This window comes from Bacteroides sp. 3_1_13, from assembly GCF_001185845.1.
GTDB classification, from domain to species: Bacteria; Bacteroidota; Bacteroidia; order Bacteroidales; family Bacteroidaceae; genus Bacteroides; species Bacteroides xylanisolvens.
The window spans coordinates 362,360-419,448 of record NZ_KQ236956.1; the positions used below are offsets into that span (position 1 = coordinate 362,360).

A 57,089-nucleotide genomic window follows, 5' to 3' on the forward strand; every position below is an offset into this window, starting at 1 on the left:
ATTTTTCAGACTGATTTTGGATAACGCCTACAACTTATGGGTATGATACTGCGTATTGCCTCAAGTCGCATAGTGGGGCAAGGGGATATTGTGGGCAGAAGTGGGTATTTCAGCCTCAATTTATCTGCTAATTCAGTGATGAGAGGACGTTTAGACGCAAGAAGGACGCTGAAGAGCTTAGTTGCGGATTTGAGGGTTTTATAGTAATTTCAAATCGGAGAGCTTTATCGTAGAATAAAACTCATAGTATATAAGAGATACTAAGAGACAGCGCTTTTATAGTCTCAATGTGCTATTTTTAAGATTGTATAAAAGAATAGCAACTTTAAAAACAATGAACCAGTGAATAAACGGCATAAAATAGTGCAATAATATGCGGAAATGCAGGTCTATTTCGCATAAAACTACATACGGTATGCATCTTTTCTTGTTGGCAAAGCGTTCGTTCCTCGGTGAGGAGCGGGGTGTTCCTCGGTGTGCGTCGCTAGCTTCCTCACCGAGGAACTTGTTTGTCATCGGTGAGGAAGCTGAAACTGGTCTTTTTGAGGGTGGTTTTTCTCTAGTTTGGCATAACTGTTAGAAAGGATAGGAATAATAAAAAGAACGGTTATCTTAATATTTTATGTTGAATGGTGAATGAATAATGGAAAATAGCTGCTATTTGGATGATATATGTCCCAAATGATAATAATAAAGAACTTTCTCCCGACAGATGCCGGGCTTTTTTCTATTTTTCTTAAATCGTTATGCTATTGTCTCTCTTCCTGATTGCTTAAATATTCCTTTTTTAAGAATGGTCATTCTTTCATTCATTTTATGTTCCCGGACAGAATCCGTTTTTATAAAACAGATAACTTTCCTCTATCGCATCGGCAGTATCAGCTTCTAATGCATATAATATTTCTTTGCAAAATTCCAGTTGCCCGGTTCCGTTGGCAGTTACAATATTCTCGTCTCTTACAGCTTGTTCATTGAGGAAAAATGAATTGGAAGGTACAATACCTTATGGGGGAGTGCGATACGCTCGGAAAAGAAATGACTCAATTAACGGAAGATAAATTTTTTGTTGTCAATACACAAACAGGTAAACTTGTCGTCGCAGGTTATTATGATACAAACAATAATAACAAGTATGACAAACAGATAAGGATGAAATTTTAATCTATGATATGAAAACCTTGAAGTTAGCTTCGAGAATATGACTTCCGGCTAGATAGCCAACTGTGTACAAAGTAGAATAGTGAAATAAAAAAAACTCTGTAATCATTGAATTACAGAGTTTTTTCTTTGTTTTGCTTTCTTAAGAAGCGGTGCGTACGGGACTCGAACCCGTGACCCCATGCGTGACAGGCATGTATTCTAACCAACTGAACTAACGCACCAGAATTTCATTTTGTTAATCTGCATCTCTCTCGATTGCGGGTGCAAAGGTAGTTGTTTTTTATAAATCTGCAAGCGTTTTGGGAAAAGTTTTTTTCAAGAAAAAACGAGAAAAACGCTTAGTGTCTCATTTTGAGTACTTTTGTAATGAAAAAAATATTGTTTTTTTTCTCTTCGGATAGTGACGCTATCCGGTTGTTATAGTGACGCCATCACGATAGGATAGCGTCACTGTCCGAAGTCAATAGCGTCACTATCCTGAAGTTTGTCATTCTATTCATAGAAAATAACTCCCGATATCTTTCTATCTGTAAGAAATCACCGTTTTTATATCAACTTTCTGCTTGAATAATTCGTAATTTTGCAATAAATCGTTATTTTTGCGGACTAAAATAAGAAAGGTGGAAAATTATCCGCCTAGAATCGTTAATTAGTAAAAAGAATGATGACAACAGCCAAACTGTTATTGCACTGTCCCGACAAACCGGGAATCCTTGCGGAAGTGACAGACTTTATTACGGTAAACAAAGGAAATATTATCTATCTGGATCAATATGTAGATCATGTAGAGAACATATTCTTCATGCGTATTGAATGGGAACTGAAAGACTTTCTGGTTCCGCAGGAGAAAATTGAAGATTATTTCAGAACTCTCTACGGGCAAAAATATGAAATGGATTTTCGTCTTTATTTCTCTGATGTAAAACCACGTATGGCTATTTTCGTTTCCAAGCTGTCACACTGTCTTTTCGATATATTGGCACGATATACAGCCGGAGAATGGAATGTAGAAATACCTCTTATTATAAGTAACCATCCGGATTTGCAGCATGTAGCAGAGCGGTTCGGAATTCCTTTTTATCTGTTTCCTATCACAAAAGAGACGAAAGAAGAGCAGGAGCGTAAGGAGATGGAACTGCTTGCCAAGCATAATATTACATTTATTGTATTGGCGCGCTATATGCAGGTAATTTCCGAGCAGATGATTAATGCTTATCCGAATAAGATTATCAATATCCACCACTCTTTCCTTCCTGCGTTTGTAGGAGCGAAGCCTTATCATGCGGCATTCCAGAGAGGTGTGAAGATTATCGGTGCAACCAGTCACTATGTAACGACTGAACTGGATGCAGGACCGATTATTGAGCAGGACGTGGTGCGTATTACTCATAAAGACGCCATTGAAGATCTTGTAAATAAGGGAAAGGATTTGGAAAAAATCGTTCTTTCGCGTGCAGTACAGAAGCACATCGAGCGTAAAGTTTTGGCTTATAAAAATAAAACAGTAATATTTAGCTGATGAAAGTAGCAGTTGTAAAATACAATGCCGGCAATATTCGTTCTGTGGATTATGCTTTGAAGCGGTTGGGTGTGGAAGCGGTGATTACTGCTGATAAAGAAGAACTCCAATCGGCAGATAAAGTTATTTTCCCCGGAGTGGGAGAGGCGGAAACTACCATGAACCACTTGAAAGCAACGGGACTGGACGAACTGATAAAAAATCTCCGTCAGCCTGTATTTGGAATTTGTCTCGGTATGCAGTTGATGTGCCGGCATTCTGAAGAAGGGGAGGTCGATTGTTTGAATATCTTTGATGTGGATGTGAAGCGTTTTGTTCCGCAGAAACATGAGGATAAAGTGCCGCACATGGGATGGAATACCATTGGAAAAACGAATAGCAAATTGTTTGAAGGATTCACTGAAGAAGAGTTTGTCTATTTTGTACATAGCTTTTATGTGCCTACCTGTGACTTTATTGCTGCTACAACAGATTATATTCACCCGTTTAGTGCTGCATTGCATAAAGATAACTTTTATGCCACCCAGTTCCATCCGGAGAAAAGCGGCAAGACGGGAGAGAAGATTCTGACGAACTTTTTGAATCTATAATAAACTATGTTGCCGTTTATAATAAACTCCATCATAATTTATAATAAACTCGTTCATCGTTTATAATAAACTTTTAGCAAATAAATAATAGATGATAGAAATTATTCCAGCCATTGATATTATTGACGGAAAGTGCGTACGTCTTTCCCAGGGAGATTACGACAGTAAGAAAGTATATAACGAAAATCCGGTGGAAGTTGCCAAGGAGTTTGAAGCGAACGGTGTTCGCAGGCTTCATGTGGTAGACTTGGACGGTGCTGCTTCTCATCATGTAGTCAATTATCGGGTGTTGGAACGGATTGCTGCGCACACTTCTCTCATTATCGATTTTGGTGGTGGAGTAAAGAGTGATGAAGATTTGAAAATTGCTTTTGAGAGTGGAGCACAGATGGTTACAGGCGGAAGCATTGCGGTGAAAGATCCGGAATTGTTCTGTCATTGGCTGGAAATATATGGCAGTGAGAAAATCATTTTGGGGGCAGATGTGAAAGATCATAAGATAGCCGTCAACGGTTGGAAAGACGAAAGTGCCTGTGAGCTTTTTCCATTTCTTGAAAATTATATGGATAAAGGTATACGCAAGGTAATCTGTACGGATATTAGCTGTGACGGAATGTTGAGTGGGCCTTCTATTGATTTGTATAAGGAGATGCTGGCAAAATTCCCTGACCTCTATCTGATGGCTAGTGGCGGGGTGAGTAAGGTGGATGATATTGTTGCTTTGGATGAAGCTGGTGTTCCCGGAGTTATTTTCGGTAAGGCACTATACGAAGGACATATCACCTTAAAAGATTTGAGAAGCTTTCTATAATTAGCGTACCAGAATGAGATGGCTGTTTATATTATAAATAGCTACCTTATTATAAGAGGAAACAAAGAATCAAACGTCAGGGATATAGATTATAAATTGTTGAACAATAAATAAAAGTAGGATTGTGTTAGCAAAAAGAATAGTACCTTGTCTGGATATAAAAGACGGACAAACCGTGAAAGGAACGAATTTTGTCAATTTGCGCCAAGCCGGTGATCCGGTAGAGTTAGGCCGTGCTTACAGTGAACAAGGAGCAGATGAACTTGTTTTCCTGGATATTACTGCAAGTCATGAAGGACGTAAGACTTTTACGGAATTGGTAAAACGGATTGCTGCTAATATCAATATCCCATTTACGGTAGGTGGCGGAATCAACGAATTAAGTGATGTGGACCGCCTGTTGAATGCAGGGGCGGATAAGATCTCTATTAATTCTTCCGCTATCCGTAATCCTCAATTGATTGACGAGATTGCAAAGAATTTCGGTTCGCAGGTTTGTGTGTTGGCAGTAGATGCCAAACAAACCGAAAATGGTTGGAAATGTTACTTGAATGGAGGACGTATCGAAACAGATAAAGACTTGTTCGAGTGGACAAAAGAAGCCCAGGAACGCGGAGCGGGAGAGATTCTCTTCACAAGCATGAATCACGATGGGGTAAAGGCCGGTTATGCAAATGATGCACTTGCCGCTTTGGCGGATCAGCTTTCCATTCCTATCATTGCTTCGGGAGGTGCGGGCTGTAAAGAGCATTTCCGCGATGTCTTTTTACAAGGAAAGGCAGATGCTGCATTGGCTGCCAGCGTTTTTCACTTCGGAGAAATTAAAATTCCCGAATTAAAATCGTATCTTTGCGGCGAAGGAATTACCACTAGGTAATTGCTGCGTAGCAAAAATTAGCCTTTAGGCTGTGGCGAAGGAATTACCATCAGGGGGTGAGGCACCCCGGCCGGGTTTCCATGCGGATGAATAATCTATTTAGATAAATAGAATAAGATATTTGCAAAAAAACTCCATAGGCGAATAGAGCATAATTGTAATTTGGAATAGTAATTAGAACTTATATAAAAATGGAATTGGATTTCGATAAAATGAACGGACTCGTTCCGGCTATCATACAGGACAACGAGACACGTAAAGTCTTGATGCTGGGCTTCATGAATAAAGAAGCTTATGATAAAACGGTAGAAACCGGAAAAGTTACATTCTTTAGCCGTACCAAGAATCGTTTGTGGACAAAAGGTGAAGAAAGCGGTAACTTCCTTCATGTGGTATCTATAAAGGCCGATTGCGACAATGATACACTACTGATTCAGGTAAACCCGGTAGGTCCCGTGTGCCATACTGGTACAGATACTTGTTGGGGGGAGAAGAACGAAGAACCGGTTATGTTCCTGAAAGCATTGCAAGATTTCATTGACAAACGTCATGAAGAAATGCCCGAAGGCTCTTATACTACCAGTCTGTTTGAGTCGGGAATCAATAAAATAGCTCAAAAAGTAGGTGAAGAAGCTGTAGAAACAGTAATCGAAGCAACAAACGGTACTGACGAACGTTTGATCTACGAAGGAGCCGACCTTATTTATCACATGATTGTATTGCTTACTTCAAAAGGCTATCGTCTCGAAGACCTTGCACGTGAATTGCAGGAAAGACACAGTAGTACATGGAAGAAGCATTAAACAATTAAAATTTAATAATTAAAAATTAAAACGGGAGTCAGTATGGATGACGAGGCGTTGATTCAATATAAGAACGTAGAAATCCATCAACAGGAACTTTGTGTATTAAGCGATGTAAATCTGGAGCTGCACAAAGGAGAGTTCGTCTATTTGATCGGAAAAGTAGGCTCGGGAAAAACGAGTTTGCTCAAGACTCTGTATGGCGAACTGGACGTAATTGACGGTGAAGCGGAAGTGTTGGGTTATAACATGCGTTCTATCAAACGTAAGCATATCCCGCAACTGCGTCGGAAATTAGGCATTGTCTTTCAGGATTTTCAGTTGCTCACAGACCGTACTGTATACAATAATCTGGAATTTGTACTTCGTGCCACAGGCTGGAAAAACAAACAGGAAATCCAAGATCGTATTGAAGAAGTGCTTCAGCTGGTGGGAATGTCCAACAAAGGTTATAAGCTCCCGAACGAGCTTTCCGGTGGCGAGCAACAGCGCATTGTGATTGCACGTGCCGTACTCAATTCTCCTGCTATTATTCTAGCGGATGAACCGACCGGAAATCTGGACGTAGAGACCGGTAAGGCCATTGTAGAATTGTTGCACAATATCTGTGAATCCGGTTCATCCGTAGTGATGACAACACACAACCTGCAATTGCTGAAAGAGTATCCGGGCAGGGTATATCGTTGCGCCGACCATCAGATTGTAGATGTGACAGCCGAATACATGCCCAGACAGAGAACAATAGAAATAGATTTAAATATAGATAACTAAAACAGTAACGAAAATGAAAGTTTTAAAGTTTGGAGGAACTTCCGTAGGTTCTGCTCAGCGCATGAAGGAAGTAGCCAAATTGATTACCGATGGTGAACAGAAGATTGTTGTTCTTTCTGCTATGTCAGGAACAACAAACACATTGGTGGAAATTTCGGACTATCTGTATAAGAAGAATCCGGAGGGTGCCAACGAGATTATCAATAAGCTGGAAGCAAAATATAAACAGCACATTGATGAACTTTTTGCAACCCAGGAATATAAACAGAAAGGTCTTGAAGTTGTCAAATCCCACTTCGACTACATCCGCTCCTATACTAAAGACCTTTTCACTTTGTTCGAAGAGAAAGTGGTTTTAGCACAGGGAGAGCTTATTTCTACGGCAATGGTAAACTTCTACCTGCAGGAATGTGGCGTGAAGTCCGTGTTGCTTCCGGCTTTGGAATTCATGCGTACTGACAAGAACGCAGAACCGGATCCTGTATATATTAAGGATAAATTGCGCGCACAGCTCGATCTCTATCCGGATACAGAAATCTACATTACACAAGGTTTTATCTGCCGCAATGCTTACGGTGAGATAGACAATCTGCAACGTGGTGGTAGTGACTACACTGCTTCTCTGATCGGAGCCGCAGTAAACGCTTCTGAAATCCAGATTTGGACAGATATCGACGGTATGCATAATAACGACCCGCGTATTGTTGACAAGACCGCTCCGGTTCGTCAACTTCACTTCGAAGAAGCAGCCGAGTTGGCTTACTTCGGTGCAAAAATCCTGCACCCTACCTGCATCCAGCCTGCTAAATATGCCAATATCCCTGTTCGTCTGTTGAACACAATGGATCCGGAAGCTCCGGGCACACTGATTTCCAACGACACGGAAAAAGGTAAAATCAAGGCAGTAGCCGCAAAAGAAAACATTACTGCGATCAAGATTAAATCCAGCCGTATGTTATTGGCTCACGGTTTCCTGCGTAAGGTATTCGAAATCTTCGAAAGCTATCAGACGTCTATCGACATGATCTGTACTTCAGAGGTAGGTGTATCTGTAACAATCGATAACACGAAGCATCTGAACGAGATTCTGGACGACTTGAAGAAATACGGAACAGTAACCGTTGATAAAGAGATGTGTATCATCTGCGTTGTAGGTGACCTTGAATGGGAAAATGTCGGTTTTGAAGCGAAAGCTCTTGATGCGATGCGGAATATACCGGTGCGAATGATCTCGTTCGGAGGAAGTAACTACAATATCTCCTTCCTCATTCGGGAGTGCGATAAGAAAGTAGCTTTACAGTCGTTGAGTGATATGCTTTTCAACGACAAATAAATCCACAAATAACACGAGCGCTTTTACCGAACTGATAAAAGCGCTCTTTTTTAAACAACTAAACAAGTTTTTCGAATTATGAAGGGAATATTTCCAATCGATAAATTCCGCACTTTGCAGACACCTTTCTATTATTACGATACCAAAGTGCTGCGTGATACATTGTCGGCTATTAACCAGGAGGTTGCCAAATATCCTAATTATTCAGTGCATTACGCTGTTAAAGCCAATGCCAACCCGAAAGTACTTACCATTATCCGTGAGAGCGGAATGGGAGCCGATTGTGTGAGCGGCGGAGAAATCCGTGCCGCTATCCGTGCCGGATTCCCTGCCGATAAAGTTGTTTTCGCAGGAGTCGGCAAAGCAGATTGGGAAATCAATCTCGGACTGGAGTATGGCATCTTCTGTTTCAATGTCGAGTCTATCCCCGAACTGGAAGTAATCAATGAATTGGCTGCCGCTCAAAATAAGATTGCTAATGTTGCTTTCCGTATCAATCCCGATGTCGGCGCACATACACATGCCAATATAACTACCGGTTTGGCAGAAAACAAATTCGGTATCAGTATGCAGGACATGGACAAGGTGATAGACGTAGCACAAGAGATGAAAAACGTAAAGTTTATCGGTCTTCACTTCCACATTGGCTCGCAGATTCTGGATATGGGTGATTTTGTAGCCCTCTGCAATCGTGTCAATGAGTTGCAGGACAAACTGGAAGCACGAAGAATTTTGGTAGAACATATCAATGTAGGTGGTGGTTTGGGTATTGATTACGGACACCCCAACCGTCAGGCTGTCCCGAATTTCAAGGATTACTTTGCTACCTATGCCGGACAATTGAAATTGCGTCCTTATCAGACATTGCATTTTGAACTGGGACGTGCTGTTGTAGGTCAGTGTGGTTCTTTGATATCCAAAGTCCTCTACGTAAAACAAGGAACGCGGAAGAAATTTGCCATCCTTGATGCAGGTATGACCGACCTGATCCGTCCGGCTTTGTATCAGGCATTCCATAAAATGGAAAATATAACTTCTGAAGAACCATTGGAAGCCTACGATGTAGTAGGACCGATCTGTGAATCGTCAGACGTTTTCGGAAAAGCGATTGACTTGAACAAAGTGAAGCGTGGTGACTTGATCGCCCTTCGTTCTGCCGGTGCGTACGGTGAAATAATGGCTTCCGGATATAACTGTCGTGAACTGCCGAAAGGATATACTTCCGACGAAATGGTGTAAGTAAAAAATGAACCGCTATAATCAAAATGTGAATGTAGTTTAAAAATATAGGGTGCATGGAACAATTTTAACTGAAAGCGTGTTATTTTTGTAATGAGTTCAAAAAGAAACTACATTAACAACTTAATAAAAAAATACGATTATGATTTCAGAAAAATTACAGAATGCAATTAACGAACAGATTACTGCTGAAATGTGGTCTGCTAACCTGTATTTAGCAATGTCTTTCTATTTTGAGAAAGAAGGTTTCAGTGGTTTTGCTCATTGGATGAAAAAGCAATCCCAGGAAGAAATGGGACATGCTTATGCAATGGCAGATTATATCATCAAACGTGGAGGAACTGCTAAAGTGGATAAAATAGATGTTGTTCCTAACGGATGGGGTACACCTCTTGAAGTATTCGAACACGTTTACAAACATGAATGTCATGTTTCTCAATTGGTAGACAAGCTGGTAGACGTAGCAGCTGCTGAAAAGGATAAAGCAACACAGGATTTCTTGTGGGGATTTGTTCGTGAACAGGTAGAAGAAGAAGCTACAGCGCAAGGCATTGTTGATAAAATCAAGAAAGCCGGTGATACCGGAATTTTCTTTGTAGATTCACAATTGGGACAGCGTTAATGATGCTACTCTGAAAAAATAGTTCTTTATATAGAAAGAAGCTACTCGAAATTTCTTCAAGTAGCTTCTTTTTTTTCACTTATTTGGCTCGTATCTGGAAATAAACTACCTTTGTATTAAGAGTCAGAGAGAAATTAATCCCGATTATTATAAATGAATGGTGTGAACAGAGGAATTTTTAGATTGCTCCCTATATTTTTATTGCTCTTTTTGGGGGTGAGCAGTTGTTCTCAAAAAGAGGAACGGCGTATTTTAGTTATCCACTCTTATGAGGAGACTTACGCGGCTTATCCGGAATTTAACCGGATGATAGCGGAGCAATTTGAGAAAGAGAAAATAGATGCTGATATCCGTACCGTTTATTTAGATTGCGAGTCCTACTGGGAAGAACCGGAGTTGGAACGAATGCGTTTTCTGGTTGATTCTGTTTCGAAAGACTGGCGGCCGGAAGTGATTCTGGTGAATGAAGACCAGGCTACTTATTCATTGATGAAATGTGGGGTTCAGTTGGGTAAAGAAGTACCTGTGGTTTTTGGTGGTGTCAATTACCCGAATTGGGGATTGCTGAAACGCCATCCTAATGTGACGGGTTTTCATGATAAGATCGCCTTTAATGAAAATATCAGTGTGGCAAAAGAACTTTTCGGTGAACGCGTCCGGTTGTTTACCATGCTCGATACCACTTATATCGATAAACAAATCAGAAGAGATGCAAAGGAACAGTTTAAAGGTCATAAAGTGACCGGATTCATCGATAACCCCGAACTTTCTCTTGAAGAACAGATACGTTTGACGCAGGAGGAAGGTTATACTCGTTTCATGGCTATTCCTTTACGTAATGCCAGAAATCATTCGGATGCTACCTTTATGTGGGTGTTGAACAGAAGCTATCGCGATCAATGTTATATTCAGCTGAAACGTGATTATACTACCATTAATATTGGAAGCATCTGTGGCAGTCCCAGTCTGACTGCCATCAATGAAGCCTTCGGGTTTGGTGAAAAGTTGCTGGGTGGATACATCACTTCGTTGCCTATTCAGGTGGAAGAAGAGGTGAAAGCAGCCGTTCGTATATTACACGGTGCGAGTCCGGCGGACATGCCTATTGTTGAAAGCCGGAAAGAGTATGTTGTTGATTGGAATACAATGACGCAAATAGGTTTGAGTAAGGAAAGTATTCCTGCTAAATATCGTATTATCAATATTCCGTTTAGTGATAAATACCCTTTGTTGTGGGGAATTTCAGTCGCATCGTTCATTCTTATACTAATTATTCTTTTCGCTTCTCTTTGGTGGCTATACCTTCGGGAACAGATGAGGAAAAAGCAGGCTCTTATAGCATTGGCTGATGAAAAAGAAACATTGTCATTAGCCATTGAAGGTGGAATGACGTATGCCTGGAGATTGGATAACGGTTGTTTTGTTTTTGAAGATGCATTCTGGGCGTCGCAAGGGTTAAATCCCAGACAACTTTCGTTTAAGGAATTCATGAGCTTTATCCATCCCGACCATTGGGAAGGAGTGAAGTTCAACTGGCGAAATCTGAAAAGTGCTCATAAAAAGATTGTGCAGGAGCTTTGTAACTTCGACGGCAAAGGCTATCAGTGGTGGGAGTTCCGTTATACTACCAAACAGCTACCCGGAGGCGAATATAAAACCGCAGGTTTGTTGCTTAATATACAGGATATAAAAGATCGTGAAGAAGAATTGGAAGCAGCACGCTTATTGGCTGAAAAGGCGGAATTGAAACAATCATTCCTCGCAAATATGAGCCATGAGATACGTACTCCGCTTAATTCAATCGTTGGCTTTGCCAATATACTGGCATTGGAAGATGGATTGAGTTCCGTAGAACGCGAAGAGTATATCAGTACTATTAACAAGAACAGCGAGTTATTACTCAAACTGATTAATGATATCTTGGAACTTTCCCGTATCGAATCAGGATATATGTCTTTCTCATTCAAGAGATGCAAGGTGAGAGAGTTGATTGACGATATCTATATGACACATCAGGTTCTGATTGCTCCACATTTGGAATTCCTGAAAGAAGTGGATGATACACCTTTGGAAATCAATGTGGACAGAGAGCGCTTGATACAAGTCCTGACAAACTTTCTGAATAATGCCGGTAAGTTTACGGAAACCGGATATATCAAATTAGGATATAGTTATCTGCCGGATGAAGGCAAAGTGCAGATTTATGTAGAAGATACCGGAAGAGGGATTCCACGAGAAGAACAACGGATGATTTTCAGCCGTTTCTACAAACAAAACGAATTTTCGCAGGGAGCAGGATTGGGACTTTCTATTTGTCAGGTGATTATAGAGAAGCTGGGTGGAAAGATCGAACTCAAGTCCGAAGTAGGCAAGGGAAGCCGCTTTACGGTTATTCTTCCTTGCCGGGTGGTATCTTGATAATGATAGACTTTAACGGGAATACGAACAATCTTATTTCTTGTTTTTCCCTTTCTCCATCGTTCCCAGGTAAATTTCCAGTGAACGGGTGGAAATCTGTATTTCGCGGAAAGATACGCCTAAAGAAGCTATCAGCAGAATCAATGCCAATCCGAATACATAAGCAGAGAATAATTGAAGCCCGATATAAATAAGGAACATGCTGACTACACAGAAAAAAAGGCTTGCAATACCTAGTCCTTGCATCCTACGGGTCAGGTTCAACCGTTTCCGTAGATTCTCGATTTGTGCTTCGGTGATATCCGAAGGGTTTTCCATGTAGCGGTCACGCAGTTGGCGCACAAGTTGGGCATACGATAAGAAACGGTTGGTATAAGCCAGCAATATCAATGAAACTGCCGAGAAAAGTAGGGCAGGAGTAGTGAGAGTCAATTCTTCCATAATCTTTTTTTTATAGTCAAGTAGCGGTTCAAAATTCATTTTATAAAAGAGAATTTTTTGGCACGGGTTACACGGATTTCACGTTTTTAGAAATATGCTTGTATAAAGCAACAGCGTAATCTGTGTAATCCGTGCCTAAAAATGGATGCTGCAAGTAAACCTTGCCCCGGAGTTATTCCGCTTTCAGCACATTAAGCTCTTTGCCTACCTTGATAAAGGCAGCGATGCACTTGTCAAGATGTGATTTCTCGTGTCCTGCAGAGATTTGCACACGGATGCGTGCCTGATCTTTCGGCACTACCGGATAATAGAAACCTGTCACATAGATACCCTCCTCCTGCATACGTGCAGCGTAAATCTGGGACAACTTCGCGTCATACAACATAACGGCACAGATAGCGCTTTGTGTCGGTTTGATATCAAATCCGGCAGCCGTCATCTTATCGCGGAAGTAGTTTACATTCTCAACAAGTTTATCATGTAATGCATTGCTCTCTTTCAGCATCTTGAAAACTTCAAGGCTGGCACCAATGATGCCCGGAGCCAAAGAATTCGAGAACAGATACGGGCGGCTGCGTTGACGAAGCAAATCGATAATCTCTTTACGACCGGTGGTGAAACCTCCCAGTGCACCGCCAAAAGCCTTACCTAATGTTCCGGTATAAATATCTACCCGTCCATGAGTCTTATACAACTCGCTTACTCCATGCCCTGTGGCACCTACCACACCGGCAGAGTGTGACTCGTCCACCATTACCAGTGCATCGTATTTCTCGGCAAGATCGCAAATCTGATCCATTGGAGCTACATTGCCGTCCATAGAGAACACACCGTCCGTCACAACAATACGGAAACGTTGTGCCTGCGCTTCTTGCAGACATCTTTCCAAGTCCTTCATGTCAGCGTTGGCATAACGGTAGCGCTTTGCCTTGCAAAGACGTACTCCGTCAATGATAGAAGCATGGTTCAGAGAATCCGAGATGATGGCATCCTCTTCAGAGAAAAGCGGTTCGAATACACCGCCGTTGGCGTCGAAACAAGCAGCATACAAGATCGTGTCTTCCGTCTGGAAATATTCCGAGATGGCAGCTTCCAGTTCTTTGTGTATATCTTGTGTTCCACAAATGAAGCGGACGGACGACATTCCGTAGCCACGGTTATTCATCATTTCCTGCGAAGCCTTAATCAATCGGGGATGATTGGATAATCCTAAGTAATTATTAGCACAGAAGTTCAGCACTTCCTTACCTTTTACAGTGATGGCAGCTTGCTGCGCACTTTCAATCAGTCGTTCTTCTTTATAAAGTCCGGCTTCCTTGATTTCAGCCAATGTTTGGCAGAGATATTCTTGCATTTTACCGTACATAGTGTTTGGGTGATTAAGTTATATTGCAAAGGACACAATTTTTCTTGGAATAACAATGTCTTTTTGATTAAAATCTGAAAAAAAAGTGCTTACTTTGCGCACTATTTAAGCTTGATATTCTAAGTCAGAAGAAAAAATGGAACACATTTTGATTATTGGAGCTACCGGACAGATAGGGTCGGAGCTAACGATGGAGCTACGTAAACGTTACGGAAATGCAAATGTAGTAGCAGGTTATATTCCGGGTGCAGAGCCTAAAGGGGAATTAAAGGAGTCTGGACCGTCGGCAATTGCTGATGTAACGGATGGAGAAGCGATCGCATCTGTGGTAAAAGAGTATCACATCGATACAATTTATAATTTGGCTGCTCTGCTGTCCGTAGTTGCCGAGTCGAAGCCCAAGCTGGCCTGGAAAATAGGTATCGATGGATTATGGAATGTATTGGAAGTGGCACGCGAACAAGGATGTGCAGTGTTTACTCCGAGTTCTATCGGTTCGTTTGGCGCTAGTACGCCTCATACGAAAACACCGCAGGACACTATTCAGCGTCCGCGCACCATGTATGGAGTCACCAAGGTAACGACCGAGTTGCTAAGTGACTACTATTTTAATAAATATGGTGTTGATACCCGTGCTGTCCGTTTTCCGGGCATTATTTCGAATGTGACCCCTCCGGGAGGAGGTACGACCGATTATGCTGTCGATATTTATTACTCGGCGGTGAAAGGAGAAAAATTTGTGTGCCCCATTAAGCAAGGCACTTTGATGGATATGATGTACATGCCGGATGCGCTGAACGCAGCAATTATGCTGATGGAAGCTGATCCGACAAAATTGATACACCGAAATGCTTTCAATATCGCCTCGATGAGTTTCGACCCGGAGACGATTTATCAGGCTATCAGGAAGCATGTGCCGCAGTTTGAGATGATCTATGATATAGATCCTTTGAAACAGCGCATTGCCGATAGCTGGCCCGATAGTCTGGATGACACCTGCGCTCGTGAAGAGTGGGGCTGGAAGCCGGCCTACGATTTGGAAAGCATGACGGTAGATATGCTTGAAAAGTTAAGAGAGAAACTAAAATAATGAAAAAACTAATTGTAGGGGTCATGTTGCTCGGTATACTGGGTGCTTGTGGAAACAAGAAAACAAACATTGACCCCTTCGCATCTATCACAAAAGAAGTGGATTCTATCCGGCGGGTAGCCGATTCTATTCACTGTGATGAATCGCCGGAAGATCCGCAACCTATACAGGCAGATGAATCTTTCGATGATTTTATCTACAATTTTGCTTCCGATGACGTGTTGCAGCGTCAGCGTGTGAAATTTCCGTTGCCTTACTACAATGGAGATAAAAAAACGAATATCGAGGAGCATAACTGGAAGCATGATGACTTGTTTACCAAACAGCATTATTATACGCTTCTGTTTGATAGAGAAGAAGATATGGATTTAGTAGGAGATACCTCCCTCACTTCCGTACAGGTAGAATGGGTGTTTGTGAAAACACGAATGGTAAAGAAATACTATTTTGAGCGTATCAAAGGTGCATGGATGCTAGAGGCAATTAATCTGCGTCCCATTAAGCAAAATGATAATGAAAATTTCGTGGAGTTTTTCGGACACTTTGCCGCAGATAGTCTTTTTCAGAGTAAGCGTGTGTGTGAGCCTCTGGCTTTTGTAACCACCGATCCGGACGATGATTTCTCTATTCTGGAGACCACCCTCGATCTTAATCAGTGGTTCGCTTTTAAACCGGGACTTCCTGCCGATCGTCTTTCTAATATCAATTACGGGCAGCGGAATGACGATGATTCGCCAACGAAAATTCTGGCGTTGAAAGGTATCGGTAATGGTTTTTCCAATATCCTCTATTTCCGTCGCAAAGCCGGGGAATGGGAATTGTATAAGTTTGAAGATACAAGCATTTGATGCAGGTAGTAATACGCTACAAGAAATAGCCTTGTTGTTAATGATATAACTGTGTTTGCTGGCTTATAACGAATAATGATATAACTTATAATTAAAAATATATGTATTCTCTTTTACCCTACAATACATTCGGCATTGATGTCAGTGCCGCTCGTTTTTTAGAGTACACTTCGGTTGAAGAACTGAAGAAACTGATTGTGCAAGGTGCCGTTACGACACCTTTTTTGCATATTGGTGGTGGCAGTAACCTGTTGTTTACCAAAGATTACGACGGGTTGATATTGCATTCCCACATTGAAGGAATCGAAGTGACGGAAGAAGATGCCCACTCTGTATCAGTGCGAGTGGGAGCAGGGGTAGTATGGGATGACTTTGTAGCCTATTGTGTAGAGCATGGATGGTATGGAGCGGAGAACCTGTCGCTGATTCCCGGTGAGGTGGGGGCGAGTGCGGTGCAGAATATCGGAGCCTATGGCGTTGAGGTAAAAGATCTGATAACGGCTGTGGAAACAGTGAACATTCAAGCTGAAGAACGCGTTTATTTAGTAGAGGAATGTGGATATACCTACCGCAACAGTATCTTTAAGTATCCGGAAAACAAAGCGACCTTTGTCACTTATGTTCGTTTCCGATTGAGTAAAGAAGAGCATTATACATTAGACTATGGCACCATTCGTCAGGAGCTTGAAAAATATCCGGCGTTGACACTTTCTGTTGTCCGGAAAGTGATTATTGCTATTCGCGAGAGCAAGCTGCCCGATCCGAAAGTGATGGGTAATGCCGGCAGTTTCTTTATGAACCCCATTGTGCCGAAAGAAAAACTGGAAGCCTTGCAACAGGAATATCCCCGCATACCCTACTATGAGCTGGCCGACGGCCGCGTAAAAATTCCGGCAGGGTGGATGATTGACCAATGTGGTTGGAAAGGAAAAGCCTTGGGGCCGGCTGCTGTGCATGATAAACAAGCACTGGTGCTGGTGAACCGTGGTGGAGCAAAAGGTAGTGATATTATTGCACTTTCAGATGCGGTCCGAGCTTCTGTTCGTGAGAAGTTCGGTATTGATATCCATCCGGAAGTCAACTTTATAAATTGAGAATTAACAAGTGAAAGTAAGAATTATAGGAAGTGGAACATCGACGGGAGTACCTCAAATCGGCTGTACATGTCCGGTTTGTACTTCTTCCGATCCGAAAGATAATCGATTGCGTGCATCTGCTATTGTGGAGACAGATGACGCGCGGATTCTGATAGATTGTGGTCCCGATTTCCGGACACAGGTATTACATCTCCCTTTTGAGAGGATAGATGGTGTACTCATTACGCACGAACATTATGACCATGTAGGCGGACTGGACGATTTACGTCCGTTTTGCCGGTTCGGTTCCGTGCCTATTTATGCGGAAGATTATGTAGCGCAGGGATTGCGTTTGCGTATGCCCTATTGCTTTGTCGACCATCGTTATCCGGGTGTGCCTGATATTCCTTTACAAGAAATTTCGGTGGGGCAATCCTTTGCTGTAAACCACACGGAAGTGCTTCCTCTGCGTGTGATGCATGGCCGACTGCCGATTCTGGGGTATCGTATCGGGCAGTTGGGGTATATCACTGATATGTTGACCATGCCCGAAGAATCCTATGAACAATTGGCAGGGATAGATGTTTTGGTAATGAATGCGCTTCGGATCGCCTCGCATCCTACTCACCAAAATTTGGAAGAAGCATTGGCGGTGGCCCGGCGTATTCAGGCAAAGAAGACATACTTTATACACATGAGTCATGATATGGGCTTGCATGCGGAGGTTGAAAAGAACCTTCCGGAAAATATTCACCTGGCGTTCGACGGATTGGATATCTATGTTTGATTATCGGTGAAATTTTTAGCAAAAGTTTTGTTTTCTTTGTAGAAATTATTATTTTTGCACCTAGCCGATAAACAGCGAATATTATGAAACTTCGTACGATAGTGAAAATAGCGATCACATCTTCTGTTGTACTTTTGTGCTCAGGTTTCGCATTGTACTCTTTTTTTAGACTGTCAGCAGCTGAAGGGCAGAAAGACTTTAATCTTTATGAACTGGTGCCATCCACAACTTCAGCAGTATTCGTTACTGATGACGTGCTCGAATTTGTAGCAGAAGTCGATGAGCTGACTTGCAGTAAAAATCAGCAATATCTTTATGTATCCAAACTCTTTTCTTATCTGAAACAGAGTCTTTACGCCCTTTCAGAAGATACTCCCCACGGTTTAAGCCGGCAAATGAATCAAATGTTGATTAGTTTCCACGAGCCGGATAACGAACGTAATCAAGTGCTCTATTGTAGATTGGGAAATGGGGATAAGGAGTTGGTAAACAGATTTGTACGCAAATATATATCCTCACTTTATCCGCCGAAAACATTTATTTACAAAGGAGAAGAGATAATTATTTATCCAATGGCGGACGGTGATTTTCTTGCCTGCTATCTGACATCCGATTTTATGGCATTGAGCTTTCAGAAAAAACTGATTGAAAACGTTATTGATGCGTATAAAAGTGGAAAATCGTTGGCTGATGATTCTACCTTTACAGGAATACGTGCTCCGAAAAAAAGCGCGGTGGCCGCTACCATCTATACCCGTATGCAAGGGATGATGGGATGGACGGAATTTGACATGAAAATGAAAGATGATTTCATCTATTTCTCCGGTATCACTCACGATGCAGACACTTGCTTTGCGTTTATAAACCAGCTTCGCCAGCAACAATCCGTCAAGGGATTTCCGGGAGAAGTGTTGCCGTCTACTGCTTTCTATTTTAGCAGGCAAGGGATTACGGACTGGGTGTCTCTACTTTCTTATGGAAATGCCCAGGGACAGAGCGTGCCTACCCGCACGAGTGAAGTGCAAAATAGGGATAAAGAGTTTTCACGCTATCTGATGGAAAATGCCGGGCAGGATTTGGTTGCCTGTCTCTTTCAGCGTGAAGATACTTTGCAGGGTGCAGCGGCAGTCTTGAGCCTGTCGGTGGCAGATGTAACGGAAGCCGAGCGAATGCTTCGTGCTCTTGTTAATGCCGCTTCGGCGGACGAAGGAAGAAGAAATCCGCGTATAACTTTTTGTTATACTGTAAATAAAGCATATCCTATCTATCGGTTACCTCAAACAACATTGTTTGAACAACTAACCAGTTTTGCGGAACCAACCTTGGATGTATATGCAGCCTTCTATGGCGGGCGCTTGTTGCTCGCTCCTGATGCGGATGCTCTCGCGCATTATATTCGCCAACTGGATAAAGGTGAGGTGCTCAATGGAGCGATGGCCTATCAGACAGGCATGGATCATTTGTCCGATTCCTACCATTTTATGCTGATGGCGGATTTCGACCACATATTCCAACAATCAGAAAATCACGTTCGTTTTGTACCGGATTTCTTTCTGCGCAACGCCGACTTCTTCCGTCATTTCACCCTTTTTGTTCAGTTTGCCTGTGCAGACGGAGTGGTATATCCTAATATTGTTTTGAAATATAAATCAGAATAAAAAATGACCGTTTGCTTATAATCATTTTTCTACAAAAAAAACTCCCAATGAAATTTAATTCAATCGGGAGTTTTTTATGCTTATTCATCGAACGAATGACTTTCGGTTTAGAATGGCAGATCGTCTTTGGCATCGCCCGGAGTAAATTCCGGCATAGCCGACGGAGCTGGAGGAGGAACGGGAGAACCGGAAGCCATTGGAGCACCTGTGCTAACACGCTCTACTTTCCATGCGCGGATACTATTGAACCAGCGATCATTCCACTGACGGGCGTCAACGTCGAATGATACAGTCAATTCTTCGCCCATTTGAATGTTGAACTGCTCGATTTTGTCTGCGCCAAATACGTCGAAGCACATTTTACGTGGATATTGGTCGTGGTTTTCGATAACGTACTCTTGTGATTTCCACTCGTTGCCGCTAGTTTTTGAAACTCCGCCTCTCGGGGGGAGGATAGCGATGATTTTTCCTGTAAATTCCATTGCGATAATTTTAAATTCTGCGGCGAAGTTACAATTTTTTAGTAATATCCCTCGCACAATACCTGTTTTTTTCTTTTGTTTTTATTGGGCAGCCCAAATCTTTTTTCGTAACTTTGTGCGATAGAACATTTAAAACTTAAATACACGAAAATATATGAAATTTATCGTTTCAAGTACTGCTCTTTCCAGCCATTTACAGGCCATCAGCCGTGTTATTAATTCAAAAAATGCGCTGCCAATTCTCGATTGTTTCCTCTTCGAACTGGAAGACGGAACTTTGTCTGTGACTGTATCCGACAGTGAAACAACGATGGTGACTACCGTAGAAGTGAATGAAAGCGATACGAACGGGCGTTTTGCCGTAGTAGCGAAAACATTGCTTGACGCACTGAAAGAAATTCCGGAACAACCACTCACATTCGATATCAATCCGGATAATTATGAAATAACGGTGCAGTACCAGAACGGAAAATACAGCCTGATGGGGCAGAATGCGGATGAATTCCCGCAATCGGCTACACTGGGGGATAATGCTGTCCGCGTGGAAATGGAAGCAAGCGTACTTCTGGGAGGTATCAACCGTTCGGTGTTTGCTACTGCCGATGATGAACTTCGTCCGGTGATGAACGGTATTTATTTCGATATTACAACAGAAGACATTACAATGGTTGCTTCGGACGGTCATAAACTGGTACGTTGCAAAACGTTGGCAGCCAAAGGCAACGAGCGTGCAGCCTTCATCCTTCCGAAGAAACCGGCTACATTGCTAAAGAATCTTTTGCCGAAAGAACAAGGCGCAGTGACCATCGAATTTGACGAACGCAACGCTGTATTCATGCTTGAAAGCTACCGGATGGTTTGCCGCCTGATTGAAGGACGTTACCCGAACTACAACTCGGTAATTCCACAAAACAACCCGCACAAAGTGACCGTAGACCGCCAACAATTGGTAGGAGCTTTGCGCCGTGTGTCTATCTTCTCGTCACAAGCCAGCAGTTTGATTAAACTTCGTATGCAGGAAAACCAGATTGTGATTTCCGCACAAGATATTGATTTCTCTACTTCTGCCGAAGAAACACAAGTTTGCCAGTATGCAGGTGCTGCAATGAGTATCGGTTTTAAATCGACGTTCCTTATCGACATACTGAACAATATTTCGGCAGATGAAGTAGTCATCGAACTTGCAGATCCTTCACGTGCCGGAGTAATCATCCCGGTAGAGCAGGAAGAAAACGAAGACTTGCTGATGCTGCTGATGCCGATGATGCTAAATGATTAATGTAAATTCACCACAGAGGACGCAGAGGACACAGAGGATAAATTTGAATATTTATTAAATAACCCTCTGTGTCCTCTGCGTCCTCTGTGGTGACTCAATAAAATAAACAGAAATGAAATTAAACCTGAAAAATCCCATTGTTTTTTTTGATTTAGAAACAACCGGAACCAATATCAACACAGACCGAATTGTTGAAATTTGCTATCTGAAAGTATATCCGAATGGAAATGAAGAAGCAAAGACATTACGTATCAATCCTGAAATGCATATTCCGGAAGCATCCTCTGCTATACATGGTATTTATGATGCCGACGTAGCAGATTGTCCTACTTTTAAAGAAGTAGCGAAAAACATAGCCCGAGACATTGAAGGTTGCGATTTGGCAGGATTTAATTCCAATCGTTTTGATATTCCTGTTCTTGCCGAAGAATTTCTTCGTGCCGGAGTAGATATTGATATGACAAAACGTAAATTTGTAGACGTACAGGTCATCTTCCACAAAATGGAACAACGCACCCTGTCTGCTGCCTACAAGTTCTATTGCGACAAGAATTTGGAAGATGCACACACTGCCGAAGCAGATACACGAGCTACTTACGAAGTGTTGAAAGCGCAGCTTGACCGTTACTCCGATCTTCAGAATGATATTGCGTTCCTGGCAGATTATTCAAGTTTCAGCAAGAATGTCGATTTTGCCGGACGCATGGTGTACGATGATAACGGAGTAGAAGTGTTCAACTTCGGAAAATATAAGGGAATGTCTGTTGCCGAGGTTTTGAAGAAAGATCCCGGATATTACAGTTGGATTTTGAATAGTGACTTCACGCTGAACACCAAGGCGGCATTGACAAAAATCCGCTTGCGTGAAATGAGTAATTTGATTACAAAATAATGCTAAAAGGAAAGAAAATAATTCTTGGAATTACCGGCAGTATTGCCGCGTATAAGGCGTGCTATATCATTCGCGGACTGATAAAACAAGGAGCGGAAGTGCAGGTCGTAATTACTCCGGCGGGAAAAGAATTTATTACTCCGATCACTCTTTCGGCTTTGACCAGCAAACCGGTCATCAGTGAGTTTTTTGCCCAACGTGACGGAACGTGGAATAGCCACGTTGATCTCGGTTTATGGGCGGATGCCGTATTGATTGCGCCGGCCACTGCCTCTACCATCGGTAAAATGGCCAACGGAATAGCCGACAATATGCTGATAACCACTTATCTTTCAGCAAAAGCTCCCGTGTTTGTTGCTCCGGCAATGGACCTCGATATGTTTGCTCATCCTGCCACCCAGAAAAATCTGGATATTCTGCGTTCCTATGGTAATCATATTATCGAGCCGGGGACAGGAGAACTAGCCAGCCATCTGGTAGGGAAGGGGCGAATGGAAGAGCCGGAGAATATCATCCGGGTATTGGATGAATTCTTTGCTTCGAGTGACGAACTGTCCGGAAAGAAAGTGATGATTACCGCCGGACCGACTTACGAAAAGATAGACCCGGTGCGTTTCATCGGCAATTATTCGTCCGGAAAGATGGGATTCGCGTTGGCAGAAGAATGTGCCCGTCGCGGAGCACAAGTGACCTTGATTACAGGCCCTGTGCAACTCAAAACGCAACATTCTGGTATCATCCGTGTCGATGTCGAATCTGCTGAAGAAATGTACAAAGCAGCGCAGGCTCATTTCCCAGATGCTGATGCAGGTATTCTTTGTGCGGCAGTAGCCGACTATCGTCCGGAAACAGTAGCCGATAAGAAGATTAAGCGGGAAAAAGAAGAAGAACTGACCCTGCATCTTCGGGCAACACAAGATATTGCTGCCTCTTTAGGAGCCATAAAAAGAAAACAACAATGCCTGGTTGGCTTTGCGCTCGAAACCAATAATGAGCAGCAGAATGCCGAAGGAAAGCTCGAACGCAAGAACTTCGATTTTATTGTGCTCAACTCGTTGAATGATGCAGGAGCCGGTTTCCGCCATGATACCAATAAGATAAGTATAATCGACAGGAAAGGTCGTACAGACTATCCTCTGAAGTCGAAAACAGAAGTAGCTCAAGACATCATTGATTGTCTGGTAGCTACCCTGTCTCCCAATTTTTAATTTTCAAATTTTAATTTTTAATTAATTTGTTACGTTCACTATACATTCAGAATTACGCATTGATAGAAAAACTGGATATCAGTTTTGAAACAGGCTTTTCCGTTATAACAGGTGAAACGGGAGCCGGGAAATCAATTATTCTGGGAGCGATCGGGCTCCTGCTGGGGCAACGTGCCGATGTGAAAGCGATTCGTCGCGGAGCTTCCAAATGTATTATAGAGGCACGGTTCGATATTGCTGCCTACGGTATGCGTCCGTTTTTTGAAGAAAACGAATTGGAATATGATGAAGAGTGTATTTTGCGTCGTGAGGTACAGGCTTCCGGTAAAAGCAGAGCATTCATCAATGATACTCCCGCTTCACTGGCACAAATGAAAGAGCTGGGCGAACAATTGATAGATGTACATTCTCAACATCAGAATCTGTTACTTAATAAAGAAGGATTCCAGTTGAACGTGCTTGATATTCTGGCACATAATGATGCAGCATTGGAGAAATACCATCTGCGTTATGGCGAATGGAAGCAGACAGAACGCGAACTGGCTGAATTAATGTCACTGGCAGAGAAAAGCCGTTCTGATGAAGATTATATCCGTTTCCAACTTGAACAGCTCGAAGAGGCCCATCTTGTAGAAGGAGAGCAAGAGGAATTGGAGCAGGAAGCCGAAACACTAAGTCATGCGGAGGAAATTAAAGCCGGACTTTACCGGGTAGAACAGTCATTTGTCTCGGATGAAGGTGGATTGCTTTCTTACCTGAAAGATAGTCTGAATACGCTGAATAGCCTGCAAAGAGTCTATCAGCCCGCTAAGGAACTTACCGAACGTATGGAGAGCGCCTATATCGAATTGAAAGATATTTCGCACGAAGTCTCTTCGCAAAGTGATTCCGTTGAATTTAATCCGGTCCGCCTGGAAGAAGTGAACGAACGGCTGAATCTGATTTATTCCCTGCAACAGAAACACCGGGTACAGACTCTTGACGAGTTGATAGCGTTGACGGATGAATATCGTAGCAAATTGTCCGACATCACTTCATACGATGAGCGTATTGCCGAGCTGACCGCTCGTAAAGAGGAACAATATAAGCAAGTGAAACAACAAGCAGAACTGCTCACCAAAGCCCGTACGAAAGCTGCGCGTGAAGTGGAAAAGCAATTGGCTGCCCGCTTGATTCCGTTGGGGATGCCGAATGTTCGTTTCCAGATCGAAATGGGACTGAAGAAAGAGCCGGGATTGCAAGGAGAAGATACAGTCAACTTCCTGTTTTCTGCTAATAAGAACGGTACTTTGCAAAATATCTCTTCCGTAGCTTCGGGAGGTGAAATTGCCCGTGTTATGCTTTCTATCAAAGCATTGATTGCCGGAGCCGTGAAACTGCCGACTATCGTATTTGATGAAATAGATACCGGCGTCTCCGGTGAAATAGCCGACCGCATGGCGGACATGATGCAGGAAATGGGTGACCGGAACCGTCAGGTAATCAGCATCACCCACTTGCCGCAGATTGCTGCCCGCGGACGTGCACATTATAAAGTATATAAGAAAGACAGCGATACGGAAACAAACAGTCATATCCGCCGTCTCACCGATGAAGAACGAGTAGAGGAAATAGCTCACATGCTTAGTGGCGCCACTCTGACCGAGGCCGCCCTTAGCAATGCCAAATCCCTGCTTGATGCTAAGTAATTAATGGCTAAATTGATTCATTCAAAGTAGTTGAGGTAGTGAATTGTTAAGCGGTAACTGATAAGTAGTAAATTGTAAATAGTAAAATAGTAAATCAAATAGATGTTGGATAAAAGTGAAATGATTTTCGGTGTTCGTGCCGTGATAGAAGCCATTCAGGCAGGTAAAGAGATTGATAAAATTCTGGTAAAGAAAGACATTCAGAGTGATCTTTCCAAAGAATTGTTTGCTGCTTTGAAAGGGCTGATGATACCGGTTCAGCGTGTTCCGGTAGAACGTATTAACCGCATTACCCGGAAAAATCATCAGGGAGTGATTGCTTTCATTTCTTCTGTGACTTATCAGAAAACGGAAGATCTTGTTCCTTTCTTGTTCGAACAAGGGAAGAATCCATTTTTTGTTATGCTGGACGGAGTGACCGATGTACGTAATTTCGGAGCCATTGCCCGTACCTGCGAATGTGCAGCTGTCGATGCAGTGATTATTCCTGCCCGCGGGAGTGCATCTGTCAATGCTGATGCCGTGAAAACATCGGCAGGAGCGCTGCACACGCTGCCTGTGTGTCGTGAGCAGAACCTTCGTTCAACGCTGCAATATCTGAAAGACAGTGGTTTCCGCATTGTAGCTGCTACCGAGAAGGGAGATTACGACTATACAAAAGCCGATTATACAGGACCGCTGTGCATCATTATGGGAGCGGAGGATACGGGAGTTTCTTATGAAAACCTTGCGCTCTGCGACGAATGGGTGAAAATCCCGATGCTGGGCACCATCGAATCTCTGAATGTTTCCGTGGCTGCCGGTATCCTGGTTTACGAAGCTGTGAAACAAAGAAATAATGACTGATATGAAGAAGATTTTAATTCTACCTTTACTGCTTTTCTTCCTGATGCAGGGAAGCATGGCGCAAACTCCCAAATGGGTAGAGAAGGCAAAACGTGCAGTCTTCTCTGTGGTGACTTATGACAAGAATGATAAAATGCTGAATACCGGAAACGGATTTTTTGTATCCGAAGATGGATTGGCTTTATCAGATTATACTCTTTTTAAAGGAGCCGAACGTGCAGTGGTTATCACTTCCGAAGGCAAGCAGATGCCGGTTAGCCTGATACTTGGAGCGAATGATATGTATGATGTCATTAAGTTCCGTGTGGCTATCACCGAGAAGAAAGTGCCTGCGCTCATTGTGGCTAAAACAGCTCCGGCAGTGGGAGCCGATGCGTGGATGCTTCCTTATTCTACACAGAAAAGTATTGCTTGCGTTACTGGTAAAGTGAAAGATGTCTCCAAAGTAGCCGGAGAATATCATTACTATACATTGGGGATGCAGATGAAAGATAAGATGGTGAGCTGTCCGGTGATGAATGCCGAAGGTCAGGTATTTGGCATTGCGCAGAAGTCATCCGGCATCGATACGGTGACCACTTGCTATGCGGCAGGAGCAGCTTTTGCTATGGCACAGAAAATCAGTGCTCTTTCTTTGGGAGACGCTGCTTTGAAAAAGATTGGCATCCGGAAAGGCCTGCCCGAAACGGAAGACCAGGCATTAGTGTACTTGTTTATGGCATCTTCGAGCCTGTCGGGCGACGATTACGAAAAGCTGTTGGATGATTTCATCCGTCAGTTCCCTGCCAATGCGGATGGTTATCTTCGTCGTGCCAATTATTATGCAGCTAAAGGTAAGGACGATCAGACTTGGTATGATAAAGCAGTTGCCGACTTTAATCAAGCTTTGAAAGTAGCCCAGAAAAAAGATGATGTATATTATAATATAGGTAAGCTGATGTATGCTTATCAATTGTCGAAGCCGGAAAAAACGTATAAAGACTGGACGTATGACACTGCTTTGCAGAATGTTCGTCAGGCAATCGCCATTGATCCGCTGCCTATTTATATTCAAATGGAAGGCGATATACTGTTTGCCCAGCAAGATTATGCCGGTGCTTTGGCAGCTTATGAAAAGGTAAATGCCAGCAACATTGCTTCTCCGGCCACTTTCTTTAGTGCTGCCAAGACGAAGGAACTGGCGAAAGGTGACCCGAAAGAAGTTGTAGCTTTAATGGATAGCTGTATTGCTCGTTGCCCTCAACCGATCACAGCAGATTTTGCTCCATATTTGTTGGAACGTGCGCAGATGAACATGAATGCCGGCCAGCCACGGAATGCGATGCTCGATTATGATGCTTATCATACAGCAGTCAAAGGAGAGGTGAACGACGTATTCTATTACTATCGCGAACAGGCCGCTTTGAAAGCACGCCAATTCCAGCGCGCCTTGGATGATATAGTTAAAGCGATCGAAATGAATCCGACAGACCTGACCTATCAGGCGGAACATGCCGTTGTAAACCTGCGTGTAGGACGTTATGAAGAAGCTATTCAGATTTTGAATAATATATTGAAGGCTGATCCTAAATATGCCGAGGCTTACCGCTTGTTGGGGCTTTGCCAGATACAGTTGAAGAAGACAGATGAAGCTTGCGGCAACTTTAAGAAAGCGAAAGAACTGGGTGATCCGAATGTAGATGAGCTGATTACCAAATACTGCAAGTAAGAGATTGCCTCTTCGAAAAACAACATAAGTAAAAATGAATCCCTGCCAACTCGAAAATTGGCAGGGATTCCTCGTTTTTGGGGACGTTGTATAAAAAACTCTCTCTCTTTTTTTTATTTTTCCCCACTTCACTTGTTAAGCTCAGGTTGTAGGTTTTAATGATATATGGTTTGATTTCCCTTTTTCCCCTCTTTTATAAGTTAAATGCACGCTTATTGAAAATACTGCATGGCTTCACTTATTTTTTTTAGAAATTATTCGATTTTCCATCTAAAACAGCGACTAAATTTAAAAATGTGCTTCATTTTATCTATAATCTTACTATATTCCGCACGTTTTTTAATAACACTTATGAGATAAGTTATAATTTATGGAAAAAAATCGATTTACTATTTGTGCAAACAATTACATCGATTGTTTGCGACAAGAGGGTCGTTATTCTACGGCCCACGTGTATAAACACGCTATTCGTTCTTTTTCGCAGTTTTGTGGGACCCAATCCATTACCTTTAGTAGGATAAACCGCGAAACTCTAAAGAGGTATAGCAACTATCTGTTGGCTTCCCGTTTGAAGCCTAATACGATTTCTACGTATATGCGTATGCTTCGTAGTATCTACAATCGCGGAGTCGATACGCATCAGGCTCCTTATGTACATGGCTTGTTCCGGGATGTATTTACCGGGGTGGACACACGTCAGAAGAAAGCCATCCCGATCGGTGAACTTCACATGTTACTAAACAAAGATCCTCAATCGGAAAAACTTCGCCGGACACAGGCCATTGCCAATCTGTTATTTCAGTTTTGTGGAATGCCTTTTTCTGATTTGGCCCATCTGGAAAAGTCCAATTTGAAACAAGGTCTTTTAAAGTACAACCGTCTCAAGACCGGTACTCCTATGAGTATAGAAGTGCTGGAGTCAGCGCACAATGCAATCGGGGGATTATACAATAAAACCGATGCGCGGAGTCCCGATTATCCTGATTATCTTTTTCGGATATTAAGCGGAGCATATAAGAGAGATGAAGAGGAGGCTTATCGTGAATATCAGTCAGCCTTGAGACGTTTCAATAATGATTTGAAAAGCCTGTCCAGAAAATTAAGGATATCTTCATCCGTCACGTCTTACACGCTTCGTCATTCTTGGGCTACGACTGCCAAGTACAGAGGTGTTCCTATCGAGATGATTAGCGAATCATTAGGGCACAAATCTATTAAAACAACACAGATATATTTAAAGGGTTTCGAATTGGAAGAAAGAACAAGGGTTAATAAATTGAATTATTCTTACGTATGTAGTTTTAAAATGTTCTGATTAATATTATTAAAGCATTATGGATTAGGGACTTAATGCTGGTGTTACTTCTTAGGTAACGGAAATATATTCGCTACAAAGATAGGTAAAAATATTAATAGCAAACAAGCAAAAAACTTCTTTTTTTCCTTTTTCTCTCAAATATGCAACATGAATCTATCTGAACATGAAAGATAACGCCTTCATGCTCAAGGGATTTTTATTACCTAAATTCAAAAAAGTCTTATATTGAATGTTAGGTACCCGCTTTTATATTCCCTCATAATCGATTTTTTTCCTTTTTTCACTGCTATGTGTATCCTATATGTGTGTTATCCGTTACCTAAGAAGTAACGGAATAACATGGGGTAAAAAAATATGATTTTAACGAAACCAAAATCAGTAAATGCCGGGCCTATTAGTGGGACAGGGGAAGGCGTAGCACACTCAAAACGCTGGTATGTAGCACTCGTTCGAATGCATCACGAGAAGAAAGTATCCGAGCGTTTATCTAAGATGGGAATTGATTCTTTTGTTCCCGTTCAGCAACAAATTCATCAATGGAGCGACCGTCGAAAGATGGTTGATACAGTATTGCTTCCAATGATGGTTTTTGTTCATGTCAATCCAAAAGAGCGTATGGAAGTCCTAAGCTTCTCCACGGTTAGCCGTTATATGGTGATGCGTGGTGAAAGCACTCCTGCCGTTATTCCTGACGAGCAGATGGCGCGTTTCCGTTTCATGCTCGATTATTCCGAAGAAGCAGTCTGTATGAATGATACTCCACTGGCGCGTGGTGAGAAAGTTCGTGTGATAAAAGGTCCTTTGAGCGGCCTTGTTGGCGAACTCGTGACTGTCGGGGGTAAGAGTAAGATTGCCGTTCGTTTAAATATGCTTGGCTGTGCTTGTGTAGATATGCCAATCGGTTATGTAGAACCTACAAAGATTAGTAATGACGACACAAAAAAACTTTAACGTATTTCTATTTATTCTACTGTTAGGAGTTTTTTCTCCTTTAATGGCTCAAAATATGAGCGATTCTCAAGTATTGGAGTATGTCAAAGAGGGGATTAGACAAGGGAAAGAACAAAAACAATTAGCCTCTGAACTTGCACGTAAGGGCGTGACCAAAGAACAGGCTATGCGTGTGAAGCAGCTTTATGAGCAGCAGAACAACGTCAATGCTTCCAACGCTACCGGTACGGACGTCAATGAATCCCGTCTTCGTGAAGAAATGAAGGAGAACACTTCCGATATGCTGGAAGACCATCCGAGTACTCAAGATCTTGCACGTAGTAATCAGGTTTTCGGACGTAACATCTTCAATACCCGTAACCTGACTTTTGAACCCAGTGTCAACATCGCCACCCCTTTAAATTATCGTCTCGGTCCCGGTGATGAAGTGATTATCGACATCTGGGGAGCCAGCCAGAACACTATCCGCCAACAGATTTCTCCTGATGGCACGATTAACATTCAGAAAATAGGTCCCGTCAACCTGAACGGTCTGACTATTTCTGAAGCCAATGACTATCTCAAGAAAACATTAAACAAGATATATAATGGTCTTAATAATACGAATGACCCCACTTCTGACATCCGTCTGACTTTGGGTAGCATCCGTACTATTCAAATCAATGTGATGGGTGAAGTAGTCCAACCGGGCACTTACTCTCTTTCTTCCTTTTCTACTGTCTTCCATGCACTTTACCGTGCAGGAGGTGTGAGTGACATAGGTAGCCTTCGCAATGTTCAGCTGGTACGTAACGGTAAGAACATCGCCACAATCGATGTCTACCAATTTATCATGAAAGGCAACATTCAGGATGACATCCGTCTTCAGGAGGGCGATGTAGTAATAGTCCCTGCCTATGATATCTTGGTTAAGGTCGATGGAAAAGTGAAACGCCCGATGCGTTTCGAAATGAAAAAGGATGAGAGTCTATCTACTCTTATCAGCTATGCCGGTGGCTTTGACGCCGATGCCTATACTCGTTCCTTACGTGTCGTACGCCAAAACGGACAGGAGTATGAAGTAAATACAGTCAAAGACCTTGATTATAGTGTCTATAAAATGCGGAATGGTGATGTTGTGACTGCCGAGGCTATCCTTAACCGCTTTATCAATAAGCTTGAAATTCGTGGTGCCGTTTACCGTCCCGGTATCTACCAGCTAAACGGTAAACTGAATACCGTCCGTGAACTGGTGAACGAAGCCCAAGGCTTGACCGGTGATGCTTTCTTGAACCGTGCCGTTCTCTACCGTCAGCGTGAGGATTTGACTACCGAAGTTGTTCCAGTAGACATCAAAGCCATCATGGACGGTACTTCCCAAAACATCATCCTGGTGAGAAACGACATCCTTTATATTCCGAGTATCCATGATTTGGAAGATAGGGGAGATGTTGTAATCCACGGTGAAGTAGCCAAACCTGATTCTTATCCTTATGCGGATAATATGACCCTTGAAGACTTGATCATTCAGGCCGGAGGCTTGCGTGAAGCCGCTTCTGTTGTTCGTGTGGATGTATCGCGTAGAATCAGGAATCCCCATAGTACAATGGATAATGATACTATCGGTCGGACGTATACATTCTCCCTGAAAGAAGGTTTTGTCGTTGACGGCACACCAGGTTTTGTACTTCAACCTTATGATGAGGTTTATGTTCGCCGCAGTCCGGGTTATCAGGCCCAACAGAATGTGGTTGTTGAAGGTGAAATCTTGTTTGGAGGCTCTTATGCAATGACTAGTCGTGAAGAACGTCTTTCGGACTTAATCAATAAAGCTGGAGGTGCAACGAATTATGCCTACTTACGTGGTGCCAAACTGACTCGTGTAGCCAATGCAAGTGAAAAGAAACGCATGGGTGATGTAATCCGTTTGATGAGTCGACAGTTGGGTGAAGCTATGATGGACTCTTTAGGTGTCCGTGTGGAAGATACCTTTAGTGTTGGTATTGACTTGGAGAAAGCATTAGCTAACCCTGGTAGTACAGCAGATATTGTCTTGCGTGAGGGTGATGTGATTTCTATTCCGAAAAATAATAATACGATTACAATTAATGGTGCCGTAATGGTCCCGAATACCGTTTCTTATATAAAGGGTGAGAATGTAGATTATTACCTGAACCAAGCTGGTGGTTATTCTGAAAATGCGAAGAAGAGTAAGAAATTCATCGTTTATATGAATGGTCAGGTGACTAAGGTGAAAGGTAGTGGTAAGAAACAGATCGAACCTGGTTGTGAGATAATTGTTCCTAGTAAAGCAAAGAAGAAGACTAATATAGGAAATATTCTAGGTTATGCTACTACATTCAGCACTTTGGGAATGATGGTTGCTTCTATTGCTAACTTAATAAAGAAATAACGAATACCTTTTATGGCTACTCTGATTGAACAAGAATCTGGAAAAGAGATAAAACTAAAGCGGAATAATCATGTGGATGAAGAGATCGAAATTGATTTGATGGATCTTCTTCGTAAGGTTATAGGTATTCGTAAGAAGATCTATAAAGCTGCCGGTATCGGACTAATAATTGGTGTTATTGTTGCGATAAGTATCCCTAAGCAGTATACGGTTGAAGTTACTCTTTCTCCAGAAATGGGTAATGATAAAGCTGGTGGTTTATCCGGATTAGCTGCATCTTTTTTAGGAAGTGGGGTTACTATGGGAGATGGTACTGATGCCTTGAATGCTTCCTTGTCAGCTGATATTGTTTCTTCTACTCCTTTTTTACTGGAGCTTTCTGCAATGGAGATACCGGTAACAAAGAATGAAGTCATGACATTGAACACTTATTTAGATGAAGAAACATCTCCTTGGTGGAGTTATGTAATCGGGTTTCCTGGAATGGTAATTGGTGGAGTAAAGTCCCTGTTTACTGAGGAAGATGAAATTGCATCTTTTGATAAAACAAGTCAGGGCGCAATTGAACTTTCAAAGCAAGATTCGAGGAAAATTGCGACTCTGAAGAAAGTGATAACCGCTTCTGTGGATAAGAAAACCTCAATGACTTCCGTTACTGCAACTTTTCAGGATCCTAAGATTGCTGCAGTCGTAGCCGATTCCGTAGTGAAGAAACTGCAGGAATACATTATAGACTACCGCACTTTCAAGGCGAAAGAGGATTGTATTTATTTGGAGAAACTTTTCAAAGAACGTCAGCAAGAATATTATATCGCTCAGAAGAAATATGCCGATTATCTGGATTCTCATGATAACCTAATTTTGCAGAGTGTTCGTGCTGAACAGGAACGTTTGCAGAATGATATGAGCCTTGCTTATCAGGTATACAGTCAGGTTGCCAGTCAGCTTCAGGTTGCCAGAGCTAAAGTTCAGGAGGAAAAACCTGTGTTTGCTGTTGTAGAGCCTGCTGTGGTACCATTGGAACCTTCAGGAACTAGCAAGAAAATATATGTTCTAGCATTTGTCTTCCTTGCAGTTTGTATTGTTATCTTTTGGAATTTATTCGGGAAAGATTTTCTGAATAAGTTCAAAGAAGTATGTGCCTAAAATCAATCCTTAATGTGATATGGTATCAACCACCAGTCAAATCAATAAATTTATAGAATTTGTAGCAGTTCTGGGAGATCTGGTCATTCTGAATCTGGTATTGTTCTTTCTTCTTTTCTTTTGGGAAGAAGCTTTTGCTTCTTTACCTTTCTCTTGCAGGGGCTCATGGATGATGACTTCGTTAAGTCTCTGTTATCTGGCCTGTTCGGGCTCCCGCGGGAGGGTTTGGGACAGTCGGGGAATTCGTCCCGATCAACTTGTATTGCGTGTATTGAAGAATATTATAGCGTTCTTCATCTTTTGGGCATGTATCATGACTTTTAGTGGAATATCTATTTATTCTCCTCTTTTTTTTGTCGCTTATTTTTCTTTCCTCTTTGTCATCTTAAGTATTTATCGCATTATTATCCGTCATTTTCTGATAGTCTATTGTGCTAAGGGCAAGCATAGACGTTACGCTGTTTTTATAGGTGGAGGCAATAATATGCAGGTTTTGTATGAGGAGATGGAGAATTCCCTGGCGTCTTCGCTGTATGAGGTTGTGGGCTATTTTGATATAAAACCGAATGATGCCCTTTCGTCGCAATGCGCTTATCTAGGTAATCCTGACGGTTTTTCAGATTTTATGTCCGCACACCCGGATATCAAGCATGTTTTTTGTTCTTTGTCGATGGAGGAGGGGCGCTATAATTTTTCTATTATGAATCATTGTGAAAACCATTTGCTTTATTTTCATGGCGTTCCTAATGTATGTAAAGGTTTTCCTCGTCGTATTTGGCACAGTATGGTTGGCAATATGCCTATTTTGAATCTGCGTTATGAGCCTTTGGGTAAGATGGAGAATCGTATATTGAAGCGGATATTTGATGTTGTTTTCTCCGGTCTTTTTCTGGTTACTGTTTTTCCCTTTATTTATCTCATAGTTGGAAGTATTATAAAGTTGACTTCTCCCGGTCCTGTATTCTTTAAGCAAATGCGTACGGGTTTGAACGGTGTGGATTTTGTGTGTTATAAATTCCGTTCTATGAAAGTGAATGATGAAGCTGACAGTAAACAGGCTACAGTTGATGATCCCCGAAAAACTCGTTTTGGGAACTTTCTCCGTCGTTCTAATATAGACGAACTTCCTCAGTTTATCAATGTCTTTAAGGGTGATATGTCGATAGTTGGTCCCCGTCCACATATGTTGGCCCATACAGAGACTTATGCCCGTTTGATTGATAAATATATGGTGCGGCACTTTATAAAACCTGGAGTAACCGGTTGGGCTCAAACGCATGGTTTCCGTGGTGAAACGAGAGAACTCTCACAGATGGAGGAACGTGTTAAGGCTGATATCTGGTATATGGAGCATTGGACAATGCTGCTTGATATATATATCATTTATAAGACTATAGCGAATGTGGTGATGGGAGAAAAGAATGCATATTAGGGTGTTAATTAATGTGAGTGTACCAATTATGGCTTCATTATCACTTTTAAAGTGAGACTTTTATTGTTTCATAAACTCCTAAAAATACTTTAATGAGAAATAGCAGCATACAATCATTAAGGGGAATATGTGCAATAGTTGTATTTCTTTCTCATTCATTATGTATGTTCAAATCTACATTTGTAACCTATTTAATGGAATCTCCTATGCATTTATTTTTTGATGGAAAATGTGCTGTTTATATATTTTTTGCTATCAGTGGTATATATTATTATAAGAAGGAACGACTGCAACGAAAAACATATTTAAATGGCATATTAAAGAAATGTATAAAAATATATCCTCCATATATAATAACTTTGCTTTTAGCAGTGTTATTGATTAATTATACTCCCTGTACTAATTATAATCCAGCACTATTTACAGAATGGAGCAATTCTTTTTGGCATCAAAAAATAAATATTGAGGAATTAATAAGACAGGGTTCCATTCTTTTACCTCGTAATCCAGATTTGATCTTACCACCATCATGGTATTTAACTGTTGAGGTGAGAATGTTTCTTTTGATGCCTATAGTAGTCTTTATTTTTAATTATACTAGTTGGTGGAGCCTTATCTTGTTACTACTGTTGTCGCTAGTTGTTGATGTATCAATCATCTTAACTTTGGGCTTTTTCTCTATTGCAGCATTCTTTATGAAACTAATGAGTGATATTCATAAAATTGAAATGGTATTTAGTTTATATAAGTTTCCTTTATTACTGATAGGACTCATTTTGCTAAATATCGAGAACGTTTTAGACATACAAAATAGTGTTACTGCTTATCTTATGATGTTAGGTGCAATAACAATTGTTGGTGTGTGTTACGCTAACAAGAATCTGATCAGTTCTAATTTGTTAGTGAAATTGGGAAATATATCCTATGAATTTTATTTAATACATTTTATAGTGCTATTATCATTAAAACCATATTTTACAAATCCGTATAGTTACATTCTTATCTGTTTTATTGTATCTTTAGGATTGTCTGGAGGAATTAAATATGTGTGTAATGGGATTTTGAAATGTATGACTTTTAAAAATAATTTGTACGTATGAAGGTGTTATATGACTATCAAATATTCCAAATTCAAAAATTTGGAGGTATTTCTAGAGGATTGGCAGAAATAATATCTCATTTTCCGAGCGATATAGCATATGACATAGCAATAAAAGAGAGCGACAATGTTTACTTAAAGGAATATAATTTAGATAATAATCATTCACCTATATCCTATCAATTTTCAGATTTTCTACCAAATGTATCTTTTAAGGGAAAGAGGAGAATTTATAATATCTTGTCACAACGGGGATGGATAAATTCATCAGATAGCATAAACCTTCATCATAGTATAGAGAAAATTAAAAAAGAAGATTATGATGTTTTTCATCCGACCTATTTTTCAACCTATTTTTTGAAGCATATACGTAAACCTTTTGTTTTAACAGTCCATGATCTTACAGCAGAAAATTTCCCCTTGTACTTTAATAAATTTGACTATCAAAAAGAAGGAAGGAAACGTTTGGTTCCTTTAGCTAGTCATATAGTCGTTCCAAGTTTAAGTACTAAAATAGATGTCATGCAAAATTGGAATATTTCGGAAGGTCGGATTTCAGTTATATATTGGGGAGGAGTTTCAGTAAATAATAAAAAATATCCAGATAGTATAGGATGCCCATATATATTATATGTAGGATTAAGAGGTGGTTATAAGAACTTTTATTTTTTTATTAAATCCGCCCTTCCCTTTCTGCAAAAAAATAAAGAAGTTAAGATTGTATGTACAGGATGTAACTTTACAAAATCAGAGATAAAGTTCTTTCAAGAGTTGCATATTGCAAATAGAGTACAAGCAAAGTTCGTTTCTACAGAAGAATTAAGTGGATTGTATTCAAATGCCTTATGTTATGCCTTCCCTTCTTTGAGTGAAGGATTTGGACTTCCAATATTGGAGGCTTTTTCTTGCGGGTGTCCAGTACTCTTATCAAATAAAACTTGTTTCCCGGAAATAGGAGGTGATGCAGCTTTCTATTTTAATGAGCATAATGGTCATTCGGATATTTCAGAAAAATTAGATTATATATTTAACATGACTGAAGGAGAACGGCTAAAGACTAAAGATAAAGGATATGAGAGACTCACCCAGTTTTCTTGGGAAAAATCAGCAACAGAGTATGCACAAGTATATAAATCATTGCTTTAAGTATATACAATGGTAAGTCAAACAAAGTCTCTGGCAAAAAATACCATCTTCTTGTATTTGAGGATGTTTGTTGTTTTGACAGTATCTTTATTTACAACAAGGATTATTCTGAAAAATCTGGGTGTAGAAGATTATGGCATATACAATGTTGTAGGAAGTATTGTGGCACTTTTTTCTTTTCTTCAAACAGCTATGGCATCTGCTAACTACCGCTATTTGGCTTTTGCCATAGGTAAGGAAGATAAGGAACAACTCTCTGCAATCTTTAAATCAGCTTTTATAATAAGTTTCGCTATTGTTTTGGCTATTTTATTAATAGGTGAAACGTTGGGATTGTTCTATATATACAATTACCTGAATGTACCTCCCGAAAGATGGGATGCATCGTGCATTGTTTATCAGATATCTTTGGTGTCATGTATGATTCAGACAATGACAATGGCTTATTATAGTGATGTTATTGCACATGAACATATGAGTTTCTTTGCATATCTATCTTTTTTTGAATCAGTATTAAAAATATCTATAGCCATATTAATTGTTTTTTCACCTATAGATAGGCTTGTTTTCTATGCAAGTCTTATTTTGGTAAGCAATATGATTATTTTGATTTTATATTATATATATTGCAAAAGGCATTTTTCTGAGACCAAGCATTTATTATCTAATAAAGTAGAACCCAGGCTGTTAAGAGAAATGATGAATTTTTCTGGTTGGACACTTTTTGTAACTATAGCTGATATTTGTGTAACGACGGGCATCAATATGATGATCAATAGCTTTTTCTCTGCAATTGTCAATGCTGCCAGAGGCATTGCTGTTCAGGTGCAGGGAGCTGTAGACCAGTTTAGAGGTAATTTGCAAACGGCCTTAAATCCTCAAATAACAAAACAATATGCAGCTGAGAATCAAGAATATATGTATAAGTTGATGTATGCTAGTAGTAAATTTTCTACTTATATATTGCTTTTGATATCTTTGCCTATTATGTTTGCTGCTGATTATATTTTAAACTTATGGTTAGTAGAAGTTCCTCCGTTTACCTCTGTATTTTTGATCTATGTATTGGTTGCTTGTATTATTGATGGTATCTCTAATCCTTTTGTTACAGCTGTCGGTGCTACAGGGAGGATTCGTAAGTTCCAAACTATCGTGGGAGTGACCAAATTGTTGACAATACCTTTATGCTATCTGTTTTTGCAGATGGGATGTAATCCTGAGACGCTCTTTCTTATCTATATGATTTGTACTGTTTGTGTTGTCGGAACAAGAATCTATATAGGGGCCAGAACTGTGAATTTGGCTATGGCTAAAGTCTATATAAATATCTTTAGACCTATAATATTGGTCACTGTTTTATGTGTTGTCTTTGTTTATGGCATATCATTTTTGCAAAATAATACGTTCGTTGTCTTTTTACTGTATTGTGTATTGAGTGTGTGTACAATGGGGGCTATTATTTTTTGTGTTGGTATGAACATTGATGAAAAGAAATACTTAGTGGGTATGATTCATCTTAAAATATTGAGAAAATGAAATTAGGATATTTATTGAGGCGTTGTTATGATAAGTTTTGGGGAGTGGATAAAAAATACACATCTCTAATATCAAAAGAAGCACCTTGGGTTTATGTTTCTTATATTTCAGATGTATTTTATAAAAGAGACAATGAAACTTATATGCGCGGTCACCAATCTCGTCAGGAAACCATTGAAATAGTCAATGTCTTTAATGAATTGGGCTATAACGTGTTTCTATCTGATTCCAATCACCCTAAGTTGCCTAATCGAAATTTTAAAATATTGTTTGGCATTGAGCCGGGATTTGTGGAGGCATATCGTAAATATCCGGAGGCTACGAAAATATATTATGCAACTGGTGCTTATTCAGGGCATCAAAATTCAATGATTATAAACCGAACGGATGGATTCTCACAAAAACATCACTATAAATATCCATATAATAGACTTGTTGTGGAATATGATAATCTTGAAGTAGCGGATGCCATACTCCAAATCGGATCTAAATACACTGTAGAGACGTACCCAAAGCAGTATCGTGATAAGATTGTAACCATTCATCAGTCATGTGTTCTCAGTCCAGAATGCACTGAATTGGTTAGAAATTACAGTAATCGTAAAGATTATATGTGGTTAGGTGGTGGAGGGTGTATTTTGAAAGGTCTCGATCTTGTGGTTGATTATTTTAAAGAACATCCGGAGCTAACAATTCACATTGTCGGTTCTATTGAAGAAGAATTTATAAAGGCATATCACCATTCGTTTCCTTCTAATGTTATATTCCATGGTTTTATGAATGTGGCGTCAGAAGAGTTTATGTGCATTGTTTCTGCTTGTAATTTTTTAATATATCCATCATGTACGGAAGGTATGCCAGGTTCTGTTATTACAAGCATGTATTATGGCATTATCCCTATCGTTTCCCGATGGGCTGCTTTTGACGAAATAGACGAAATGGGTTATCTGTTGGCTGGGTTGGACGAGGAGTCAATTCAACTGGCAATAGATAAGGTGCAAAAGCTTTCTGATGAAGAAGTAGAGAATCTTAGTCTGAAATGTGTAAAGTTCGCTCAGAATACCTATAATTTGAAAAAGTTTAAAGAAGAGTTTAAGCAATATATCCAGAAATATGGGAACTAAACGAATTTATTCATTAGATTTTGTAAAATTAGTTGCTATCTATTTAGTCTTATGGGGGCATTGTATACAATCTTTAATTCCAGAGGTGGGTAGTGGTGAAGGTAAACCTGTTTTCCTTTATATATATTCTTTTCACATGAGTCTATTTATGATTATTTCTGGATATTTTGCTGTAAATATAGAAGGAGAGACTTTAAAAAAACTCATAGTCAGTAAATTTAGGCAGTTAATCATTCCTTGCATTAGTTGGGGGGGGCTTATTATACTAACCGACATTGTATTCAACCATTTAAATAACTGGGAAGAAGGATTCAAAACGTTTGTATTTGAAATCTGGTTTCTAAAATGTTTGTTTCTTTGTTATGTAGTATTGTTTATAAGTAAAAAAATTTGGAATTTCAACAAGTTACTTGCTATTCTTTTTGTATTTATAGCAGCTCATGCTACATCAATTTATGGACTATCATGTATGTTGCCATGCTTTTTTGTCGGATTAGGTTTCGCAAAATACAAATATTATTTATTGAATCATTTGACGGCTGTATTATTCTTTACCTCCATTACTTACATCGTACTTCTCCAATGGTGGGACTATGATTATGCAAAATATACTTTTTTTAATTTCTTTAAATTCCTAATGGCTTTGAATGATCCTACTGTAGCGAGACCGATGTTGGAAGGTTTGTTGAAAGAATTTTATCGAATATGTGTGGGGATTTCTGGAGCAGTAATGATATTGTCGTTCATATTGCTGATTTTTGCAAAACTGCCCAATGTTAAATTATTAAATAGACTATCTGTGTTGGGACAATATACTTTGGGTATATATGTCATACAGACTGTTTTGCTTGAAAGAATAATTAAATCTGTGATAACATTTGATGCATCTAGCTTTTACTATTTCAATTTTTTGCTAGCTCCGGCTATATCATTAGCAGTATTAATATGTTGTATCGTACTAGTCAAACTATTCTTGCGTTCTAAATGGACCTCATTCATTTTGTTGGGAAAATAAACTTAGACCAGTGATAGATTCTACTATATCAACGCAGTCTTTGAAACGATTTATGACTGCACTTATGTTCTACAATGTCTTTTTGACACTCGCTTTTCTCAACGTATTGCCGGGGCGTTTGGCGCAAGTCCTTGAAATACTCGTTTGCTTGTATCTATTGACATTCTTAAAAATACCTAGAATTAAAACGCTTGGAGTAGTAGGATTATTTCTCTATATTTTATTAGTGCTATGGAGCATCTTTATTATTTTAAATGGTGGATTTGCTTCTTCCTATAATATTGTCCGAATTCTCACGCGTAATCAAGGCCTGTTATGTTTTTTAATGATTATACTCTCTTTTCAGTTTTCACACCCTCGATATTTGAATTATATTTTCAGTTTTTTATATCAATGGAATAAGGTTTATTTATGTGGGATACTATTGTTTATTCCTTATTTAATTTGGGTTTTCAGAACGGGTGATACAATGGTGGCTCAGACTCGATTTGAAGCATTGCACGCTTATATAGGTGGTGGATTGATTTTCTTGATTATTTTTTCGTATAAGTTCACTTATAAACAGAGAAAGTGTATTCATATCAGTGCCCTTATATCTGTTATCTGTGCCGGAATTTTTGCTCGCCGTGGTGTTATTCTTTTATATATAGTCACTTATATGATGTGGCTCTTTATTTCTTTATCTAACCAAAGCGTATCGAAACGTATTATTAATCTGTTTAAGATAGGGATTTTAGTACTATTACTTCTCTATATTTTTATTAGTTATGGTGAAGCTTTATTTCCTATGCTTTTTAGCCGTCTAACAGATGATACTCGTTCGTTCACAGAGTTGGAATTGATTAAAGATTTCACGGAAAGTGGAGATCTGATGTTTGGAAGAGGTATATTAGGTACTTATAATAGCATCATTGAGAGTGCAATTCCAGAAGATAGAGCAGGCATTGAGACAGGATATTTAGATATGGTTATGCGAGGAGGATTAGTATATGTAGTGCTTTATGCTCTGTTTGTAATAACTCCTCTGGTATGTGGCTTTTTTTCTTCTCAGAGTAAGACTGTGAAATATATGGCTATTTATTCTCTCGTATTTATTTTCTATTTTAATACTGCGTCTTCTAATATGTCTTTGTCTATCCGATATTTTCTATTTCTGTATTGCATATTTATATGCTATCAAAGGCAATATAGATTATTATCAAACTCAAAAATATAAATTATTTATGAATAAAATGTACGATCTATCAGTAGTCATGGGGTCGAAAAATAGAAAAAATTTACTCAAAGCTACAATAAACAGTATCAGAACGAATGGATTTAATGGAAATATTGAAATAATAGTTGTGGATGGTGGATCAAACGATGGCACTTGTGATTGGTTGGCTAAACAAACTGACGTCTTTACTATTGTTCAACCGAACTACACAACAATCAATGATAAGGGAATAAAATGCAAGGCACATTCATGGGGTGAATTTATGAATATTGGCTTTAAGTATTCTCATTCAGACTATATTGTAATGGTCTCGGACGACCTAATACTTGCACCCAATTGTCTCCAAAAAGGGTATGACGAAATAAAGAGAAGAATTGAGAGTGGTGAAAAAATTGGTGGTGGTGCTTTTTACTTTAGAGAATATCCACGGCATGATTACTATCGAGTGATTACCATTCCCAAAGGATATGTTAATATCAATCATGGATTTTATTACAAGCCAGCTTTGGAAGATGTAAATTGGTTGGATGAGGTGAATTATTATTTTTATTGTGGAGATGGTGATATTACAATGCGATTAAATGAAAATGGATGGAAGACTATTCCTTTGAAGGAATGTTATGCAGCTCATTTGGTTCATTTGCCTGTTAATAAAAAGAAGATACCCAAATGGAATCTTGCTGATATGGAAACATTTAATAAGTTGTATCCTTATAAATGTATAGGTGATACAATAATCCAAACAGACGTTAACATAAAAGTTAATGTATCAGCTTTTTGGAAATATGCACTAAAAAATGTTCTATGTGGGTACTTGCTGAAGGTATATGATAACTACGGTAGAAAATGAAAGTACAGAAGATTTTTAATGCATTTACAACATATTGCAATTTGTTAAAGCTAAAGTGTATAGGAGTGCAAGTGGGTAGTAAAGCAAGATTCTGCGGAGATGTGTCATTTAGTATTAAAAAGCCATCAAGAGTTATATTGGGCAAAGGTTTAATTATTACAGGGGGGTACAATATCAATGCCTTATCGCCATCAGAACGCTCCTATATATTAGTAAGAAAAGATTCTAAATTAATCATTGGTGATAATTGCGGATTTTCTAGTATTTATATAAGTGTACATCTTTCTGTTCAAATAGGAAATAATGTTGTTATTGGTGCTAGTACAAAAATAAATGATAGTAATGACCATTGTATCAATTATTTGGAAAGAAGAGAGGAACGAGTATACAAAGATTGGTCGAAGTTAAATATTGATCATGCTCCTATTGTTATAGAAGATGATGTTTTTATTGGAGCACACTGTATCATCTCTAAGGGAGTTACAATTGGCGCTCGTTCAATTGTGGCGGCAGGATCTGTAGTTGTTAAGTCTATTCCACCTGATGAAGTTTGGGGAGGCAATCCAGCTAGGTTTATAAAAAAGTTATCAAACTAAAGAAATGAAAATTATAGTATTCCAAGGAGGATTAGGTAATCAGATATTTGAGTATGCATACTATTGTTATCTTAGGAGTAAATATAATGATGAGAAATTTTTTGCTTATTATCCTAAGGCAGCATTAAAACGGCATAATGGCTTTGAACTTAACAAAAGATTCAAAGTACAGATGCCGCCTGTATCTTTATTAACAGACTTATTGGGTAGTGTTTTATTCTACCTAAATAAAATATTAAGGCGATTGGGGCTTCTGTTATGGTTTATCAATGATGATTCTAATCGTCATGAAAATGCATTATTTCATGACGGATATATGCAAGATAAAAAATTTCTTGGAAATAATTTTTCATTGCAATTTAAAGCGTTAGAACTAACAGGGATGAATCTAGAACTTCTAAAGCGATTGAAGTCGGAGAATTCTGTATCTATTCATATAAGAAGAGGTGACTATTTGTGGCAAAAAGAAGCTCAATTATTTGGTAATATTTGTACCGATAGTTATTATCAAAAGGCAATACAGACAGTATGCCAGTCAACTGAAAATCCATTATTTGTATTTTTTTCTAATGATCCTGTTTATGTAAAGGAGCATTATAAATTAGCAAACATGATTGTTGTTGATTGGAATACAGGTGATGATAGTTTTATCGATATGTATTTAATGTCTAACTGCAAATCTATGATATTGGCTAATAGTACTTTTAGTTACTGGGCGGCAATACTTAATTGTAATGTGCCAACTGTTTTATGTCCTCCGAAATGGTCGAACGTAGACAACCCTCCTGAGATTATAATGGATAACTGGATGATTATTACATAAGTCTAATATGAAGCCTTTAATATCAATAATTGTTCCTATTTATAATGTAGAAGCATATCTTGCTAAGTGTATAAATAGTATCATAAATCAGACCTATGGGAATCTTGAGATTTTTTTAGTGGATGATGGAAGTCCTGACCGATGTGGATTAATTTGTGACGAATATGCAAAACAAGATGCGCGCATTAAGGTCATTCATAAAAAAAATGGTGGTTTAAGCGATGCTCGAAATGTTGCAATAGATGTTGCAAAGGGGGAATATATCACATTTGTTGATAGTGATGATTATGTTGCTAATGATTATGTAGAGTCTCTATATAAACTAATTCTGGAAAATGATGCTCAAATGTCTATCACTCGGTGCATTCCATTTTTTGAAGGAACGAAACCGGTACATATAAGGCAAACTAAAATAACCAAGGTTTTTGATACCAATAATGCTCTTATCAGTCTATTTTATCAGAAAGACTTTGATAATGCTGCATGGGCAAAAATGTATCATTGCTCTCTTTTTAAAAGTGATATTCGTTATCCTACAGGATGGCTTTATGAAGATTTACCAACTACTTATAAATTGATGATGCTTTGTAATAAGATTGCATTTAGTAGTTATGAGAATTACTATTATTTATTGAGAAAAGATAGTATTGAGGGAGCACCTTTTAAGCTACAAAAGTATGAATGCTGTATAAAGATTATTCGTCAATTGGAAGAAAATAAGAAAAAGATGCTTCCTGCAATACAGAAAAGTGTGGATTGCAGAATTGTAAGCTTTGCTTTTCACATCTTATTGGAAATACCTAAAGAGCAAATAGAAATGCGCACGAATCTTTTGGATATAATAAAAAGATACCGCATCAGAATTTTATTGGATAGTTGTGCTAGAAGAAAGACTAGAATTGCTTGTTTACTGTCATTGGGTGGGCTGTTTTTTATTGATTTGATGTCCAATTATGGAAAATCAAGAACATAAGAATGATAGTTATCGTTAAAAATAAAGTTTTATGAATATATTATTTATTGGTGGAGCCGGTTTTATAGGTTCTAGCTTGGTGAAGCGTTTTGTTTCTGATAAAAAATATTTAGTTTTCATTCTAGAACCTGAGTTTGCCAATATATCAAGACTAAACGGTTATAACCTAACTGTTTTTAGAAATTCTTTGAGTAATATAAATGAAGTGAAGGATATTCTTTTAGCCAATAAAATAGAAGTTGTAGTGCATCTAGTATCGACATTGATTCCAGGAAGTAACTATGATGATTATATCAATGAATTTAAGAATGTGATATTTCCCTCAATTGAGTTGATGGAGTTTTGTGCTAATGAAAAAATTAAGTTTGTTTATTTTTCTTCAGGAGGGACAATTTATGGTAACAGGACAACTCTTCAACCATTTGTAGAAACTGATAATATGGAGCCTATATCCTATTATGGTTGGTCGAAACAAATGATGGAAAACAGTATTCTTTTTAAAAATAGAACTCAAAATCTAAAATATCTCATTATTAGACCATCTAATCCTTATGGACATGGACAAAATTTGTATGGGAAACAAGGATTGGTGGCAGTGGCTATTGGTAAGATTATAGAGAATAAATCGGTGGAAGTATGGGGAGATGGTTCTGCTATTCGTGACTACATTTATATAGAAGATCTCGCTAGCGTTTTTTACCAATTGATAAATAAGGATATTTGTAATGAGACAATTAATTTAGGAAGTGGTAGAGGGTACTCTGTAAATGATGTGCTTGCTTTCTTGAAAATAATTTCAAAAGTGGATTTTAAGATTGAATATAAAAATGCACGCCCTGTAGATGTTTCTAATATGGTTTTAGATGTAGAGAAAATGAAGCGGACCGTAGATGTGATTTTGACACCAATGTTGGATGGTATTTCTTCATTTTATAACGAATCTATAAAGAAGTAATAGTATGCAAAGAATTGCTGTAATAGCTGGCGTATTACACTCTGGTGGTAAACGTAATCTGATTATGGAGTATTATCGTCATATTGATCGTACAAAAGTCCAATTTGACTTTATTTGTGACTCTGATTCTAATGGTATCCCCGAGGAGGAGATTAGGTCTTTGGGAGGACGAGTGTATAAAGTAGCACCTTACAAGGATATTATTCCCCATCTAAAGGAAACATACAAGATACTTAAAGAGAATCAGTATGAAGTGATGCATGCTTTTGATAATACTCTCAATCTTTTTCCTATGTTTTTAGGTTGTATTGCCGGAGTTAAAGTGAGGATATCCGAAAGTATATCTAAAGGAGATAAAAATGAAAAGAAAACGCTGATTAAATATATCTTACGAGCTTTTTCCCATTGGTTCACAAATTGTTATATGGCTAATTCAATTGATTGTGGTATTTGGCAGTTTGGCAAAAAAACTTATGATAGAGGTAAGGTGAATATTTTTAAAACAGTGATTGATGCAAATGCCAATTCTTTTAATGCGAAGCTTAGGGAAGATACCCGAAAAGAGTTTGGATGGGAAAATAAAATAGTATATGGTTTTATTGGTAGATATGTTCCACAGAAGAATCCGCTTTTTCTAATAGATATTTTTAATGAGATTGTAAAGCAACAAGAAAATGCAATTCTTGTAATGATTGGCTTTGGAGAACTAGTGGATGAGATGCATGATAGAATTGAGCGTTATGGAGTTACGAACAAAGTTGTCGATTTAGGACGTAGAGATGATATAAAGCAATTTTATAATGCTTTTGACGCTTTCTTGTTGCCTAGTTTATACGAGGGAATGCCTGTTGTTGGAATAGAGGCGCAATGTTCAGGACTTCCTATCTTTTTTTCAAAGAATATAACTGAGGAGACAACGGCATCAGAACTTGCATATTACATTGGGTTAGAAGAAACTCCCAATATATGGGCTAATAAAATAGTAAAGGTGGTTAATGGTCATATACATAAGCGTAGAAGTTATGTTGCAGAAGTAATAAAAAACGGATTCGACTCTTCAAATGAGGCATTGAGGTTACAAAATTTTTATTTAGCTAAAATAAATCAAGTGGATGATATAACTGGAAAAGGAAAATAGACATAAATATAGGTATGGCATAAGAATTGTTAGCTAAAATGAGTATCTATAAAATGAAGAAATGGTATAAAATAAAATGTTGAGATGTAATAAACACGTGAGTGTTTCGTATGTGAGATGAAAAAAATGTAGGTCCCTAGCTTCATGCTGTTTACAGCATGATTCTCCTACATTGTGGATTAGAAATAGCGCGACGGCGCATTTCTAATCTACGCCCTGACATCGGAGGTTAAAGCCGATGTGAATTTCCCACTATATCAACTGTCTGTGAAGATCGTTGATATTTCTTTTTATTCCCATTATACCGGATAATAGCCTCTTCTTTCTTTGTTTATATGTTCTAATTTTTGTAACTTTATAGCATATAAAACAGTAATAAAGAAACGATGGAACATTTAGAATTTGTAGTGAAATGTTATAATAAGCAAGAGTTGGCGCAGATGTATTTTCCTGATTTGACGATTCGTGCTTCGGTTAATAAACTCCGGCGCTGGATGAGGAGATGCAAGCCATTGATGAATGAGATACTGTCTACCGACTTTCATCCGAAGACAAAGGCATTTTCTGTGAGAGAGGTACGGCTTATTACCTATTATTTAGGAAAGCCGGGAGAGCTATAAATGCTGTAATAATTGAATCTTTAAATGATATAAACATAAAAAAGAACTACGGGAGACTGCACTTTCGCCAGCTCCCGTAGTTCTTTTTATATATCCATATACTCCTTGCGACTGTCAAAACAGGGACAAGCCTTATGAATCGAAGCACTAAGTTGATAATGCCCCATGATTTGTGCTTCCGGATACTGATGTTTGAGAATCGTCAACAAGTCAAGCAACGCAAAACGCTGCGCCTGCGTTCTCGTATCTGCCGGACGACCTTCTTCATCCAGCCCACCTTCATAACAGATTCCAATACTGTGCCGGTTGAATCCTCTCACATGCGCTCCCGGTTCCGATACCGGCCGGCAATGGTGAAGTTCCCCATTGCGAGTGATGTAAAAATGATAACCTATATCCTTGAAACCTCGTTGCAGATGACATTGGCGAAGCTGCTCTACGGTGAAGGGAACATTGCAGCGCGTTGCGCTGCAATGAATCACCAACAACTTAATCTCACGTGGGAGATAGCTTTCTTCTGAATTTTCCATATCGGTCAGCAGGAGATTAATGTCCCACACAGGACGTTACACCGATAGCTGAGATGATAGAAGTCGCGATAGTCACGATAAACTGGAGAATATTTTTCCAAAGTTGCTTTTTCATACGAATTTAAATTAAAGAATAGATACTCATGCATTATAAACTATAAACTCAAGAACCAATCAACAACCGGTTGATTATGCCGCCGGGTCCGGAGCTTCTCCGCTGCCGGAGCCTCCTTGATTGTCGTCACCATCATCAGGCAGTGGATCTTTATCCGAATCTGCGGAAGAATCACTTTTATACAATGTATAATCCAGCGTCTTACACAGTTTGCGAAGATCACTTCCCGGATAAAAAAGCACTTTGCCCTTATCGATACACGATGCCTTGAATTCTTTTACCGTATCAGTAGGAGTACCCGTTTTGATACTCATGCGGAAATTTCCCAGATCACCCATCTGCACGATGTTTCCTTCCTCCAGTACATTAACGATTTCGAGCAGGAACTCACCGATACAACCTTCCAATTCTCCTTTGGAGTAAGAAGAACGTTCGGTAATTCGTTTGCAGACTTCCTTGACCGTTACTTTGCGACCGCTACGCGCCACTGCATAGTACTTCGGAGTTTCATCAGGTTTCAACAGGTTCTTGCGAGCCATGAGAGTGTAATTCTGTGCCATAAACTTTTAATTTTTAATTTCTAATTTTTAAATGTTTAATTCTCTTGTAATCGATTACATGACAAAAGTAATACATTGGAAAAGTGACATGACGCATAGTGACGTACACGGGCGCATAGATAAAAAGAAAAAACATTGGGAGATTTGTATCGAAACTTCCCAATGTTTGATTTCAATTATTGAGATGTTTTTTTCAAATCTCCCGATGTTTTTCCGATTCTCCAAAAGGACAAAAGGACAAAAAGACACCTATGACTGTTATTTATTCATCTTAGTATAAGAACCATGAGATACCTTGCTGATTTTTATTCCGTTAAGTGATTTTAGAAGACGTGTAACCTTACGAAGGTTGAAATCGTATTTTGCGCCAATCTGAATAGCTTCATCTGTAGTGAAGCTGTCAGGCAACTCATTGACGAAATTACGAATAATGTCCGGATTCTTCAGAGGACGGACCGCAGGAGCCGGCATGGATGAGTGTAACAGACGGCTGTGCTCGTAACAACATAGAACGATTTGAAGAGATCGTTCGAAATCGGCATCTATACAATAAATTTCGGAGGAGAGATCGGTTGCCTCAAATTGCCGGATGCGGGTCTGAATCATGCTGATACGCATCACCAGAAAAGCATAGCGCTTCACTACGGCTTGGAGGTCATCATTGCCCTCCATCGCTACCTCGGACAGCATACGTGAGAAAATCTCATTCAGACGGTTCCATTGCGGACGGGTGAAATGAAATAAAACAGGATGCGCCAGGCAGAAATTATATAGTTCGTAGACACGATGGGCAATCGGCTTGAAAGAGTCTTCCAATGAAATACAATCATCACCCATCTCTTTCCAGTGGGGAGCTTCACGGAAAGTGTAAGCCAGAATACGGCTGGGAAGTCCGTTCCCATAACTGTTTAACAAACAGTCTATCTGTCCGGGAGTGCCCGTTAGAAGCAAAGCTAATTTGGGATAACGGATATAGATTGGGATGATACCGTTGGCTTTATAGGAAGAATCAATGTTTTCGTGCTCAAAAGCTTTGCGGAGCATATCATCGAAGTTACCACAATCCAGGTGATTGGCCGTGGAGAGCGTTTGGGCTTCCGTATCGAAAATGATACTTCCTTGCGAACCGTTGTCCTGCATCTGAATTTGCATACGGGTGTAACTGGTAGTGGCGGGAATGAATAACATTTTAAAAGGAGGTCTTTGAGGCTCTTCGGAACACGTTTCTCCTTTTTTCCTTTTCCGCTGACATTCTGCTTGCCAGGTATTGTGCGCTGTATGGTAGTTTTTTAACATGGATTCACTGGTAGACAGTATTTCAGTCTGTATTTCTTCCAATAGATAGCGTCCGGTTTGGGCAATGCTTTTACCGCTGCCGGCAGAAGAAAATATGACACTGAACAAATGGGGGGAATATTTTTTGTGGTTATAAATTCCGAAAGTTTGTGGAAGTGCCGCACTTAGTGCGGTAAGATCGGAAAGGAGGGAGATGTCTTGTTCGCGGTCGCTTGCGTCTTCAATGATACAGTCATTCAGTAGATCGGGAAGATTATTGTACAAATCGCGCGGGAATAAAGGTGTTCCTTTCCTGAATTCTTCTCCCAGCCAATAGGCTTCTTCGGTGCTATCGGAGTTTTCTAAAGTACCATAGGGGATTTTTGTCCTTATGTCCTTTTGAAAGGAAGAAGAGGTGGCTGTAGAGGAAGCAGGTGCGTGCTCGTTAACTTGCTTGTATCCAGATGATAAAACACTTGTCAATTCTTCGGGACGAAAATCTGTATGCTCGAAAAATGCAGTAAGCTCACGTAATATGCTTTCTTGCGGATAGTGTCGGCGGGAGGCTTCGCAGGCCAGTTTGAAGACATTGGAATGACGTTGTCCGGCGGTCAGGGGATGAAGGAAAATATAGGACGAAATAAATTGGGCGATTTCTGCTTCAGACACGTTTTCCGGGGTATTATCCTGAAGAGGAAAGGGAGGAAGCACTTTATTTTCAGAGGAAGCGTTTGTTTCCTCTTTTAGATGTGGTTCCAACACAAATGCCTGATAAAGACCGGCAACATATCCATTGGGCGAATAACTGAAATAACACAGACGACTTTCGTCCTTGCAGGCCGGATCACTCTCCAATCCCAGCAATTGATTGTAGTAACGGCTCACTAATTGCTGCCCTTCACGATGGCGGTTTTCGATACCTTCCACATAGGCGAAAACTTTCACTCCGTCGGTAGGACTTTCTATGACCGCTACCGTGTGAGGATCTGCCGCACAACGTTGGATGACTTGAAGACGATCTTTTACATGATCGTAATCGAGCCCGACAATATGGCTGGGGAGGAGGAAGTTTTTGATGGCATGTGCTCCGTCAAAAGTACCTGCCGGAGTGAAACAGGGGAGCTGGCTCTTCAACTTCTGTGCCGCGGCATGGTCTCCTTCTGCATAGTATCGGCGGATAGCGTTTACGATAGAGGCATAGACCGGGTGAATACACATAATGATGACTTCAAGGAAAGACATGACTTTGGGCTTTTTTGAATACACGTTCTCGTAAACCGAGACTTTGATTTCTTCTAAGGCTTTCATATAAAATTGTTTTTTGTAAGATTGAGTTACCTGACTATCAGATAACGGGAACAAAGGTCGGGATATTAAAAATAGGGTTGCTTTCCTATGTGGATAGTACTTGATAAAGCAAATAAAAACTGAAATATTATAAATTATTAATCATAGAATGACATGGCAAAAGAAAAACAGGAACCATACGAGTTTTTGAGCAATTTGGTATTGGCTTTAATGGATATGGATCGTATTTTCAGTAACAGTTTTTTTACGAGCGAACTTGATATCTCTCCCAAAACACTGAGTGAGATAAGACGGGGAGAGGATATGTGTATTTATCAGTATGTGCGCGTGATCCGGTGTATGACGGAGTATCTTCATTTAATCATCCGGATGGATATGTTGCTGAAGGAGTTAAGAACCGTATTAGCTTCCAATTGCGATTTGGTGGTTGCTACGGTTCCGCACCGTTTTCATGGAACTTGCCAACCGAAAGAGTGGGTGGTAGTGATGCAATGGGATGGGGTGAAATTGTGATTTCTACAGAAAATAGGGCATTTTTTCAATCTTTTTGCCTGAATCCTTTCTTTATTTAATTTTTTTTATATCTTTGCTTTCATATTGAGAAACACGGATAAAAACTCACTTATTTATTCATATAAACTTAATAAATTATGTTCAAAGCTCCTTTCTCATTTGACGGTCGTATTCGTAGAATCGAATATTTCCTGTCAGGCATTATCGGTGGTGTCGTTTCTAGTATTGCATGGGCACTAGGCGTAGGTACATTTGTTTTGGGTGCTGCCAGCGGATCGGCCGGGGGATCAGTATTTGGTTTATTGATCGGTCTTGCTGCTATGATTGCATCTGTTTGGTTCTCTCTGGCACAGGGGGTGAAACGTCTGCACGACTTAAATAAATCCGGTTGGCTGATTTTGTTGTGCTGTGTGCCTATTGTTGGTTGGATTTTTGCATTGTACATGCTGTTTGCAGATGGCACGGTAGGTCCTAATCCTTATGGTGCAGATCCGAAAAACCGTATGCCGTATCAGGCACAACCTGCTTCTGTAAACGTGACTGTAAACGTTTCAAGAGAAGATGTAAAAGTTGACAAGCCGGTAGAAGCTGCTCCTGCACCTGCGGAAGCCCCTGTAGAAGAAGATAAAGAAAAGGCTGAATAATCTTATTAAAGAAGAAATAATAGAGCCTCCTGCGAAATTCGTTTTGCAGGAGGTTTTTTTGTTATTAACCTGTTTGTTATTCAATATTTTGTCTAAATTTGTAAGTGAAATTTTATGAAATAACGTTTTTCCCTTTTTCTGTAATCTGCCAATAGCCTTTTTTATTTGCACCTTGACGAATAATTAACCCGTTCGTCTTAAAATTGCGGAATGCTCTTGTTACAGTGGCTTCAGAAATGGATAAATCATTCATCAAATCCACATATGTGATATTCTTATTTGCACTAATTGCTTTTAGAATCAATTTCTCTGTCTGAGTGAAATTTATACCGTCATTTATACCGTCATTTATACCGTCATTTATACCGTCATCACTTTGAATATTTGAAACTGCATCTTTCATAGTCGGATAATTCCTACCGAATGTTACCAATAATCCACCTTCTGATTCTTTGAATACTGGTCTTTCCAAACCGGCTTTATCAAAGGCTTCGTTGATCTTACGAATACCGCGTCCCCATGATTCTATAAATCCGGCTTTGTAGAATACGGAAGCGACAAGTTGATTCCGAGGGTGGGAAGAATGTTTTTCAACCAATGTGTCAATAGTGATGGCATCGGGTAATTTACCTTCATTCCAAAGCTCAATATGATCATTGAATACCCACATTTGGATAGGGACGCCAACATAGAGTTTATGTACTAGACTGTTGTAAATCATTTCGCGTAAAGCATCTTCTGGTATCTCCAAAGGCTCAATACGTTGCATCCCTTCATAATGGATGGGGGAAATGAGATATTTGGAGCGTAGTAATGCTACCACCTTGTCAGCCATTTGCAGGATATTTCCTTCTACTACATCCTGAAAGATAAGGTCGGCTTCATTCATACCGAAACGACCGATGTGAAATTCCACACCGGGAAAGAATCGAAGTGGTTCTTTTCCGAACAACAAGATGGCGGCATTTTTCAAGTGCCCGTCTTCGGATAGTAACCGTAGGTTGTGGAGTACGTTGTGTGTATCTTCACCGTTCAAGGATGGGGCGATACGTTGGGCATTGATGGCTTTTCGGAGAAAGTAGTCAATGGCATTACGGTCTATATCATCCAACTTTGCAGAATCGTTGGTGGTGTCATCCCACGAGCGTCCCATTTTCTTTAAGATGAACTGTTGTAGTGTCGTACCTTTCATCTCCTGTTTTGTAGAACCACTACGATAATGATACTGACCGTGATAGGCAATGGGAACATTGCTTGGTTCCACAACGATTTCAATAAATTCTTTATCTTCATTCGAATGTAACAAATTGACATCAGCTACAATACCCAAGTAATTGACAATCTTGTTGGGGATGTCTTCCATCAACCGTTTCGAGTCAGCTACACCGACAATCTCTTGTTTGTCGTTTATGCCTATATATATACGACCACCTTGTGCATTTGCAAAACCACAAATCCATTTCAGATATTCATCTCTCCAAGATTCTTTATATTCTATATTTTGACTTTCGCTCATAATACGCAAAGGTACGCTTTATTTCTATAATTCAATTCCTTTACTACTTTTTTCCGTGTATCACTTTTTTGTAGTAAATTTGTAAGATGAAAAAGTATATTCCTAATCCGGTGGACACAGAACAAATCCAACTCCCGAAGGAGTTGGAATATCTGGTAGAAGAGATGGCTAAGAATGTTCATGAGGTCTGGTCGAAAACCAGAATAGAACAAGGTTGGACGTATGGCGAAAAGCGGGATGATGTATTGAAACAGCATCCGTGCCTGGTTCCGTATGAAGAATTGCCTGAAGAAGAAAAGGTATATGACAGAAATTCTTCAGTGGAAACCTTGAAACTGATAATGAAACTGGGGTTTAAGATTTCGAAGGATGAAAAATAGATGATGAATGATGGCAACAACCTTATTCAGAATTTATTTTTATCTTTGAAATTCATTATAAACAGAAAAAGAAATAGATATGAAAAAAGTAATTTGCAGTGAGAAAGCTCCGGGGGCTATCGGCCCTTATAGTCAGGCGATAGAAGCTAATGGTATGGTATTTGTGTCCGGTCAGTTGCCTATTGATGCCGCTACGGGACAGATGGCTGAAGGGATAGAAGGACAGGCTCGCCAGTCGTTGGAGAATATCAAACACATTCTTGAAGAAGCAGGATTGACAATGGGAAACATTGTCAAAACTACTGTATTTCTTCAGGATATGTCTCTGTTTGCAGGGATGAATGGCGTGTATGCCACGTATTTTGACGGAGCTTTTCCGGCACGTTCGGCGGTTGCCGTAAAAGCTCTGCCCAAGGATGCGTTAGTAGAGATTGAGTGTATCGCGGTTCGCTAACAAGTCTGCGACAATGAAACTGCTGCCTCCTACAAAGATCAGATCTTTTGGGGGGCAGTTCTTTTTTGCCGCCTGTACAGCTTCTACAACAGTGGGGTAGGTGGTACCTTTCAATCCGGCTTCTTCTGCCAATGCCAATAGTTCATTTTCCGGAAGTGCACGTTTCACACTTGCTTTGGTGAAATAATAGGTGGCATCTTTCGGTAACTCTTGCAAGACACTGCTGATATCTTTATCGTTCACCATGCCAAATACGATGTGCAGCTCCTGGTTGAATTTCTGATGAAGGAAATCAAGATGTCCACAGACATATTTGATTCCATCTACATTATGTCCCGTGTCGCAAATGATATCCGGATAGCTGTGTACTTTCTGCCAGCGTCCCATCAGTCCGGTGAGTTTGCACACATCAGCAAAACCATTGAGATAGTCTTTGGGACAGATGCGATAACCTATTTTTGTCAGCTCTTCAAGAGCAGACAGGATGGTGAGGATATTTTCATGCTGGCAGAGACCGCTTAATTCCATAAAAAGACCTGCAGGAAACATTTCATTGACAATTCGGATAGCATCTTTTCTCTTGTCGAGTATTTTGTCTAATGCTTTAATGCTGTCTGCCGGATGCAGGAAAAGCAATATCTCTTTGGATTCTTGTGCGCTTTCAGATGGTTGATGAGTCTCTTTTATCAAGTCTTGCAGGACATTATCCAGACGTTTTCTTAGCGCCTGCATTTCCGGATAAGGAAGCCAGTCTGTGGGATTATATGGGAAGATAGAATCTGCATAGTTGATAGGTGCATTCATTTCTTTTGCTTTCATGGTGAACACACGTTTAACGCTGCCTTTAGCTCTGCCGATGACTACCGGAACCCCTTCTTTAATAATGCCTGCTTTTTCTTTGGCTATTTTTGTCAGGGTATTCCCTAGATATTGCATGTGGTCAAAACTGATATTAGTGATGACACATAAATCGGGGTGAATGATGTTGGTGCAATCCAAACGTCCGCCCATTCCTACTTCGATAACGGCTACGTCTACTTTCTGGTCCGCAAAGTAGCGGAACGCCATGGCGGTAGTCAGTTCAAAAAACGAAGGATGGAGCGGTTCGAAGAATGAGCGGTGCTCTTCTACGAAGTTGACTACATATTCTTCCGGCATCATTTCTCCGTTGATGCGGATGCGTTCGCGGAAGTCGACCAAATGGGGGGAAGTGAATAAGCCTACCCGGTACCCTGCGGACTGTAATACGGCTGCGATAGTATGTGAGCAGGAACCCTTTCCATTGGTTCCGGCGATATGTATCGTTTTGAATTGTTGATGAGGATGCCCGAAATGTTCGTCTAATTGATGTGTGGTCTCTAACCCCGGCTTATATGCTTTGCTTCCTATTTGTTGAAACATTGGCACACTCTCATATAAGTACTTTAAAGTGTTCTGATAGTCCATGTTTTATAATATTTAACTTCGGGCAATCTTTATTGCCCGCTAATTTGTTTATCTTTAGAACCGTCAATCTAACCGTAAATGCGGGGATTGGCGAATGAGATTGCAAATATCAACATTTAAATCTAAGAAATCATGGGAACTAAGAAAAATTTTGTGTTAGACACAAATGTTATTCTTCACGACTACAATTGCTTGAAGAATTTTCAGGAAAATGATATTTACCTCCCTCTTGTTGTACTCGAAGAACTGGATAAGTTCAACCTTAATTCCGCAACACTATTATAAAATATTTTTTTTAAGTACCTGAGCAACAAAAAGTTGCTCAGGATTTTGCCATGTCAGAGGATTCACTTAACTTAGTGTTGCAAAAAAATAATCAAACAAAACCTCATCAGGCATGGCAAAAATGCAAATAAAATCCGAGAAGCTCACTCCTTTTGGAGGAATATTTTCAATCATGGAGCAATTTGACTCCACATTGTCATCTGTAATCGACTCGACACTC

Annotated in this window: 52 protein-coding genes, 1 tRNA gene and 2 pseudogenes; 44 read left to right on the forward strand and 11 right to left on the reverse strand. The window is 39.9% G+C overall.

Annotated elements, in window-relative coordinates:
* Window positions 1–814: 814 nt before the first annotated feature.
* Window positions 815–970: pseudogene (locus tag HMPREF9009_RS26210) on the reverse strand (glutamine amidotransferase); the annotation flags it as partial.
* A gap of 338 nt (window positions 971–1,308) precedes the next feature.
* A tRNA-Asp gene (locus HMPREF9009_RS13870) sits at window positions 1,309–1,382 on the reverse strand.
* Window positions 1,383–1,822: 440 nt separating this feature from the next.
* Here HMPREF9009_RS13870 and purU point away from each other — a divergent pair.
* The 10 genes from purU (at window position 1,823) to HMPREF9009_RS13920 (ending at window position 12,144) form a co-directional block, all read left to right on the forward strand.
* Window positions 1,823–2,680, forward strand: a complete 858-nt coding sequence (purU, locus tag HMPREF9009_RS13875) for a formyltetrahydrofolate deformylase (RefSeq protein ID WP_008771204.1) — start codon at window positions 1,823–1,825, stop codon at window positions 2,678–2,680.
* On the forward strand, window positions 2,680–3,270 hold the full coding sequence (gene hisH / locus HMPREF9009_RS13880; protein WP_049702508.1) for an imidazole glycerol phosphate synthase subunit HisH: 591 nt from the start codon (window positions 2,680–2,682) through the stop codon (window positions 3,268–3,270). Before purU ends, hisH begins: the two co-directional genes overlap by 1 nt.
* A gap of 91 nt (window positions 3,271–3,361) precedes the next feature.
* Window positions 3,362–4,081, forward strand: coding sequence for a 1-(5-phosphoribosyl)-5-[(5-phosphoribosylamino)methylideneamino]imidazole-4-carboxamide isomerase (hisA, locus tag HMPREF9009_RS13885; RefSeq protein WP_049702509.1), 720 nt, complete (start codon window positions 3,362–3,364; stop codon window positions 4,079–4,081).
* A 124-nt stretch (window positions 4,082–4,205) separates the two neighbouring features.
* Complete coding sequence (gene hisF, locus HMPREF9009_RS13890) at window positions 4,206–4,958, forward strand: imidazole glycerol phosphate synthase subunit HisF (RefSeq protein WP_049702510.1); 753 nt, start codon at window positions 4,206–4,208, stop codon at window positions 4,956–4,958.
* A 191-nt stretch (window positions 4,959–5,149) separates the two neighbouring features.
* Window positions 5,150–5,761 (forward strand): bifunctional phosphoribosyl-AMP cyclohydrolase/phosphoribosyl-ATP diphosphatase HisIE, encoded by a 612-nt coding sequence (hisIE, locus tag HMPREF9009_RS13895; protein WP_004313661.1) that lies wholly within the window; start codon window positions 5,150–5,152, stop codon window positions 5,759–5,761.
* 42 nt (window positions 5,762–5,803) lie between these two features.
* Window positions 5,804–6,532, forward strand: coding sequence for a cell division ATP-binding protein FtsE (locus HMPREF9009_RS13900; protein WP_004313660.1), 729 nt, complete (start codon window positions 5,804–5,806; stop codon window positions 6,530–6,532).
* 13 nt (window positions 6,533–6,545) lie between these two features.
* Window positions 6,546–7,865 carry an aspartate kinase gene (locus HMPREF9009_RS13905; protein ID WP_004313659.1) on the forward strand — a complete coding sequence of 440 codons (1,320 nt, stop codon included), beginning with the start codon at window positions 6,546–6,548 and terminating at the stop codon, window positions 7,863–7,865.
* Window positions 7,866–7,943: 78 nt separating this feature from the next.
* Complete coding sequence (lysA, locus tag HMPREF9009_RS13910) at window positions 7,944–9,104, forward strand: diaminopimelate decarboxylase (RefSeq protein WP_008025478.1); 1,161 nt, start codon at window positions 7,944–7,946, stop codon at window positions 9,102–9,104.
* A gap of 142 nt (window positions 9,105–9,246) precedes the next feature.
* Window positions 9,247–9,726 carry a ferritin gene (locus HMPREF9009_RS13915; protein WP_004304025.1) on the forward strand — a complete coding sequence of 160 codons (480 nt, stop codon included), beginning with the start codon at window positions 9,247–9,249 and terminating at the stop codon, window positions 9,724–9,726.
* A 153-nt stretch (window positions 9,727–9,879) separates the two neighbouring features.
* Window positions 9,880–12,144: an ATP-binding protein gene (locus HMPREF9009_RS13920; protein WP_049702511.1), complete on the forward strand. Its 2,265-nt coding sequence runs from the start codon at window positions 9,880–9,882 to the stop codon at window positions 12,142–12,144.
* 33 nt (window positions 12,145–12,177) lie between these two features.
* On the opposite strand, the gene HMPREF9009_RS13925 is transcribed toward HMPREF9009_RS13920, so the two are convergent.
* Window positions 12,178–12,585, reverse strand: coding sequence for a DUF2721 domain-containing protein (locus HMPREF9009_RS13925; protein ID WP_004313656.1), 408 nt, complete (start codon window positions 12,583–12,585; stop codon window positions 12,178–12,180).
* A 172-nt stretch (window positions 12,586–12,757) separates the two neighbouring features.
* Window positions 12,758–13,951 (reverse strand): glycine C-acetyltransferase, encoded by a 1,194-nt coding sequence (gene kbl / locus HMPREF9009_RS13930; RefSeq protein ID WP_049702512.1) that lies wholly within the window; start codon window positions 13,949–13,951, stop codon window positions 12,758–12,760.
* Window positions 13,952–14,087: 136 nt separating this feature from the next.
* Here kbl and HMPREF9009_RS13935 point away from each other — a divergent pair, with 136 nt between their 5' ends.
* The 5 genes from HMPREF9009_RS13935 to HMPREF9009_RS13955 all read left to right on the forward strand — a co-directional run bounded on the left by HMPREF9009_RS13935 (window position 14,088) and on the right by HMPREF9009_RS13955 (window position 19,410).
* Window positions 14,088–15,041, forward strand: coding sequence for an NAD-dependent epimerase/dehydratase family protein (locus tag HMPREF9009_RS13935; RefSeq protein WP_049702513.1), 954 nt, complete (start codon window positions 14,088–14,090; stop codon window positions 15,039–15,041).
* Window positions 15,041–15,889, forward strand: coding sequence for a DUF4348 domain-containing protein (locus HMPREF9009_RS13940; protein ID WP_004313653.1), 849 nt, complete (start codon window positions 15,041–15,043; stop codon window positions 15,887–15,889). The genes HMPREF9009_RS13935 and HMPREF9009_RS13940 overlap by 1 nt, the downstream gene beginning before the upstream one ends.
* 101 nt (window positions 15,890–15,990) lie before the next feature.
* Complete coding sequence (murB, locus tag HMPREF9009_RS13945; RefSeq protein WP_049702514.1) at window positions 15,991–16,983, forward strand: UDP-N-acetylmuramate dehydrogenase; 993 nt, start codon at window positions 15,991–15,993, stop codon at window positions 16,981–16,983.
* A 10-nt stretch (window positions 16,984–16,993) separates the two neighbouring features.
* Window positions 16,994–17,752 carry an MBL fold metallo-hydrolase gene (locus HMPREF9009_RS13950; RefSeq protein ID WP_008025465.1) on the forward strand — a complete coding sequence of 253 codons (759 nt, stop codon included), beginning with the start codon at window positions 16,994–16,996 and terminating at the stop codon, window positions 17,750–17,752.
* 83 nt (window positions 17,753–17,835) lie between these two features.
* A complete protein-coding gene (locus tag HMPREF9009_RS13955; protein WP_049702515.1) occupies window positions 17,836–19,410 on the forward strand; it encodes a DUF3352 domain-containing protein in 1,575 nt (524 codons plus the stop codon).
* A gap of 107 nt (window positions 19,411–19,517) precedes the next feature.
* On the opposite strand, the gene HMPREF9009_RS13960 is transcribed toward HMPREF9009_RS13955, so the two are convergent.
* Window positions 19,518–19,892 carry a DUF3127 domain-containing protein gene (locus tag HMPREF9009_RS13960; protein ID WP_004316866.1) on the reverse strand — a complete coding sequence of 125 codons (375 nt, stop codon included), beginning with the start codon at window positions 19,890–19,892 and terminating at the stop codon, window positions 19,518–19,520.
* Between the two features lie 154 nt (window positions 19,893–20,046).
* Between HMPREF9009_RS13960 and dnaN the strand changes: the two genes are divergently transcribed.
* From dnaN to HMPREF9009_RS14080, 24 genes are all read left to right on the forward strand, one after another.
* Window positions 20,047–21,171, forward strand: coding sequence for a DNA polymerase III subunit beta (dnaN, locus tag HMPREF9009_RS13965; RefSeq protein ID WP_004316865.1), 1,125 nt, complete (start codon window positions 20,047–20,049; stop codon window positions 21,169–21,171).
* 112 nt (window positions 21,172–21,283) lie between these two features.
* Complete coding sequence (locus HMPREF9009_RS13970) at window positions 21,284–22,063, forward strand: 3'-5' exonuclease (protein ID WP_004316864.1); 780 nt, start codon at window positions 21,284–21,286, stop codon at window positions 22,061–22,063.
* The gene (gene coaBC, locus HMPREF9009_RS13975) at window positions 22,063–23,271 is read left to right on the forward strand and encodes a bifunctional phosphopantothenoylcysteine decarboxylase/phosphopantothenate--cysteine ligase CoaBC (RefSeq protein ID WP_008643405.1); all 1,209 of its coding nucleotides are present in this window, start codon (window positions 22,063–22,065) and stop codon (window positions 23,269–23,271) included. The genes HMPREF9009_RS13970 and coaBC overlap by 1 nt, the downstream gene beginning before the upstream one ends.
* 26 nt (window positions 23,272–23,297) lie before the next feature.
* Window positions 23,298–24,959, forward strand: a complete 1,662-nt coding sequence (gene recN / locus HMPREF9009_RS13980; RefSeq protein ID WP_008643403.1) for a DNA repair protein RecN — start codon at window positions 23,298–23,300, stop codon at window positions 24,957–24,959.
* 102 nt (window positions 24,960–25,061) lie between these two features.
* Window positions 25,062–25,805 carry a 23S rRNA (guanosine(2251)-2'-O)-methyltransferase RlmB gene (rlmB, locus tag HMPREF9009_RS13985; protein ID WP_049702516.1) on the forward strand — a complete coding sequence of 248 codons (744 nt, stop codon included), beginning with the start codon at window positions 25,062–25,064 and terminating at the stop codon, window positions 25,803–25,805.
* 1 nt (window position 25,806) lies between these two features.
* Complete coding sequence (locus HMPREF9009_RS13990; protein WP_049703328.1) at window positions 25,807–27,513, forward strand: serine protease; 1,707 nt, start codon at window positions 25,807–25,809, stop codon at window positions 27,511–27,513.
* Between the two features lie 370 nt (window positions 27,514–27,883).
* Window positions 27,884–28,828, forward strand: a complete 945-nt coding sequence (locus HMPREF9009_RS13995; RefSeq protein WP_008643396.1) for a tyrosine-type recombinase/integrase — start codon at window positions 27,884–27,886, stop codon at window positions 28,826–28,828.
* Between the two features lie 357 nt (window positions 28,829–29,185).
* Window positions 29,186–29,782: a UpxY family transcription antiterminator gene (locus HMPREF9009_RS14000; protein WP_008025447.1), complete on the forward strand. Its 597-nt coding sequence runs from the start codon at window positions 29,186–29,188 to the stop codon at window positions 29,780–29,782.
* Window positions 29,760–32,174 carry an SLBB domain-containing protein gene (locus HMPREF9009_RS14005; protein ID WP_049702517.1) on the forward strand — a complete coding sequence of 805 codons (2,415 nt, stop codon included), beginning with the start codon at window positions 29,760–29,762 and terminating at the stop codon, window positions 32,172–32,174. The genes HMPREF9009_RS14000 and HMPREF9009_RS14005 overlap by 23 nt, the downstream gene beginning before the upstream one ends.
* 12 nt (window positions 32,175–32,186) lie before the next feature.
* Window positions 32,187–33,320 carry a chain-length determining protein gene (locus HMPREF9009_RS14010; protein ID WP_049702518.1) on the forward strand — a complete coding sequence of 378 codons (1,134 nt, stop codon included), beginning with the start codon at window positions 32,187–32,189 and terminating at the stop codon, window positions 33,318–33,320.
* 19 nt (window positions 33,321–33,339) lie between these two features.
* On the forward strand, window positions 33,340–34,752 hold the full coding sequence (locus tag HMPREF9009_RS14015) for an undecaprenyl-phosphate glucose phosphotransferase (RefSeq protein ID WP_008643391.1): 1,413 nt from the start codon (window positions 33,340–33,342) through the stop codon (window positions 34,750–34,752).
* A gap of 92 nt (window positions 34,753–34,844) precedes the next feature.
* The gene (locus tag HMPREF9009_RS14020; RefSeq protein ID WP_008643389.1) at window positions 34,845–35,852 is read left to right on the forward strand and encodes an acyltransferase family protein; all 1,008 of its coding nucleotides are present in this window, start codon (window positions 34,845–34,847) and stop codon (window positions 35,850–35,852) included.
* Complete coding sequence (locus tag HMPREF9009_RS14025) at window positions 35,849–36,997, forward strand: glycosyltransferase family 4 protein (protein ID WP_008643387.1); 1,149 nt, start codon at window positions 35,849–35,851, stop codon at window positions 36,995–36,997. Before HMPREF9009_RS14020 ends, HMPREF9009_RS14025 begins: the two co-directional genes overlap by 4 nt.
* 9 nt (window positions 36,998–37,006) lie before the next feature.
* On the forward strand, window positions 37,007–38,533 hold the full coding sequence (locus tag HMPREF9009_RS14030; RefSeq protein ID WP_008643385.1) for an MATE family efflux transporter: 1,527 nt from the start codon (window positions 37,007–37,009) through the stop codon (window positions 38,531–38,533).
* A complete protein-coding gene (locus HMPREF9009_RS14035; RefSeq protein WP_008643383.1) occupies window positions 38,530–39,657 on the forward strand; it encodes a glycosyltransferase family 4 protein in 1,128 nt (375 codons plus the stop codon). Before HMPREF9009_RS14030 ends, HMPREF9009_RS14035 begins: the two co-directional genes overlap by 4 nt.
* The gene (locus HMPREF9009_RS14040) at window positions 39,647–40,672 is read left to right on the forward strand and encodes an acyltransferase family protein (protein WP_008643382.1); all 1,026 of its coding nucleotides are present in this window, start codon (window positions 39,647–39,649) and stop codon (window positions 40,670–40,672) included. Before HMPREF9009_RS14035 ends, HMPREF9009_RS14040 begins: the two co-directional genes overlap by 11 nt.
* Before the next feature lie 40 nt (window positions 40,673–40,712).
* The gene (locus tag HMPREF9009_RS14045) at window positions 40,713–41,888 is read left to right on the forward strand and encodes a hypothetical protein (RefSeq protein WP_151929439.1); all 1,176 of its coding nucleotides are present in this window, start codon (window positions 40,713–40,715) and stop codon (window positions 41,886–41,888) included.
* A 7-nt stretch (window positions 41,889–41,895) separates the two neighbouring features.
* The gene (locus tag HMPREF9009_RS14050; protein WP_008643380.1) at window positions 41,896–42,738 is read left to right on the forward strand and encodes a glycosyltransferase family 2 protein; all 843 of its coding nucleotides are present in this window, start codon (window positions 41,896–41,898) and stop codon (window positions 42,736–42,738) included.
* Entirely contained in the window at window positions 42,735–43,334 is a 600-nt protein-coding gene (locus HMPREF9009_RS14055; protein WP_008643379.1) for an acyltransferase, read from the forward strand. Before HMPREF9009_RS14050 ends, HMPREF9009_RS14055 begins: the two co-directional genes overlap by 4 nt.
* Window positions 43,335–43,338: 4 nt before the next feature.
* A complete protein-coding gene (locus HMPREF9009_RS14060) occupies window positions 43,339–44,157 on the forward strand; it encodes an alpha-1,2-fucosyltransferase (protein WP_008643378.1) in 819 nt (272 codons plus the stop codon).
* Between the two features lie 7 nt (window positions 44,158–44,164).
* A complete protein-coding gene (locus HMPREF9009_RS14065; protein WP_008643377.1) occupies window positions 44,165–45,130 on the forward strand; it encodes a glycosyltransferase family 2 protein in 966 nt (321 codons plus the stop codon).
* 31 nt (window positions 45,131–45,161) lie between these two features.
* The gene (locus HMPREF9009_RS14070; RefSeq protein WP_049702520.1) at window positions 45,162–46,085 is read left to right on the forward strand and encodes an NAD-dependent epimerase/dehydratase family protein; all 924 of its coding nucleotides are present in this window, start codon (window positions 45,162–45,164) and stop codon (window positions 46,083–46,085) included.
* A 4-nt stretch (window positions 46,086–46,089) separates the two neighbouring features.
* A complete protein-coding gene (locus HMPREF9009_RS14075) occupies window positions 46,090–47,223 on the forward strand; it encodes a glycosyltransferase (RefSeq protein ID WP_049702521.1) in 1,134 nt (377 codons plus the stop codon).
* Between the two features lie 386 nt (window positions 47,224–47,609).
* Window positions 47,610–47,843 (forward strand): DUF4248 domain-containing protein, encoded by a 234-nt coding sequence (locus HMPREF9009_RS14080; protein ID WP_049702522.1) that lies wholly within the window; start codon window positions 47,610–47,612, stop codon window positions 47,841–47,843.
* 86 nt (window positions 47,844–47,929) lie between these two features.
* Here HMPREF9009_RS14080 and HMPREF9009_RS14085 read toward each other — a convergent pair whose 3' ends face one another.
* The 4 genes from HMPREF9009_RS14085 to HMPREF9009_RS14100 form a co-directional block, all read right to left on the reverse strand.
* Window positions 47,930–48,373 (reverse strand): N-acetylmuramoyl-L-alanine amidase, encoded by a 444-nt coding sequence (locus tag HMPREF9009_RS14085; protein ID WP_008025408.1) that lies wholly within the window; start codon window positions 48,371–48,373, stop codon window positions 47,930–47,932.
* A 16-nt stretch (window positions 48,374–48,389) separates the two neighbouring features.
* Window positions 48,390–48,488: a smalltalk protein gene (locus HMPREF9009_RS25805; protein ID WP_004303901.1), complete on the reverse strand. Its 99-nt coding sequence runs from the start codon at window positions 48,486–48,488 to the stop codon at window positions 48,390–48,392.
* A gap of 74 nt (window positions 48,489–48,562) precedes the next feature.
* Window positions 48,563–49,048 carry an HU family DNA-binding protein gene (locus HMPREF9009_RS14090; RefSeq protein ID WP_008025406.1) on the reverse strand — a complete coding sequence of 162 codons (486 nt, stop codon included), beginning with the start codon at window positions 49,046–49,048 and terminating at the stop codon, window positions 48,563–48,565.
* Between the two features lie 258 nt (window positions 49,049–49,306).
* A complete protein-coding gene (locus HMPREF9009_RS14100; protein ID WP_049702523.1) occupies window positions 49,307–51,631 on the reverse strand; it encodes a DUF3987 domain-containing protein in 2,325 nt (774 codons plus the stop codon).
* A gap of 153 nt (window positions 51,632–51,784) precedes the next feature.
* Between HMPREF9009_RS14100 and HMPREF9009_RS14105 the strand changes: the two genes are divergently transcribed.
* Together HMPREF9009_RS14105 and HMPREF9009_RS14110 are read left to right on the forward strand one after the other, a co-directional pair.
* On the forward strand, window positions 51,785–52,144 hold the full coding sequence (locus tag HMPREF9009_RS14105; protein ID WP_008025401.1) for a hypothetical protein: 360 nt from the start codon (window positions 51,785–51,787) through the stop codon (window positions 52,142–52,144).
* 137 nt (window positions 52,145–52,281) lie between these two features.
* Window positions 52,282–52,788 carry a DUF805 domain-containing protein gene (locus tag HMPREF9009_RS14110; protein ID WP_008643365.1) on the forward strand — a complete coding sequence of 169 codons (507 nt, stop codon included), beginning with the start codon at window positions 52,282–52,284 and terminating at the stop codon, window positions 52,786–52,788.
* A gap of 112 nt (window positions 52,789–52,900) precedes the next feature.
* Here HMPREF9009_RS14110 and HMPREF9009_RS14115 read toward each other — a convergent pair whose 3' ends face one another.
* A complete protein-coding gene (locus tag HMPREF9009_RS14115) occupies window positions 52,901–54,304 on the reverse strand; it encodes an ATP-binding protein (protein ID WP_049702524.1) in 1,404 nt (467 codons plus the stop codon).
* 86 nt (window positions 54,305–54,390) lie between these two features.
* On the opposite strand from HMPREF9009_RS14115, the gene HMPREF9009_RS14120 reads away from it, so the two are divergent.
* On the forward strand, window positions 54,391–54,684 hold the full coding sequence (locus HMPREF9009_RS14120) for a RyR domain-containing protein (RefSeq protein WP_008025395.1): 294 nt from the start codon (window positions 54,391–54,393) through the stop codon (window positions 54,682–54,684).
* 79 nt (window positions 54,685–54,763) lie between these two features.
* On the forward strand, window positions 54,764–55,138 hold the full coding sequence (locus HMPREF9009_RS14125; RefSeq protein ID WP_004327226.1) for a RidA family protein: 375 nt from the start codon (window positions 54,764–54,766) through the stop codon (window positions 55,136–55,138).
* Here the strand turns inward: HMPREF9009_RS14125 and HMPREF9009_RS14130 are convergent.
* Complete coding sequence (locus HMPREF9009_RS14130; RefSeq protein ID WP_049702525.1) at window positions 55,106–56,584, reverse strand: bifunctional folylpolyglutamate synthase/dihydrofolate synthase; 1,479 nt, start codon at window positions 56,582–56,584, stop codon at window positions 55,106–55,108. The two genes, HMPREF9009_RS14125 and HMPREF9009_RS14130, sit on opposite strands and share 33 nt — an antisense overlap.
* A gap of 132 nt (window positions 56,585–56,716) precedes the next feature.
* Here HMPREF9009_RS14130 and HMPREF9009_RS25290 point away from each other — a divergent pair.
* Window positions 56,717–56,842, forward strand: a pseudogene (locus tag HMPREF9009_RS25290) (PIN domain-containing protein); the annotation flags it as partial.
* Between the last annotated feature and the right edge of the window lie 247 nt (window positions 56,843–57,089).

Excerpts from the sequence above, each read along its gene's own strand:
- purU (WP_008771204.1), top strand. The coding sequence starts at position 1,823 with ATGATGACAACAGCCAAACTGTTATTGCACTGTCCCGACAAACCGGGA.
- hisH (WP_049702508.1), top strand. The coding sequence starts at position 2,680 with ATGAAAGTAGCAGTTGTAAAATACAATGCCGGCAATATTCGTTCTGTG.
- hisA (WP_049702509.1), top strand. The coding sequence starts at position 3,362 with ATGATAGAAATTATTCCAGCCATTGATATTATTGACGGAAAGTGCGTA.
- hisIE (WP_004313661.1), top strand. The coding sequence starts at position 5,150 with ATGGAATTGGATTTCGATAAAATGAACGGACTCGTTCCGGCTATCATA.
- HMPREF9009_RS13900 (WP_004313660.1), top strand. The coding sequence starts at position 5,804 with ATGGATGACGAGGCGTTGATTCAATATAAGAACGTAGAAATCCATCAA.
- HMPREF9009_RS13905 (WP_004313659.1), top strand. The coding sequence starts at position 6,546 with ATGAAAGTTTTAAAGTTTGGAGGAACTTCCGTAGGTTCTGCTCAGCGC.
- lysA (WP_008025478.1), top strand. The coding sequence starts at position 7,944 with ATGAAGGGAATATTTCCAATCGATAAATTCCGCACTTTGCAGACACCT.
- HMPREF9009_RS13915 (WP_004304025.1), top strand. The coding sequence starts at position 9,247 with ATGATTTCAGAAAAATTACAGAATGCAATTAACGAACAGATTACTGCT.
- HMPREF9009_RS13920 (WP_049702511.1), top strand. The coding sequence starts at position 9,880 with ATGAATGGTGTGAACAGAGGAATTTTTAGATTGCTCCCTATATTTTTA.
- HMPREF9009_RS13925 (WP_004313656.1), bottom strand. The coding sequence starts at position 12,585 with ATGGAAGAATTGACTCTCACTACTCCTGCCCTACTTTTCTCGGCAGTT.
- kbl (WP_049702512.1), bottom strand. The coding sequence starts at position 13,951 with ATGTACGGTAAAATGCAAGAATATCTCTGCCAAACATTGGCTGAAATC.
- HMPREF9009_RS13935 (WP_049702513.1), top strand. The coding sequence starts at position 14,088 with ATGGAACACATTTTGATTATTGGAGCTACCGGACAGATAGGGTCGGAG.
- HMPREF9009_RS13940 (WP_004313653.1), top strand. The coding sequence starts at position 15,041 with ATGAAAAAACTAATTGTAGGGGTCATGTTGCTCGGTATACTGGGTGCT.
- murB (WP_049702514.1), top strand. The coding sequence starts at position 15,991 with ATGTATTCTCTTTTACCCTACAATACATTCGGCATTGATGTCAGTGCC.
- HMPREF9009_RS13955 (WP_049702515.1), top strand. The coding sequence starts at position 17,836 with ATGAAACTTCGTACGATAGTGAAAATAGCGATCACATCTTCTGTTGTA.
- HMPREF9009_RS13960 (WP_004316866.1), bottom strand. The coding sequence starts at position 19,892 with ATGGAATTTACAGGAAAAATCATCGCTATCCTCCCCCCGAGAGGCGGA.
- dnaN (WP_004316865.1), top strand. The coding sequence starts at position 20,047 with ATGAAATTTATCGTTTCAAGTACTGCTCTTTCCAGCCATTTACAGGCC.
- HMPREF9009_RS13970 (WP_004316864.1), top strand. The coding sequence starts at position 21,284 with ATGAAATTAAACCTGAAAAATCCCATTGTTTTTTTTGATTTAGAAACA.
- coaBC (WP_008643405.1), top strand. The coding sequence starts at position 22,063 with ATGCTAAAAGGAAAGAAAATAATTCTTGGAATTACCGGCAGTATTGCC.
- rlmB (WP_049702516.1), top strand. The coding sequence starts at position 25,062 with ATGTTGGATAAAAGTGAAATGATTTTCGGTGTTCGTGCCGTGATAGAA.
- HMPREF9009_RS13990 (WP_049703328.1), top strand. The coding sequence starts at position 25,807 with ATGAAGAAGATTTTAATTCTACCTTTACTGCTTTTCTTCCTGATGCAG.
- HMPREF9009_RS13995 (WP_008643396.1), top strand. The coding sequence starts at position 27,884 with ATGGAAAAAAATCGATTTACTATTTGTGCAAACAATTACATCGATTGT.
- HMPREF9009_RS14000 (WP_008025447.1), top strand. The coding sequence starts at position 29,186 with ATGATTTTAACGAAACCAAAATCAGTAAATGCCGGGCCTATTAGTGGG.
- HMPREF9009_RS14005 (WP_049702517.1), top strand. The coding sequence starts at position 29,760 with ATGACGACACAAAAAAACTTTAACGTATTTCTATTTATTCTACTGTTA.
- HMPREF9009_RS14010 (WP_049702518.1), top strand. The coding sequence starts at position 32,187 with ATGGCTACTCTGATTGAACAAGAATCTGGAAAAGAGATAAAACTAAAG.
- HMPREF9009_RS14015 (WP_008643391.1), top strand. The coding sequence starts at position 33,340 with ATGGTATCAACCACCAGTCAAATCAATAAATTTATAGAATTTGTAGCA.
- HMPREF9009_RS14020 (WP_008643389.1), top strand. The coding sequence starts at position 34,845 with ATGAGAAATAGCAGCATACAATCATTAAGGGGAATATGTGCAATAGTT.
- HMPREF9009_RS14025 (WP_008643387.1), top strand. The coding sequence starts at position 35,849 with ATGAAGGTGTTATATGACTATCAAATATTCCAAATTCAAAAATTTGGA.
- HMPREF9009_RS14030 (WP_008643385.1), top strand. The coding sequence starts at position 37,007 with ATGGTAAGTCAAACAAAGTCTCTGGCAAAAAATACCATCTTCTTGTAT.
- HMPREF9009_RS14035 (WP_008643383.1), top strand. The coding sequence starts at position 38,530 with ATGAAATTAGGATATTTATTGAGGCGTTGTTATGATAAGTTTTGGGGA.
- HMPREF9009_RS14040 (WP_008643382.1), top strand. The coding sequence starts at position 39,647 with ATGGGAACTAAACGAATTTATTCATTAGATTTTGTAAAATTAGTTGCT.
- HMPREF9009_RS14050 (WP_008643380.1), top strand. The coding sequence starts at position 41,896 with ATGAATAAAATGTACGATCTATCAGTAGTCATGGGGTCGAAAAATAGA.
- HMPREF9009_RS14055 (WP_008643379.1), top strand. The coding sequence starts at position 42,735 with ATGAAAGTACAGAAGATTTTTAATGCATTTACAACATATTGCAATTTG.
- HMPREF9009_RS14060 (WP_008643378.1), top strand. The coding sequence starts at position 43,339 with ATGAAAATTATAGTATTCCAAGGAGGATTAGGTAATCAGATATTTGAG.
- HMPREF9009_RS14065 (WP_008643377.1), top strand. The coding sequence starts at position 44,165 with ATGAAGCCTTTAATATCAATAATTGTTCCTATTTATAATGTAGAAGCA.
- HMPREF9009_RS14070 (WP_049702520.1), top strand. The coding sequence starts at position 45,162 with ATGAATATATTATTTATTGGTGGAGCCGGTTTTATAGGTTCTAGCTTG.
- HMPREF9009_RS14075 (WP_049702521.1), top strand. The coding sequence starts at position 46,090 with ATGCAAAGAATTGCTGTAATAGCTGGCGTATTACACTCTGGTGGTAAA.
- HMPREF9009_RS14080 (WP_049702522.1), top strand. The coding sequence starts at position 47,610 with ATGGAACATTTAGAATTTGTAGTGAAATGTTATAATAAGCAAGAGTTG.
- HMPREF9009_RS14085 (WP_008025408.1), bottom strand. The coding sequence starts at position 48,373 with ATGGAAAATTCAGAAGAAAGCTATCTCCCACGTGAGATTAAGTTGTTG.
- HMPREF9009_RS25805 (WP_004303901.1), bottom strand. The coding sequence starts at position 48,488 with ATGAAAAAGCAACTTTGGAAAAATATTCTCCAGTTTATCGTGACTATC.
- HMPREF9009_RS14090 (WP_008025406.1), bottom strand. The coding sequence starts at position 49,048 with ATGGCACAGAATTACACTCTCATGGCTCGCAAGAACCTGTTGAAACCT.
- HMPREF9009_RS14100 (WP_049702523.1), bottom strand. The coding sequence starts at position 51,631 with ATGAAAGCCTTAGAAGAAATCAAAGTCTCGGTTTACGAGAACGTGTAT.
- HMPREF9009_RS14105 (WP_008025401.1), top strand. The coding sequence starts at position 51,785 with ATGGCAAAAGAAAAACAGGAACCATACGAGTTTTTGAGCAATTTGGTA.
- HMPREF9009_RS14110 (WP_008643365.1), top strand. The coding sequence starts at position 52,282 with ATGTTCAAAGCTCCTTTCTCATTTGACGGTCGTATTCGTAGAATCGAA.
- HMPREF9009_RS14115 (WP_049702524.1), bottom strand. The coding sequence starts at position 54,304 with ATGAGCGAAAGTCAAAATATAGAATATAAAGAATCTTGGAGAGATGAA.
- HMPREF9009_RS14120 (WP_008025395.1), top strand. The coding sequence starts at position 54,391 with ATGAAAAAGTATATTCCTAATCCGGTGGACACAGAACAAATCCAACTC.
- HMPREF9009_RS14125 (WP_004327226.1), top strand. The coding sequence starts at position 54,764 with ATGAAAAAAGTAATTTGCAGTGAGAAAGCTCCGGGGGCTATCGGCCCT.
- HMPREF9009_RS14130 (WP_049702525.1), bottom strand. The coding sequence starts at position 56,584 with ATGGACTATCAGAACACTTTAAAGTACTTATATGAGAGTGTGCCAATG.